The sequence below is a fragment of the bacterium genome (genome assembly GCA_004322275.1).
Taxonomy (GTDB): Bacteria; Desulfobacterota; Deferrisomatia; order Deferrisomatales; family BM512; genus SCTA01.
Genome location: SCTA01000035.1, coordinates 55,805 through 108,108 on the forward strand (window position 1 = coordinate 55,805; position 52,304 = coordinate 108,108).

Below are 52,304 nucleotides of genomic sequence, written 5' to 3' on the forward strand. Positions count from 1 at the left end.
GGCTTTTGGGCCACAAGCACAGACCCTATACGGTGAGGGTCGTGGAAGACGCCCTGCTCATGCGGGCGGAAGTGGAAACGCTCAGGCAACTGGTCAACAGAAGCGCCAGATTGATGGAAATCCTCTCCTCGGTCAGGGAGAGACGTGTCGCCTGCGCTATATCCAGGGTTTTGGGGAGAAATTCCTGATGGAAAAATTTCTCAGGGTCTGCTGCCTGAAGAGGTCTTTCAGGCAGGGAGACACCTGTGTAGACGTTCTCAACGGAATCGATCTGGAGCTTCAAAAGGGCGAGCTTTTGTCGGTCGTCGGTCCCTCCGGCGCGGGCAAATCCACCTTTCTGCACATACTCGGAACCCTGGACCGGCCGACCTCGGGAAAGGTTCTCTTCGACGGCGAGGATGTCTTTGAAAGGCGGGATCAGGACCTGGCCGATTTCAGAAACCGGAAGATAGGATTTGTATTTCAGTTCCATCACCTGCTGCCTGAGTTCACCGCCCTTGAGAACGCCTCCATGCCCGCGAGGATAGCGGGTATGGAGCAGGGTGAGGCGGAGGCTTCGGCGAAGGAACTGCTCGACGGCGTCGGCCTCGGCCACAGGCTCCGCCACCGTCCCTCGGAACTCTCCGGCGGCGAGCAGCAGAGGGTGTCGCTGGCGCGGGCTCTGGTCATGAAACCTTCCCTTCTTCTCGCCGACGAGCCCACGGGGAATCTCGACCACGCCACCGGCAAGGTGGTGCAGGATCTGCTCCTTTACATGAACAGGTGTTACGGCGTCACTCTGGTTGTCGCGACCCACAATCTCGAACTTGCGGCCGAGACCGACAGGGTGCTTACGATAGAAGACGGAAGAGTCGTGAAAGAAGTGATAAATTGATAAAAACCGGATTTCGTTTACTTGCCGTTCTGCTCCTTTTGGGGCTGGCGACGTTTGCCGCGGCCCAGGAGACCGTGCCTTCGGTTACGATAAAGGGACTCCTCCGGCTCGAAGAGACGCCTCTTTTGTCTACGCTAAAGACCGTCGCGGGGAGCGCCTACGACGAGGCGAACCTCAGGGACGACATAAAGGCGCTTTACGACACAGGCAATTTCGATACGGTCGCGGCCTCTCTGGAAAGCGACGGCAGCGTCTCCTTCATCGTGATCGAAAAGCCCGCCCTTCACGACTGGTCCCTGGAGGGGGACGACCAGATCAAGGAAGAGGATGTCGAAAAGGAGTTGCCCCTAAAGACAGGCGAGCTTATCAAGCGCGGAATGGTCGAGCAGTCCGAGGAGATTTTGCGCAGGAAGTACTTTGAGAAAGGATACTACCTTTGCAGGATCACCCCGGAGATTAAAAAGATAGAGGACGGCAAGAACAGGGCCGACCTCGTTTTTCGCGTAAAGAGGGGGGAAAAGGTCCAGGTCCGGAAGATAAACCTGCCGGGAGTCTCGCCAGAGGACGAAAAGGCCCTGCGCGACGGAATGCTCCTTCCGGAGGAAGGATTCTGGAGCTGGCTCACCACGTCCGCCTCCTTCAGCAAAGAGCAGCTCGACAGGGATGTCGAGTGGATAAATTACTACTACGCCGATCAGGGCTACGCCGAGGCGAGGGTAGACAAGCCGGTGGTCGAGCTGACCCCCGACATGCGCTACGTAAGGGTCGATATTCCCATAACCCCCGGCCGTCTTTACGACATCGGGGTTGTCTCCTTTTCAGGCGATTCGCAGTTTGAAGAGGCGAAGCTGCGCGAGGCGGCCGCGCTCAAAACAGGTGAGCGGTTCAGCTCCAAAAATCTGCGCGAGGCTATGTGGAGGCTGGAAGAACTCCATACCGACGAGGGCTACGCCTTCGCCAGGGCGAGGCCGCAGGTCGAACTTGACCGTGAAAAACTGCTTGTGAAGGTGAATTTCGCCATCGAAAAGGGCGACAGGTACACGATCGGAAGAATCGACGTGCTCGGAAACACCATTTCGAGGGATCGCGTGCTCCGGCGCGAATTCGAGATCGCCGAAGGCGAAATATACAAGGGCAGCGCCATCAAGGACGCCCAGAAGAGAATAAACCGGCTCGGCTTTTTTGAATCCGTCGACATGGACCTGCGCCGCAGGCCGGGGACCTCTCTTATAGACGTGGAGGTCAAGGTAAAGGAGCAGCCCACCGGCACGATAAGCGCGGGCGGCGGCTACTCCACCGTGGACGGTATTTACGGCATGATAAACCTGAGCCAGAGAAATCTTTTCGGCTACGGCTACCAGCTCTCCCTGAATGGAATGTTCGGCGTCGAGAACGAGAACTACACGCTCTCCTTCTCCAACCCGAGGGTCTATGACAGCAAGGTATATGCTGGCCTCGATCTCTACAAGAATTACAAGGAGTACTCGGAGTTTATCCGGAAATCCTACGGTTTCAGCCTGAAAACGGGTCTTTCCTTCAACGACGAGTGGAGCTCCCGGATATCCTATTCGCTCGACAATTCGGAGGTTTACGATGTCTGCACCCAGAGCGAGTACGACGCGGGAACCTGCACAGATCCCGCTTCTCTCAGCGTGCAGGAGCAGGAGGGCACCATTATCACCTCCTCCGTAACGCCCTCGATAACCTACGACACCAGAGACAATTACTGGGAGGCGACGAAGGGCGTAAACGTAAAGCTGGCGGCGGAGCTTGCGGGCGGGCCTATGGGTTTCGATTCCGATTACCTGAAGACCAATCTGGACGCAAAAAAGTACTGGCCCGGCCCCTTCGATTCGGTCTTTACGGTCGAGGGACACGGAGCCCACATTAAAAGCCTGAGCGACGAGGAGGTGCCGATTTACGAGCGCTTTGCTCTGGGCGGGATGTATACTATCCGCGGTTTCGGCTACCGCTCCATCGGTCCGAGAGACGAGGCCACCGGAGAGGTTCTCGGAGGCGACAAATACGTTCAGTTCAACGCGGAGTGTTTGTACCCGCTGGTAAAAGAGGCGAAACTCAAGCTGGTCTTCTTTGTGGACGCGGGCAACGTCTGGGACATCGGGGAGGATTTTTTCGCTTCGCGCCTTCGCATGTCCACCGGCGCGGGTTTCAGATGGTTTTCGCCGATGGGGCCGCTTCGGCTGGAGTACGGCCGGATAATCGACGGAATGGAAGGAAGCGGAGACTCCCGCTGGGATTTCAGCATCGGCGGATTCTTTTAAAACGCGAAAAGACGGAGATTTCCCATGAAGAAAACAACACTGGCAATCGTTTTGGCGGTCTTTCTCGCCGCTTTGCTGTCAACGGCGGGGTATTGCGAATCCCAGAAAATCGCCGTGGTCGATTTCGAGAAGTGCCTGACCAAGTCGAAGAAGGGCGCTCGCCTCGGCGGCGAATTTCGGGCCAAACGGGACGCGATAGCCAAGAAAATCACCCTGAAAGAAGACGAGCTCAAGAAGATGATCGCCGACTATGAAAAGCAGTCGCCGCTCATGTCCGCCGAGGCAAAGTCCGCGAAAAAAAGCGAGTTCGAGAAGAAAAAGGCCGAGTACCAGAGCGAGGTCGAATCCGCCGACAAGCTTATGCGCCAGTCCGGCGAAGAACTGACCTCACTGGTCTTCAAGGACCTCGAAGGGATAATAAAGGATCTCGCAAAGAAAGAGGGGTACAGCCTTATCCTCAACAGCTCCGGTGTCTGGGTGCTCTACTATCAGGACGCCCTCGATGTCACCGCCGAGGTCATACGTCTTTACGACGAAAAGGCGGCGGCTGAAAAGTGAGCGGAGTAAGACTGACTCTCAGAGAACTCGCGGAGCTTTTAAAGGCCGAACTCGCCGGCGACGGGGAGATTGCGGTCACCGGCGTTTCCACCCTCGGAGAGGCGGGTCCGGAGGAGATATCCTTCCTCGCGAACAGAAAATACCGCCCGGCCCTCGAATCCACGAGGGCGGGAGCGGTTATCGTCTCCCCGGAGGACCGGGTAGAGGGTAAAAACCTTCTCGTCTCCAAAAATCCCTACCTCGCCTTTGCGCGGGCGGTGAAGCTGTTCAATCCGCCCTCCCATCCCGGCAACGGGGTGAGCGGCGAGGCGTTTATCGCCAAAAACGTCACTCTCGGCGAGGGGGTGAACGTAATGGCGGGCGCGCACGTGGAAGAGGGCGCCGTCGTCGGTCCCCGCACCGTAATCTACCCCGGCGCGTATCTCGGGAAAGAGGCGAAAACGGGTTCCGACTGCATCCTCTACTCCAACGTTACGGTGAGGGAGAGGTGCATCCTCGGCGACCGCGTGATACTGCAGCCGGGAGTGGTCATAGGGGCCGACGGCTTCGGCTACGCCACCGGCCCCGAGGGCCACGAAAAGATTCCCCAGATAGGCATCGTCCGGTTGATGGACGACGTCGAGGTGGGGGCGGGCTCCACGATAGACCGGGCCGCGCTGGGGGAGACGCTTGTCGGCAGGGGAACAAAGATCGACAATCTGGTGATGGTCGCCCACAACGTGACTATCGGAGAGCACTGCTTCATCGTCTCCCAGACGGGGATAAGCGGCTCGACCAAAATCGGCGATTACGTCGTTCTCGCCGGTCAGACCGGCGTTGCGGGCCACATAGAGATAGGCGACAAGGTCATCGCCTCGGGGAGGGCCGGGCTGACCAATTCCGTCGAAACCGGCTCCCACGTCGCCGGAATGCCGCCCCAGCCCCACAGGGAATGGCTGAGGACGATGGGCGCTTACAAGAAGCTCCCCGAAATGTACAAAAACCTGAAAGAACTTGAAAAAAGGCTTAAAAGCCTTGAGGAAGATATGAAGTGCGTCAAACCGCCGGAGGACCCCCAATGATGGACATCAGAAAAATAATGGAGATGATTCCCCATAGATATCCGTTTCTGCTCGTTGACAGGGTGGTCGAGATGGAAAAGGGGAAGTCGATAAGCGTTATAAAGTGCGTGAGCATAAACGAGCCTTTTTTCCAGGGGCATTTTCCGGGTCTTCCGATAATGCCGGGGGTTCTGATCGTAGAGGCGATGGCGCAGGCCGGGGGACTTCTCGCGATTGCCTCCGAAGAGGAGAGCGATACCAACGACAAGCTCTTCCTGTTTCGGAGCATCGAAAAGGCGAAGTTCAGAAAGACAGTCGTTCCGGGGGACGTGCTTCACCTTAACGCGAAGATAATCAAGCGCAGAGGCGGGTTCATGACCTTCGAGTGCAAGGCTCTCGTCGACGGGGAAGTCGCCGCGGAGGCGGAGGTTTCCGCTCTCATGACCGACAAGGCGAGGGGGGAAGAGATAGTATGATTGATCCAAGAGCCGTTATCCACGAGGGAGCGAAACTGCACCCGACGGTAAAGGTCGGGCCTTTCGCGGTAATAGGACCTAACGTCGAGATCGGCGAGTCCACCGAGGTCGGCGCGGCGGCCATCATCGACGGCTACACCACCATCGGGGCTATGAACAGGATTTTCCCCCACGCAGCGGTGGGGCTGGAGCCGCAGGACCTGAAATTCAAGGGCGAAAAAACCCTGCTCACTATCGGCGACAGGAACGTCATCCGCGAATTCGCCACGATGAACCCCGGCACCCTCGGCGGGGGAGGGATAACGAAGGTCGGCAGCGACTGCCTCTTTATGACTTACTCCCACGTCGCCCACGACTGCACTGTGGGCAACCACGTCATACTGGCCAACGCCGCCACCCTGGCGGGCCACGTCGAGGTGGAGGATTACGTCATACTGGGCGGGCTTTCCGGGGTCCACCAGTTTTCGAGGCTCGGGCAGCACTGTATAATCGGGGGCGGCTCCGTCGTCGTCATGGACGTGCCGCCCTTCGTCACCGCCGCCGGAAACCGGGCAAGGCTCTCGGGGCTGAATCTCGTCGGGCTTAAGAGGCGCGAATTTTCCGAGGAGTCGATAAAGGCTATACGCACGGCTTACCGCCTTCTCTTTCAGGGCTCCGACACCCTGACTAAGGCCATAGAAAAATTAAAGTCCATGGAAGAATTCACCCACGCTGAGGTAAGGACTTTCGTGGAGTTTCTGGAGAAGAGCCAGAGGGGAGTGACACGCTGATGTCGAAGATAGGCATCATTGCAGGAGCGGGCGAATTTCCGCTCATTCTAGTGAGAAAGTGCATTGAAAAGGGGGTGGAGCCCGTCGTCGTCGCGATAAAGGAGGAGGCGGACGAATCCCTGAACGAGCTTGTGGACGGGGTCTTCTGGCAGCCGGTGGGCAAGGTGGGCAAGATTCTGAAGTTTCTGCGCACCGCCGGAGTATCGGAAGCCATAGCCGCGGGCAAAGTCAACAAGATGCGCATCTTCCGCGACATCAAGCCCGATCTGACCGCCATGCGCCTTCTCTGGTCCCTGCGCGACCGCAAGGACGACACGATCATGAACAAGGTCGCCGATCTGCTTGCCGGGGAAGGGGTCACCCTACTTCCCCAAACGAAGTTCATGGAGGATTACCTTCCTGAGCCGGAGGTTTTCACCAAGCGCACTCCCACCGAAGAAGAAAAATCCGACATAGAATTCGGTTTTCACATGGCGAAGGAGATAGGGAGCCTCGACATCGGGCAGACCGTCATCGTGAAAAGGCGCGCAGTTCTGGCCGTCGAGGCCATCGAGGGCACGGATTCCTGCATCCTTCGCGGAGGCTCCCTCGGCAACGGGGACGTGGTGGTGATAAAGGTCTCGAAGCCCAATCAGGATCTGCGCTTCGACGTGCCCGCCATCGGGCTCCAGACGATTAAGTCCTGTATCGACGCAAGGGCGAAGATACTGGCCATCGAGGCGAGAAAGACCTTCTTTTTCCAGAAGACGGAATCGGTCCGTCTGGCGAACAGGCACAATATCTCGATAGTTTCCTTCTAGGGCGAAACACGAAAGATGGCGCGAATAGCAGTGGTGGCCGGGGAGACCTCGGGTGACATCCACGCCGGAAACCTGGTTTCAAGGCTGCTTGAGATGCGCCCGGAGCTTGAGGTGACAGCCATAGGCGGCGACCGCCTGGAGAAGGCCGGGGCGAGGATTCTCAGCCGTTACTCGGAGATATCCGCTATGGGCATCTTTGAGGTCGCTGAAAAGCTCCCCGCCCTCCGAAGGGCGAAAAAGACGATGCTGGCCCTCTTCCGGGAAAATCCCCCGGATCTCTTTCTCCCAGTCGATTTCGGCGGCTTCAACCTTATGCTGGCCAGAGAAGCCAAAAAAGCCCGCGTGCCGGTAATCTACTTCATTCCCCCGAAGGCGTGGGCGTGGGGAAGCTCCAGAATCGAAAAGGTCAGAGGTTGCTGCGACCACCTTCTGGCGATACTCCCCTTCGAGGAGGATTTCTGGCGGAAAAACGGGGTTTCGTGCGACTACGTCGGCTCCCCGGTTCTTGACCACCTCCAAAAGAGAAGTTTTTCCCCCGAGCCGGATCTGATCGGCCTTCTCCCCGGCTCCAGAAAGAGCGAGATAACCCGCATCTGGCCCCACCTTCTGGAGGCCGCGCGGATAATCTCAAGGGAAAGAAAGGTAAGGTTCGCGGTCCCTCTGGCGGAGGGTCTCGACCGGAGACTCCTTTCCTACGGAAACGCCAAGGGGCTTTCACTGGAGATCTGCGAGGGCAGGGCGCAGGAGGTGATGGAGCGGTCGAGAGTCTGCCTCGTGGCCTCCGGCACAGCCACCCTCGAGTGCGCGCTGGTCGGTACCCCGATGGTAGTGGTCTACCGGGCGAACCCCGTTTCCCTGCTTATCGCCCGGAGATTTATCACCACCCCCTTCGTCGCCCTTCCGAACCTCATAGCGGGAAGGGAAATAGTGCCGGAACTCGTCCAGAAACCGGCTGAAGAGACCGCCCTGGCCGCGCTCGAAATCCTGGACGAGGGCGAGAAAAGGGAAGCGATGCAAAGGGGCCTCGAAACCGTCAGGGAAAGAATAGGCGAGCCCGGGGCGAGCGAGCGGGCCGCAAGGATAATCCTTCAGAGGATGGGGCTTGCCCCGGTTGGAGGCTGAGTGCTCTTTCGCCGCGTCCTGAAATATTTCAAGCCCCACAAGTGGGCGATCATCCTCGCGATGCTCTGCACCGTGCTGGTCGGCCTTGTCTCCGCCGCGATGGCGAAGGTCGTCAAGCCGGTCATCGACGACGTTTTCATTAACCACGACGGCGAGATGCTGAAAATTCTGCCCTTCGTGGTCATCGGGCTCTTTATTCTGAAGGGGCTCGGCCGCTTCGGGCAGCAGGCGCTGATGGTAAAGGTCGGGGAGGTCTCCATCATGGAGATGAGAAACGACCTGATGGGGCGCATCCAGCACAGGGAGCTTTCCTTCTTCGAGGCCAACAACACCGGCTCCCTCATGACCCGCATGCTCTCGGACGTCTCCCTCATGCAGAACTCCGTGAGCTACGTCGTCGATTTCATACGCTACACGGTCACGATGCTCGGCCTCACCGTAGTCATGTTCCAGAAGGACTGGCGGCTCGCCCTCGTTGCCTCGCTCAGTCTTCCTCTCGCCATGTACCCGATGCGCCGCATAAGCGCCCTCATAAAGAAATACACGAGAAGGACGCAGGAGCGGATAGGCGGTATCTCGAAGGTACTTGTAGAGGCCTTCACGGGCATAGAGGTGGTCAAGGCCTTCGGCACCGAGGATAGGGAAAAGAAGAAATTCCGCGAGCAGAGCCTCAAGGTGCTTTACCATACCCTCAAGCGTTCGCGGCTGAACAGCGCCACCGCTCCGATAATGGAGCTGCTCGCCTCCTTCGGCATCGCGGCGATAATCTGGTACGGCGGCAACAACGTAATCAACGGCGTCATCACGCCCGGCGATTTCTTCGAGTTTCTCACCGCCCTCCTGATGATGGGCGAGCCGGTGAGGATGATCGGCTCGGTGAACAACAAGATACAGCAGGCGAGCGCCGCCGCCGAGAGGGTCTTCGAGGTCATTGACGAGACCCCCGCTCCCTGCGAGACGGAAGGCGACAAAGAACTTCACCCGCCGGTGGAGGAGGTCCGCTTCGAGGATGTCCACTTCTCCTACAACACAAGGGAAGAGGTGATACGAGGAGTGTCCTTTGTAGCCAGAAGGGGTGAGATGGTAGCCTTCGTCGGGGAGAGCGGCGCCGGAAAATCGACCATACTCAAGCTCCTGCCGCGCTTTTATTCGATTACCGCCGGCGCCATAAAGATAAACGGGATCGACATACGGGAATACGACGTCAAAAGCCTCCGCTCGCAGATCGCCATCGTCAACCAGTCCACCTTCCTCTTCGACGACACGGTGCTGAGCAACATCGCCCTCGGGAGGCCGGAAGCCACGAGGGAAGAGGTCATAGCGGCCGCCACCGCCGCCAACGCCCTGAGGTTCATAAGCGAGCTTCCAAACGGTTTCGATACGGTTATAGGCGAGCGCGGCGACACCCTCAGCGGCGGGCAGAAACAGAGAATCGCCATAGCGAGGGCGATACTTCGCAACGCGCCGATACTCATGCTGGACGAGGCTACGAGCGCGCTCGATTCGGAATCGGAAAAGGAGATTCAGTCAGCCCTTACTCTCCTGATGGAGGGGAGGACGACTTTCGTCATCGCGCACAGGCTCTCGACCATCCGCCACGCCGACAGGATTGTCTTTCTCAAGAAAGGCCTCGTCACCGAGGTAGGGAAACATCAGGAACTTGTCGCCCGCGACGGCGATTACGCGAGGCTGTGCAGAATACAGTTCGGAGAGGTGTAGCAGCTTGGCCGACCTTGTCCTTGGTCTGGCGCCCCTCCTCGCGAGAGGGTATTTGAGGCTTCTCGGGCTCACCTGCCGCTTTTCGGAGGAGGGCGTCGAGAACTACCGGCTCGCCCACGGCGAGGAAGGAAAGGCGATCTGGGTGCTCTGGCACAACAGGCTTCTTGGCCCGATACCGCTCCACGTCAACAAGAACATAGGCGTCGTCATCAGTCAGAGCCGGGACGGAGAGATGATCTCCCGCGTGGTAGAGCCCTTCGGCTACAAGGCGCTCCGGGGCTCCTCCTCCAGGGGCGGCGCTTCGGCCCTCAGGGGAGTCCTTCGCCACGCGAAGGACGGCAACATAGTCGCCTTCACCCCCGACGGGCCGAGAGGCCCCCGGTACACCGTCCACCCCGGCGTGGCCTACGCCGCGCAGAGAACGGGGCTTTACGTGATGCCGATGGGGGTATCATCTTCAAGGAAGAAGGTCTTCGGCTCCTGGGACCGTTTCCAGATGCCGCTGCCCTTTTCCCGCATACAACTGGTCTACGGAACCCCTCTCCTTTACTCGGAAGAGGAGGGGATAGAGGGTTTCTGCGAATCCGTGCGAAGGGGGCTTATCTCGGCGAATGAACGCGCCGACGAGCTTTTGGAGGTAACCTCTCCATGAAGCGGTTATTTTTCGTCTACCAGCTTGTGATTCACCTCCTCGGTCTTCCGGTGCTCCTTTTGTGGCCGCTGCTGGCAATGAAACTGGGGCGCATCCGCCCCTTCTGGCGGGAGCGGCTTGGAATCTGGGGGAAGGTGCCTAAAGGCGCGGTGTGGATTCACGGCGCTAGCATGGGGGAGATACGTTCGGTGGCTCCACTCGTCGGCGCGCTGAAGAAAAAGAACGCGAAGATTCTTCTGACCTCCATGAGCGACACCGGGCGCGTCGAGGCCGGGAAGCTGGTCGAGGGCTACGGGGCCGCGAGAATAATCCCCCTCGATTTCTTCTGGACCCTCCTTCCCGCCTTCCTGAAGGCGCGGCCGAAGGCGATTGTCGTCGCCGAGACGGAGATATGGCCCGGCTTCCTGATTATGGCGCACTTTTTCCGGGTTCCGATGATACTCGTCAGCGGGCGCATCTCGGACAAGACCTTCAACAGCTATCGCAAGATGCGCTCCGTGGTCGGCCCGCTCCTCTGCCTCTACGGCGAGATTCACGCCCAGTCCGACAAGGACGCAGAGCGGTTCCGCCAGCTCGGGGCCGAGGCAGGGATAGTGCGCGCGGGCGGAAACATGAAATTCGACATCGAGCCCGGCGATCCCGACTCACCCGAAGCCGCCTCCCTGAAGGAAGCGAGGGAAGCGGGCTTTGAGATACTTGTCGCGGGGTCCACTCACCCCGGCGAAGAGAGCGCGGTTCTGGACGGAATCTCCCTCCTCGGGAAAAAAGGGGTAAAGATCGGCTGCGTCGTCGCGCCGCGCCACCTCGGTCGTCTCGAAGAGGTCTTTTCCGACGTCAGAAGCGCCGGTTTGGGCTACGTTCGCTGGAGCGAACTCGGTGAAGGGAAGGCGCACCGCATCCGCGAAGCTTTTGAGAGCGGCAAGGTGCTGATAATCGATGTGATGGGCGTATTGTCGAAGCTTTACGCCGGGGCCGATGTCGCCTTTGTCGGCGGCACCATCGCCCCCGTCGGCGGACACAGCCTTCTCGAACCGCTCAGCGCCGGAATACCCGTACTTTTCGGCCCTCACGTGAGGAACACCCAGGAGGTCGCCGCCGAGGCGAAAAATCTCGGTCTCGGGTTCGAGATATCAGGCGGAAGCGGCCTTGCCGAAAAAACCACGCAACTCCTCGGCAGTCCGGAATCAATGGAAAAAATAAGACAGACCTCAGGTGAATTCTTGAGCCGCAACAGGGGCTCCGTAGACAGGGTCATTTCATTTTTAGATTCCAGAACCGTTCAGTAGAGGCGATTTTTTGAACTTCTATTTCTGGATAAAGGGATTTCTGAACAGGGAGCACCACGGAAGGGCTTTTTCCCTGCTCCTTCTGCCCTTTACCATCCTTTCATATCTGTTCGCCGGTTTCCAGCTTCTGAAAAGAACCCTTTACGAGGCAGGGATTCTGCCCTCCCGCCATGCCGGAGTGCCCACCGTATGCGTGGGAAACATCACCCTCGGCGGAACGGGAAAGACCCCGGTAGTCGAGACCGTCGCCAGAATATTCAAGAACGAGGGGCTCAGACCCGCCGTGATTTCGAGAGGCTACGGCGGAACCCTTGAGGGGAGGGTCGCGGTCGTTAGCGACGGCGAAACGGTTAAGCTTTCGGCGAGGGAGGCGGGCGACGAACCGCTGCTCCACGCAAAAAGACTCCTTTCTCTTGGCGTGCCGGTGATTATCGGGGCAAACAGGCTCAAAGCCGCGAGGGAAGCGGTTAAAAATCTCAAAGTTTCGGCGCTGGTTATGGACGACGGCTTCGGACACCTCCGCCTCAAGAGGGATATCAACGTCCTCATCGTCGACGCGACGAGGCCCTTCGGCAACGGCTTCTGCCTCCCGAGGGGAATACTAAGGGAGCCCCTTTTGGCCCTCTCTCGGGCCGACATCTTCGTTCTCACGCGCACAAGGGGATTGGGGAAAGACTACCTCGTCCAACTGCGAAGCCGCCTCGGAAGCTACAACCCCAAGGCCCCGGTGCTGACGGCCTCCCACTTTCCCGACCATCTCGAAAACCCTGTAACGGGCGAAAGCCACCCGCTCAAATGGCTCAAGGGGAAAAAAGTCGTCGCTTTTGCGGGCATAGGGAACCCGGAGGCGTTTTTCAGCGATATTTCCGTGCTCGGCGGGACGATTGTGGAACAGGTTTCCTTCCCCGACCATCACGACTTTTCGCAGGCCGACATCGACAGGCTGGTGAAGTTCGGCAGGCTGACCAGGGCTGACGCGCTCGTGACGACGCAGAAGGACATGCAGAGGGTGGAGGCGTTTTTGCCTCTCGACACCCCGGTCGTCTCGCTGAACATCAACATGAAATTCGAGGAAGGCGGAGAGGAAGCGCTGGCCGAAAAGTTGAGGGAAGTTATAAAGAGTTTTTAGATTCCGCCAGTACCCTGGATATCTTTTTCGCGTAGGGGGCGGTCTTGGGAAGCCAGGCCCCCAGGACCCGCGCCCTCTCTTCCGGTGAGAGCGCCCCGTGGTCGGGCCGCTCCTTTCTCATGCGCGAAGAAAGGGAGTAGATGCTTATCGCGGCGGCGACGGAGATGTTAAAGGACTGCACGAAGCCGTGCATAGGAATGGTGTAGAAGCCGTCGCAGTGAGAGACGGCCTCTTCGCTTACGCCGGTCCTCTCGTTGCCGAGAATTATGGCGACGGGTTTTTCCAGCGGTATTTCGTCGAGGGGAACCGCGCCTCTGCCCAGCATCGCGGCGTAAAGGGAAAACCCTTCGGCCTTGAGTTCCCGGGCGCAATCCCCGATGGAGACGTGGCGGTGGAGGTCGATCCACTTGTGGCTGCCCTTGGTTATCTTCCGGTTGATGGAGAAATCCTTCTCCCCCTCCACGACGTGGAGGTGCTGGACGCCGAAAGCCTCGCAGGTCCGAAGGACCGCGTTCATGTTGTGAGTGTTCCGAAGGTTTTCGGTGACGACGCGAAGCGCCCCGAGCCTCGCTTCGAGCGCGGTGGCTATGCGCTCCAGCCTCGCGGGGGTAAGCATCCCTTCCAGAATCTTGCGTAGATCGTCCATATCGCGCAAGATAGCAACTATCGCTAACCTTGTGAAGGTGAAGAAAGGCGAAGGTTGAAAGTTCTAATCCACGGCTGCTGCGGCCCCTGCCTCATAATGCCCCTCGCCGGTCTTGCCGGGGAGGGGGCGGAAACCCGCGTCTTTTTCTACAATCCGAATATCCACCCCTACACCGAGTGGGAAAAAAGGCGAGAGACGCTGACCGCCCACTGCGAAAGAGAGGGCGCACCGCTCCTCCCGGTCCCGGAATACGATATAAGCGAGTGGTTTCGCGCCATCGCCTACCGGGAGACGCAGCGGTGCAGGCTCTGCTACTACCTTCGCCTTCGCGAAACCGCCAAAGTCGCCAAAAAGGGCAAATTCGACTGCTTCACCACCTCCCTTCTGTGCAGCAAATACCAGAAGCACGAGCTAATCAGGGAAACGGGGGAGGAGGTCTCGAAGGAATTTGACGTTCCCTTTCTCTACAGGGACTGGCGGGACGACTGGGAAGAGGGGGTGAGGCGCAGCAGGGAGCTTTCCATGTACAGGCAGCCCTACTGCGGCTGCCTCTACAGCGAGACAGAGCGCTACCGCGAAAAGGGAGCGGCTAAGTGATGGAAGAGGTAATCCGCTCAACCGCCAATTCGAGGGTTAAGCTGGTCAAAAAGCTCCTTACCGACTCGAAGCACCGCAAAAGCGAGGGGCTATGGGTGGCGGAGGGGGTCCGTCTCGTCGAAGAGGTGCTGGCAAGCGGCCTTCCGATATCTTTTCTCGTCGTCTCCGAGGACGCGGACAGCGACAGGATCGAGCGCATAAAACTTGAGGTTTCCCGCAAGCAGGTTGAGCTTATCGCCGTATCTCGCGGCGTTATGAAGGAACTCTCCGACACCGCCGCCCCGCAGGGGGTCGCCGCGGTCTTCTCACCTCCGGAGTTCACCCTCGAAGAGCTGGCGAAGAGCAGAAGACCGGTCCTCATCCTCGATGCGGTGAGGGACCCCGGCAACCTGGGAACGATAGCGCGCTCGGCGCTCGCTGGGGGAGCGGGCGGGATAATTCTCGGCCCCTCCTCGGTTGACCCCGGAAACCCCAAGGCACTTAGGGGCTCGATGGGGGCGCTGCTTCGCCTGCCCGTTGTCAGCGTAGACACAAACTCAGGCGTTAGGGAGGCGCTTTCCATGCCGATTCTGGGAACTGGCGGGGAAGGGGGCAAGCTGCCCGAAGAGTGCCCGCTTCACGAACCCTTCGCCCTCCTCATCGGACAGGAGGCGGAGGGAATATCGGAGGAGTGGCGCGCGCTGGCCGACTCCTGGCTGACCATACCGATGGAAAACGGCGTGGAATCGCTGAACGTGGCCACAGCCGCCAGCGTGATACTGTTCGAGGCGGCCCGCCAACGCCGTTCGCGAAGTTAGCTGCACAGCCGGCAAGGTTGATTAGGTTTCCCCCAACCGGTTTTTCCGTGTTATCATATAAAGTTCCATAGTTCCACTCCACGAGCTTCAGGTGAACGATGATTGACCTCCACACTCATACGATTTTCTCAGACGGGGCGCTGATACCCTCCGAACTCATCAGGAGGGCGGTCAGCCTCGGCCTTCGCGCCATAGCGATAGCCGATCACGCCGACGCCTCGAACCTCGATTTCGTCGTCCCGAGGGTCATAAAGGCCTGCGAGGAAAACAGCGCCTGCCGTTCGATAAAGGCCATTCCCGGCGTCGAACTGACCCACCTGCATCCTTCGTCTATCGCAAAGCATGTCGCCCACGCGAGGGAACTGGGCGCTAAGATCGTCGTGATACACGGCGAATCGCCGGTGGAGCCGGTGGAGCACGGCACCAACCGGGCGGGAATCGAGGCGGGAGCCGACATAATCGCCCACCCCGGCCTCATCTCCGAAGAGGATGCCCTCCTCGCCGCGAAAAAAGGCGTACATCTCGAAATAACCGCGAGAAAGGGCCACAGCCTGACCAACGGCTACGTCGCCGCCATGGCGAGAAAGACCGGCGCGAAGCTGGTCCTCGATACCGACGCCCACGCGCCCGGCGATCTCATCTCTCTCCAGTTCGCGAAGGTCGTCGCGCTGGGCGCGGGGCTGACGGAGGGTGAATTCGACAAAATACGTGAAAACATGGCCCGCCTGGCCGGACTCGCGGAAGGTTAGGGATGCGCTTTATCCGCTTTTCGGTCTTCTTCGCCTCTCTTTTCGCCCTTCTCGGCTGTCAGGTCCTGAACGCGGGTATCTACCGTTCGCCCCCGCACCCGTTGCCCTCCGAGGCACAACTCGCTGCGGCGAAGGAGCCCTGGGGAGGAGCGGGAAAGGCCGGTAGAACCGGATTCGAGGCGCCCAAGTCCCTTGAAAACCCGAGGATTGTCACTCTTGCGGCATCCGAAGGATTTCCCCGTTTCGGGCAGCGCAGCGCCCCTCTGGCGGTAGGCAGTCTTGTCATCGTCGGCGGCTCGGAGGGTTACGTCACGGCGCTGGACTTCGGGAGCCGCGAGATTGTCTGGCGCTTTCGGTCGCCGGAGGGGATATCCTCGACGCCGGTTGTCGCTTTCGGAAAGATTATCGTCGCGGACGAGGGCGGGAACGTAAACGCCCTTGATTTTAACGGCAAGTCAGTCTGGAACGTGACCCTTCCCTACCCGGTCTTCGCCGACCTGCTCGTAGACGGCGACAACCTCTACGTCCTTTGCGCCGACCAGAAGCTCTACTCCTTCAGGGCCGGGGACGGGACCCCCCTCTGGCAGTACGGAGACAGGATGCCGAGGGAATCCGCCATCTGGAAGGGCGCCTCCTTCGCCGTCTACAAGGACTCGGTTTATCTCGGCACCTCCGAGGGGTATCTGGTGAAGATCGCCGGCGAATCCGGAACGCAGCTCTGGAAGGTCCGGGTCGCCGACAGGGGGCTTTTCCCCGACGTCACCGCCGGACCGTCTATAGAGGACAACGTCATCTACGCCGGTACCAAGGACGGCTCAGTCGCGGCGCTCGACGCCGACACCGGAGCGGTCTTGTGGCGAAAGGAAGGCGGCGGGGCCGCCGGTTTCGCCCTGACGAAGGAAGCACTCTATTTCGGCAACTTCAAGGGCGAGATAACAGCCCTCAAAAGGAGCGGCGGCGAGGAGCTGTGGAAGACTTCTCCCTCAGGCAGGGAGGAAACACCCTCCTTCGTGTTGTCGGCCGGAAACGATATAATTGCGGGATACTTCGACAGCGGGATATTCGTGCTCGACGGCGAGAGCGGCGTGACTAAAGAAGCTTTCTCGACTGGCTCCGGCGTCGGAGCAGCACCATACGTGGGCGAAAGAGGGATGGTCCTCCATTCTAACGCCGGAAACCTCTATATCTTCGACGCGGCTAAGGGCTTGTCCGTAAATAGGCCTTTCGGAGATCGCGCCGGATTTTGAGAGCGCTTTTGTCGCGAAGATTGAGCAAAACCGCAGGCGTAGTTGTTCTACGGCGAGGTTTTGCGATTGATGAGTGGCGAAAGCGGGCCAAAAGCCGGATGCGAGAACGAAGGTTTTATTTACGGACAAGCCCTGACTAAAAAACTCCTTTGCCATAAAGTTATTTCGTTCGCCTTGACAACTGGCGCCGATTAATTTAGCCTTCCCGCTCTTACGGCGGACCCATATTATTTTTAAGCACGTGGAGGTTACATGCTAGACAGCAATATCCCATTCGCCCTGACCTTCGACGACGTGCTCCTTGTGCCTTCCGCTTCGTCAATTCTGCCGGATCAGGCTGACATATCCACGCAGCTCACCCGCGAAATCCGCCTGAACGTACCGCTCCTTTCCGCCGCGATGGACACCGTCACGGAAGCCAACACCGCCATAGCGATGGCGCAGGAGGGCGGAATCGGTATTATCCACCGTAACCTGTCCATAGCGGATCAGGCTTACGAGGTCGAAAAGGTCAAGAAGTCGGAAGCGGGGATGATCGTCGATCCGATCACCATGAAGCCGGACGAAAAGGTCGAGCGGGCGATGGAGCTGATGCGCCAGTACCGCATCTCGGGCGTCCCGATAATCGACGAGGATAACAAGCTCGTCGGCATTCTCACCAACCGCGACCTTCGCTTCGAGAAAAACCCCGACAGGATCGTGCGGGACGTGATGACCAAGACCAACCTCGTGACGGTGCCGCCCGGGACGACCCTCGAACAGGCGAAGGAGCTTCTCCAGCAGCACCGCATCGAAAAGCTCCCCGTGGTGGACGCCAACTACAGACTTACGGGGCTCATAACCATTAAAGACATCGAAAAAGCCCGCAAATACCCCAACGCCTGCAAGGATTCAATGGGCAGGCTCAGGGTCGGCGCGGCGGTAGGCGTAGGCACCGGCCGCGACGAGCGGGTTGAAAAGCTGATCGCCGCGGGTTGCGACGTGATAGCTGTGGACACCGCCCACGGCCATTCCAGGATGGTCATCGACGCCGTCAGGGCTCTTCGGAGCCAGTGGCCGAAGCTCCAGATTATCGCGGGCAACGTGGCGACGGGCGAGGCGACCAAAGATCTGATCGAAGCCGGAGCCGACGCGGTGAAGGTCGGCGTGGGGCCCGGCTCAATCTGCACTACCCGCGTAGTCGCCGGAGCGGGCGTCCCCCAGATTACCGCCGTGGCCGAAGCTTCCGCCGTAGCCGACAAATACGGCGTACCGATTGTCGCCGACGGCGGCATCAAATACTCGGGAGACCTCACGAAGGCGGTTGCCGCCGGAGCTTCCTCGATAATGATAGGCAGCCTCCTCGCCGGAACCGAAGAGAGCCCCGGCGAACTCATCCTCTATCAGGGCCGCTCCTACAAGATATACAGGGGCATGGGCTCGATAGGCGCGATGAAGCTCGGAAGCCGCGACCGCTACTTCCAGGGCGTCCGTGACGAATCGGAGCTCGTACCCGAGGGAATAGAGGGAAGGGTGCCCAACAGGGGGCCGCTTTCCAAGATAGTCTATCAGCTTCTCGGCGGGCTTCGTGCGGGGATGGGCTACACCGGCAGCGCGAACATAGACGCGCTCAGGAAAAACGGCAGGTTCGTCCGCATCAGCCCCGCGGGTCTCAAAGAGAGCCACGTTCACGACGTAATCATTATGAAAGAAGCCCCCAACTACCGGGTCGAGCCCGTTTAGGCGGACAGACAATGCACGACATACACGAGCAGAAGATTCTGATACTGGATTTCGGAAGCCAGTACACCCAGCTTATCGCCAGAAGGATTCGCGAGAGCAGGGTTTACTGCGAGATCCACCCCTGCAACATCTCGCTGGACAGGATACGCTCCTTCGGAGCCAGGGGGATCGTTCTTTCCGGCGGCCCCGCCAGCGTCCACGCGGAAGGCTCGCCCCTCATCAGCCCCGAGGTCTTCGAGCTCGGCGTGCCGGTGCTGGGCATCTGCTACGGAATGCAGCTTATGGCGCACCTCCTCGGCGGGCGCGTCGCTCCGGGCACGGAGCGCGAATACGGCCTGGCCCACATTACCGTGACCGATTCCTCCGGCATTCTGGCCGGTTTCGGCGAAAGCGAGAGCGTCCCCGTGTGGATGAGCCACGGCGACAGGCTCGAAGCCCTCCCCAAGGGGTTTCACGTCATGGCGCATTCGGGAAACTCCCCCGTAGCGGCAATGGGCCACTCGGAAAAGCCCTTTTACGGCGTCCAGTTCCACCCCGAGGTGGTACACACGCCGAGGGGCAGGGAGATGCTCGAAAACTTCCTCTTCGACGTCTGCAAGCTCGACCCGATCTGGACGATGGGCTCCTTCATACAGTCCAGCATCGAAGAGGTGAAGAACACCGTCGGAGACGGCAGGGTAATCTGCGCTCTCTCGGGCGGAGTCGATTCCTCGGTTGTCGCCCTCCTCCTTCACAAGGCGATAGGCGACAAGCTGACCTGCATCTTCGTGGACAACGGAGTACTTAGAAAAGGCGAGGCCGAAAAGGTGGTGCGCACCTTCCGCGACCACTACCACATGAACCTCATCCACGCCGACGCCGCCGATCTCTTTCTGGAAAAACTCTCGGGAGTCTCCGACCCCGAGACCAAGAGAAAGATCATAGGCAACGAATTCATCTACCTCTTCGAGAGGGAGGCGAAAAAGCTCGGCGACATCAAGTTTCTCGCCCAGGGCACCCTCTACCCCGACGTTATAGAATCCGTCTCCTTCAAAGGGCCTAGCGCCACCATAAAGAGCCACCACAACGTGGGAGGGCTCCCCGACAGGATGAACCTCAAGCTGATAGAACCCCTCCGCGAGCTTTTCAAGGACGAGGTGCGCGAGGTGGGGAGGGAACTGGGGCTGATGGAAGAAATTCTGGAGCGCCACCCCTTTCCGGGGCCGGGGCTCGCCATCCGCATCATAGGCGAGATTACGAGAGAGCGCCTAGAAGTTCTCCGCGAAGCCGACGCAATCGTCCGCGAGGAGATAGCGGGCTCCGGGCTTCAGAACGCCGTCTGGCAGGTCTTTTGCGTCCTTCTGCCGGTGAAGTCGGTCGGCGTCATGGGCGACGAGCGCACCTACGAAAACGTGGCCGCCGTCCGTTCGGTGAATTCCCTCGACGGAATGACGGCGGACTGGTCGAAGCTCCCCTACGAGGTCCTCGGACGCATCTCGAACCGCATCATCAACGAGGTGCGCGGCATAAACAGGGTCGTTTACGACATCTCCTCCAAGCCCCCCGCGACCATTGAGTGGGAATAGATGGGGAGAGGCGCCCTTTTTGTAATTTCCGCGCCCTCGGGCGCCGGTAAATCGTCGCTTATAAAGGCCCTTCGGGAGGAGATGCCGGTAAGCTTTTCGATATCCCACACCACCCGCCCGCCGAGGCCGGGGGAGATCGACGGAGTTCACTACCACTTCGTGACGAAGGAAGTCTTTGAAAAGATGGTGGAAAATTCCGAGTTCGCCGAGTGGGCGGAGGTTCACGGGAACCTCTACGGCACAAGTTTCCGGGCGCTTGACGAGGCGATGGAAAAGGGAAATGACGTAATCCTGGACATCGACGTTCAGGGGGCGTTAAACCTTCGCGAAAAGACGGATTTAAAGCCCGTGCTGGTCTTCATAATGCCGCCCTCGCTCGCAGAGCTTGAAAAGAGGCTAACCCTCCGGGGCGATGTGGACGATGAAGTTATAAGAAGGCGTCTGGACAATGCGCGGGGCGAGACGGCCCAGGCCGGAAAATACGATTATATTATCGTCAACGACAATTTCGACAAGGCAGTGCAGGACTTGGGCGCGGTCATTCTGGCCGGAAAGCCCGGAAACAAAGGTTCAACAAAAATGCGTCCCGATCTTTTCGGGTCAAACTAAGGAGCTTATTGAAAACGTCGTGAGAAAACCCTCAGTTTTCAACAAAGCTCCTGCAAGAGGATAAAAATGGCGCGAGTCACAGTAGAAGATTGCCTGGAAAAAGTTCAAAACCGCTTTGCTCTTGCGATGGTGGCCTCCCAGAGGGCGAAACAGCTCCTCAAGGGCGCACCTCCGCTCCTCCAGACAAAAAACAAGTTTGTCGTCACCGCCCTTCGCGAGATAGCCGAAGGCAAGGTGACCGTGAAGGAGAGGAAATCCTCCAGGTAATTTCCCGGTTCCTTAAGGAAACTTCTCCATGAGTCCCGTAGAGGCGCTGGAAAGCTTAAAGGGGAAACTCCTCGAAAGGGACAAGGAGGCCCGGGTGGACCTCATTGCCCGCGCCTTCGATTTCGCCCAGAAATCGAACGTCGAGGCACCCGCTTCCAGAGAGGACGAGACCGTTCATATTCTTGCGGTGGCGCAGATACTCGCCGACCTGAATATGGACGAGGATACGATTGCCGCAGGCATCCTCCACAAAGCCGTGGAAAAGGCGGGCATCCCGGAGGTCAGGGCCCAGTTCGGCGAAGAAGTCGCCAATATCGCCGAAAGCTTCAACAAAGTCCTCTCTATCCGCTACTCCACCACCTCGACCTCCTCGGCCGACCACGCGGAAAAATTCAGACGGCTGATCCTCAGCATGGCCCGCGACGTGCGCGTCGTCATGGTGAAGCTGGCCGATCACCTCTACAACATGCGCACCATCGAGCGCTTCCCCCTCGAAAAGCGCGATATCATGGCGCGGGAAACCCTAGACATCTACGCCCCCCTCGCGAACCGCCTCGGTATACACAAGCTCAAGAGCGAACTTGAGGACCTCGGGCTCCGCTACACCGAGCCGGAGGTCTACGCCGACCTCCTGGCCAGAAGCGAAAAGACCCAGAGCGAGATGACCTCCTATATCGCGGAGGTCAAAAAGATACTCGACGGCACGCTCGCCGAAAATTCCATAAAAGGCGAGGTATCCGGCAGATTAAAGCACCTCTACTCCATTTACTCCAAGATGCTGGCGCAGGACATCCCCTTCGAGAAGGTTTTCGACAGGGTCGCTTTCCGGGTCATCGTAGGCGAGGTGCGCGACTGCTACGCGATACTCGGCGCGGTGCACGCCCGCTGGACTCCGGTTCCGGGCCGCTTCAAGGACTACATAGCCCTCCCGAAGCCCAACCTTTACCAGTCGCTCCACACCACCGTCATCGGCCCCAGGAATTTTCCCCTGGAGGTGCAGATACGCACTCTTGAGATGCACAGGGTGGCCGAGGAGGGCATCGCGGCGCACTGGCGCTACAAGGAAAAGCGCGGCGCGGACGCCAAGGCCGACACCATCTTCCACTGGCTCCGCCAGGTAGTCGAGGCCAACCGCGACGTGGGAGACCCGAGGGATTTTCTCGAAAACATCAAGGGAGACCTCTTCCCGGACGTCGTCTTCGTCTTCACCCCGGCGGGCGACGTGATGGAGCTGCCGAAAAACTCCACCCCGATAGATTTCGCCTACAACGTCCACAGTCAGGTGGGCAACCACTGCGTGGGCGCGAAGGTGAACGACAGGATGGTTCCCCTCTCCACGGTGCTCAAAAACGGCGACCGGGTGGAGATAATCACCTCCAAGAACCAAAAGCCCAGCTCCGACTGGCTGGAGTTCGTAAAGTCCTCGAAGGCGCAGAACCGCATACGCCAGTGGATACGCAACGAACAGCGCCTGCGGTCGGTGGAACTCGGCAGGGACATCCTCGACAGGGAATTCAGGAAGGCGGGAAAGAGCCTCGCGAAGGCTATCAAGGACGGACTTATCGACGAGATTGCCGACCGTTTCGGAGTGAACAAGAGCGAGGAGGTTCTCGAAGCCGTCGGCTATGGCAAGGTCAACGCCAGGCTCGTCGTCGAGAGGGTCTACCCCGAGGTGGAGCAGGAAAAGGTAGAGGAAGAGCCGAAGCGCGAGCGAAAGACCCACAAGAAATCACAGGGCATCGTGATAAAGGGAGTGGGCAACGTCATGGTCCGCTTCGCCCGCTGCTGCATGCCGCTTCCGGGAGAAGAGGTTATCGGCTTCATAACCAAAGGGCAGGGGCTCACTGTCCACAGGGCCGATTGCCCGAGTCTCGCGAGAAGCGACGTTTCGAGGCAGATAGAGGTTGACTGGGATCTCGGCGAAGGCGCGGCTCACGCGGTCAGGCTCCGGGTAATCGGAGACGCGAAGCCCGCCATACTCTCCAACATTACCCAGGCCCTCGCCAATATCGGAATACAGGTCGTCAGCGCCCACGCCATACCCCACATGCACTCCAAGAACGAGTACCTCTTCGCCGTAATGGTTCCCGACGTGGACAAGGTCCAGAAGGTAGTCAGCGAAATAAAAAAACTGAAGGGAATCGACAGCGTGATGCGCGTGGGGCGGGGCGCTTCCTCATAAGGATGCGAAGATGAAAAAGGCGATTGTGACGGACAAGGCCCCGAAGGCCGTCGGGCCTTACAGCCAGGGAATCGAAGCCGGGGGCTTTCTTTTTTTGTCCATGCAACTCCCCCTTGACCCGAAGACCGGCGAGCTTGTCGGGACGGACGCTAAAACACAGACGAGGCAGGTCTTCAGGAACCTCGGGGCGCTCCTCGAAAGCGCCGGAGCCGGCTACGGCGACCTCGTCAGGACAACCCTCTACCTCGCCGACATGAACGACTTCGCCGCCGTCAACGAGGTCTATACCGAGTTTCTGACCGAGCTTCCCCCCGCCCGCGCCGCCTTTCAGGCGGCCAAGCTGCCCAAAAACGCCCTCGTGGCGATAGACGCCATCGCATACCGGAAGTAATTCAATGCAATGTCGGCTTTCGTCCCTCAAACCGACCTACCCGGCTACGCGGCTCACAAATACCACATTAGGTACCTAGCGGTAGCCTCAGTTAAGTCGTCGAACTCTTCAACATCTTGTGCTTCACCACGAAAAGACACGTAAACTCGATATTTGCTGCCTGTTCGTTCTAGAACAGGAAACTCATGATATTTTGGGTCACCCGGTTTAGATACATGTCGTTCAATAAGTTGTGGGTGTATACGTAAATACTCAGCCAATTGCGACTTGGTCACAGTGATATGTTGTCTAAAATTTGGGACTTTGTTTAGGTCTCCGACATATTCTGAAATAAGATCGTAGACATCCCTAAGCCCTGATGTTAATGCTCTAAGTTGTTCTTGATCAGGAATTGGAAGTGTTTTTACCATTGTTCTATTATCTTAAATTCACCTACTTGTTGAAGGGATTTTAGTCCGTAGGTTAGGTGGAGCGAAGCGATACCTACCCGGCTATACCTCACCAAAATTCCCAAGGGTCGTCAAGGCGGAGTCCACCCAGCGAACGTAGAATGGTTTGAATGCTTTTCTCTTCTCTATAGCATCGCGAAGTTCCTCCAAGTCTTTCCGCAACTCGGTCAACCTGAGTTCCTTTATCACCTCAACTGCAAGCATCGTCTTAGGTTCGGACCGCTCATCTAACCATTCTCTAAGGACTTCGATTAACGCATCCTTATCCTTCCTGTCTAACGCTCTCTTAGCACTGTCGAGAATATGTTCTCTCAAGTACTCACCCGATTTTTGCGCCCCAGGGTCTGCCAGATTTGTGTCGAATTCCACTAACACTGTCACTTTACCCCTGATTAGTTCCTTTTTTGCGCTCATTAATATGTCTTTCCTGTCCAAGTCCGCAGACCGTTTGTTGGGTATCGCTTCGCTCCACCCAACCTACCCGGCTCAAGCCAACCTACCCGGCTATTTATGTAATTCCCGTACAGACGAAATAATTCGTCTTATAGCAATATCATCCTCGGGTAAATAATAGTTTTTCCTCATTTCGGCGGAGCATGACAGAATGCGTCCATCATCAAGGGTTAAGTCCATCCGATAGTAAATCCAGCTTCCAGAGAACATAGTATCTATGCTGGCATGGTAATTATCATACCAGTCGCTGGAAATTTTAGTTTCTTCATTCCCTGTTCTATACGATTCACTATTTTTTGAAATTTTCGCTCTTTTAACAAACTCGTCCTTTGAAAAAAAAGCCATTCTTATAACTAAACCATACTGGTTATCGGCCAGAAGTACCGGTGGACGTATTGGATGCAAGTAAATTACAACACTTTTAATCCCTCCGACTGCGTCGCTCGCTCGGTAAGTGTCTTTCGGTAAATCAACAGCAATGCCGGCAACAGGGAACTCACGCACTTCCCATTCACTAAAACTAGTCCTTTCTGGTTCCCCATTTCGGCTGCATGCGGCAAAGATTGTGATGACAATGAGAATTGCCAGCTTAGGCATCAAACTTAAAAACTTTTTTCTACAGCTTTGCAATTTTGCCAAATTATCTTTCACTGCCTTAGCTCTTGCTCTATACCGATTTAAGCCGTCGTAGGCCCTGTGTTCGCAATTGTGGACAGACATTGCACGGCTCCCGCGTTCACGTGAAAACCACTCATTTGAGTGACATATCACATAATACCGTGGGCAACAAGCGCTATAAACCCGGCGGTGATCCCGTCTTACTCTGTAAAAAAAGGCGTCCCGAGTGGCGGGGATTTTAATTGCCGTGTAGTATTCGTGAATAAATCGGTAAAAGTTATTCAGGTATCCGCTTCAGGGGTTAAGGAGTTTTTCATGAAGATCGTTGGGATTCTGATAGTTTTGGCTCTCGGCCTTTTCCTGACCTACTACATCGCCGGAGATTATATGACGGCTTCCCAGGGCGGAAGCTCGGAGGAGATGAAGTTCGAGCCGATGAAGATAACGAAGGAAGTCACCGAAAAACTCGGCGGCGCTCAGGACGAGATGAAAGAGAAGATCGACGAGGCCATCGGCAAGGAAAAAGAAAAAAAGGAAGAGGACAGGTAAGGGGTCAGTCCTTACGCTTTTTCGCCAGCTCCAGCGCCACCACTACCTTCGAGAGCATTCCCCGCAGTATGTGCACGTCCCGCGGGTCGGGGAGCCTTCGGGAGAATATCCTTCGCATGGCGTTCATTATCCGCGCCGGGTCATCCTCCTTTATGAAGCCTATAGTGTCGAGCACCTCTCCCAGATGCCCGTAAAAACCTTCCAGCTCCTCGACGGTGGCGAGCTTCCGCTCCGGCTTCTGCGCGCCCTCCGTCTCTTCGGCCACAGAGAAGAGCTCGTAGGCGAAGAGAAGAACGGCCTGTGAGAGGTTGAGGCTGGTGAGGGTGGGGTGGGTAGGTATGTTGACCATCCAGTGGCACTTCTCAAGGTCTTCGTTGGAGAGTCCGTTGTCTTCGCAGCCGAAAACCGCGGCGATGCGCGCCCCGCTGAACTCTTCTGAGATGGCGCGTACGGCCGGTTTAAGTTCTATCCCGTCGTTTCGCTTCTTCCCGGTTCTGGCAGTGAAGCCAAGAGAAAGTTCAGTATCGGCGAGGGCCTTTGCAAGGTCGTCGGTCACGGCGGCGTTTTTCAGAATGTGCATGGCGTTTGAACGGGCCATGGGCTCAAGAAGGGGGTCTTCAAAGATACCCTCCGCCGGACGCACCAGGGTAAGCTTTTCAAGGCCGAAGTTGGCCATCGCCCTCGCCACGCTGCCCACGTTGCCGCCGTAGAGCGGCTCTACGAGCACTATCCGAATGTCTTCCAACAAAATCCTGCTCATCGAACCCCAAAACAACGAGGGGAGGCCGTTTGGCCTCCCCTCGGTTTCTAATGGAAAAGCAAACTTACTTCTTCTCGGGGGGCAAAACGCCCAGACGCTTCGCCGTGTGGTCTCTTCCCATGTAGAAGTTCAGCCAGGAGGAGGTCCAGAGCAGGTCGAAGTTGATCGGCGGGACGTAGTAGGCCCCGAGGGTGTCTTCCGCGCCGTGGCTTTTGAGGCGGGGGTAGGCGCGGACGTAAATGCACTGCTTCTTTCCCTCGTAGATTTCGCACCAGCCGTTGTAGCTGCCGCCGCAGGGGCCGTTGCGCTGGCTCTTGGGGCACTGGCTTGTCGGGCAGACGTAGGCGGTGTCGAAGAGGGCGCAGTCGCCGCAGTGCATGCACTCGTTGGTGATGACCTTCATCAGGTGTTCCACGCGAGTGAAGGGGTGCTCCAGAGCGGAGCCGTCGATCGCCTTCGCGAAAGCGCGCATCGGGCTGAAAAGGAAGCCGCTTTTCTCGAACATCGAGTGGTGAAGGACCCTGAAAGCCTTGTAGCCGAGGGAAGAGGAGGGACGCTTGGAGCGGTCCACCGGCTTGTCGGTGTTGAGGCCGGTCTTGGAGTCCTTCTCGAAGTAGTACCAGCCGTTGGGCTGGGGGAAGTTGAATTCTCCGACGAGGTCCATCCAGTTGGGAGCCAGTTCCTCGCCCCTCTGGATTATCATCTCGACCTCTTCGTACTTCATGCCGTGGCCGCCGATGTGGACGCCCGCGAACCCCATGCCCTTCATGAAGGCGTACATCTTCGAGGCGCGTTCGATTCTCTTTGACTTGCCCTTGTCCTCGGCCTCCGCTTCCTTTGCAAGGACGGAAACCAGCTCGTTGGTGACCACGCAGCCGGGAAGGCCGTTGCGGTTCATCAGCCTGGCGGCTCCGAGGGGGAGGAGGTAGATGTTGCCGACGACGGGAACGTCGCCAAAGCCCAGGTGCTTAACCATCTGGAGGGCTTCGTGTATCTTGCGTATGTCGTAGCCGAGCTGGGTGACGATGAACTGCGCGCCCTGCTCCAGCTTCTTCTTGAGCTTGTAGTACTGGCCCATCTGCTCCGATTCGAGAGCCTTGAAGGGGCTGACGGCGGCTCCGGCGAAGAAGTGGGTGGGTTTGATGGTGGTGGAGCCCTTGGGGGTCGGCACCGTAAGCCCCTTGTTGAGGGCCGTGGTCATTCCGACCAGCTGGGAGGCGTCCATGTCGAAGACCGGCTTACTGCGCCCCTGATAGCCGGAATAGGTGAAGTCGCCGGTCATCACGAGCAGGTTTCTTACGTTGGCGCGTTCCATGCCGTAAAGGAGGGATTCGAGCTGGTTTCTGTTCTTGTCCTTGCAGGTGAAGTGGACAAGGGGCTCGATCCCGAGCTTCATGATTTCAGCGCCCAGCATTTCGGCCGAGATGGCGGGATTTCCACCGGGATTGTCGGTTATAGTCAGCGCGTGAACCTTGCCGCCTTTGGCCGCCGCCGCGGCGGAAGCCATGACGACGTCCTGGGCGGCCTCGAAGGAGCCGCGCCCGGGAACGAGTTCCCAGGTTACGCTGAAGGTGTTTTTGTCGAGAAGTGATTCCTGGAATTTGCTATAGGTCTCAGACACTTTGATATCCTCCGCCCTGCTTGTGGTTGGTGGAAATTTGCACAGCGGATTATATGAGCGGGCATGCGCCAAGTCAACCTATTTGAACGACGTTTTAAAAATTGAAAACTCTTGATTTAACGAAGAATTTACTTAAATTCCGGCTGCGGCGCCGATTCAAATGCGCGGGGTTTTTCACCGAAGTGAATTTTTTTAAAAAGGGTGTTTTTGGGTGCGGTTGAACTTTTGTTAGTATGGATTGTCAACGAACGACTGCCGGGAGACGCGACGGAGTGAACGGAAAACAAGAAGAGGTGAACTTCCCCAGCGGCGGGCTTTTGCTGGAAGGGATACTTTGGGACCCGGGGCTTCCCGGCGTTTCCGGGGCGATAATAGTGTGCCATCCCCACCCGCTCTACGGCGGCGACATGCATAACGATATCGTCGTAAAACTGTCCGGGGCGCTCGAAGAGCTTCGTCTTCCCATTCTTCGCTTCAATTTCCGGGGGGCTGGCGAAAGCGAGGGCGTGCACGACGGCGCGCTGGAGAAGGAAGACGTAAGGGCCGCAGTGGATTTCATCTTTGACAGATACAAGGGAATGAAAGAAGTTCATCTGGCGGGTTATTCATGGGGTCTTGTAATGGCTCTGGCGGAGTCCGACGCCGATCCGAGGGTAAAATCGGTAGCGGGCATCGCGCCTCCCGTTGGTTTTATGGATTGCGGCGGAATCGGACTTAATCCTTCCATTCCGAAAATATTCGTTGTGGGAGACAAAGACAGCTTCGCTCCCGCACCGAAGGTGAGGGATTGGCTCAAGGGACTGGGCGGAGACGTTAGGGTGGAATGGATTGAGGGCGCCGATCACTTCTTCTTCGGGAGAACCGGTAAAATTTCCGGCGTTATCGTGGATTTTTTTAAAAATATAACAGGAGGCGAAAATTTACCCCCTTGATTTACTGCAATATTGTATTATTACTAAGATAGTAAAAATTGATTTATATCCAGCACTTCGGAGAATACATGGCGGTCAGGAAAAAACTTGGCGAAGTATTGATAGACGGCGGCCTTATCACGGAAAACCAGCTTTCGGTTGCGCTTCAAAGCCAGAGCACCTGGGGCGGAAAACTGGGTTCGACCCTTGTGCGCATGGGTTTCGCCAAGGAAGAAGAGATTCTGGCCGTACTCTCAAAGCAACTCGGCTTCCCCGCCGTAGATTTCAACAAGGTCAAGCTCTCTCCAAAGGCCGTGAGAACGGTTCCGCTTCGCCTCGCGGAGAAATACAACGTCATTCCGGTCGCCATGAGGGACACCCACGGCAAGAAGCAGATAGTTCTCGTCATGAGCGATCCGACCAATCTCGACATAATCAGCGAGATCGAGTTCCAGACGGGGTATTCGGTCCACCCTGCGGTGGCGACCGAATCGGCCATCGCCCGGGCGATTGATTTCTATTACAAGAGCGGTTCCGCCATAGCCGCCGGACAGGTTCCCGACAAGATCGAAGCCTCGGCCGTCTCCCATGAAGAGGAGATGGTTCTGGTCGAAAGGGAGGGCGGGCTGTACGACAAGGCCGCCTTCGAGGAACTCCCCACCGACGAGATGCTCAAGATGGTCCTTCGGGTTTTGGACCGCAAGGGACTAGTCACCAGGGCGGACTTGGCCGTCGAAATGAGAAAGCTCAAAAAAAGCTGACCCCTCCTCCCAGCCAACCTGACGAATGGACGTACCGCAGGGATTTTCGGAGAGCCGATTGCCCGAACCCGCCCTTTTGATTTCCGGCCTCAAGGTCTCCTGGCCTGCTCCCGGCGGCGTTCTTGACGCCGTAAGGGGGGTGGACCTCGCCGTCAACTCCGGCGAAACGGTCGCGCTCGTCGGCGAATCCGGCTGCGGCAAGACCCTCACCGCCCTTTCTGTAATCTCCCTCATACCGAAGCCCGGAAAAGTCACCGCAGGAAAGATACTCCTCGACGGGAAGGACGTTCTCTCTCTCGACGGGGAAGCGCTCCGGAGGCTGCGGGGGCGATCGGCGGGAATGGTCTTTCAGGAGCCGATGACAAGCCTGAACCCTGTGTTTACCGTGGGATTCCAGCTCGCCGAGGCGGTAAACCCGGAGGGCTCTCTCACGCGGAACGAGGTCAGAAACCGCTCAATCGAACTGCTGCGCGAGGTGGGCATTCCCGAGCCCGAAAAGAGGCTGGACTCCTATCCTCACGAGCTTTCCGGGGGGCTTCGCCAGCGGGTGATGATCGCCTCGGCGATAGCACAAAACCCCAGGCTCCTTATCGCCGACGAACCCACAACCGCCCTCGACGTTACGGTGGAAGCCCAGATAATGCACCTTCTCGAAAGGCTGAAGGAGGAGCGCGGGATAGCGGTGCTGCTCATAACCCACGATCTCGGAATAGTCCGGCGCCACGCCGCGAGGGTTTACGTCATGTACGCGGGTTACGTGGTCGAGGAGGGGAGCGCGGAGAGGATTTTCAATTGCCCCTCCCACCCTTACACGAGGGGGCTTATCCGCTCGCTGCCGAGAAGGGGAGAGGTTCTGACGCCCATTCCCGGAAACGTCCCCTCGCTCGCCGGAATACCCCCGGGGTGCCCTTTCAGCGACCGTTGCCCGCTCGTGATACCCGCCTGCTCCGAAGGTCTTCCGCCCCTGACCCAAGCACCCGGCCAAAACCTCTCGCGTTGCATAAGGAGCTGTGAGGATGTTTGAGGCGAGGGGAGTTTCAAAGTCATTTCGCCTCGGGAAGGTGGATCTTTGGGCGGTGGACGGGGTGAACCTGACCGTAAACAAGGGGGAAACCCACGCCCTCGTCGGAGAGTCGGGCTGCGGAAAATCCACACTCGCGCGGATGATGGTGCTTCTGGAAAGTCCGACAAAGGGCGAGATACTCTTCGAGGGCAGGGACATCATCTCTCTGAGGGGCAGAGAACTCTTCGGCTTTCGCCGGAAGGTCCAGATGATCTTTCAGGACCCTTACGGCTCCCTGAATCCGAGAATGCGCATCGGTGACATCGTCTCCGAGCCCCTTGAGATACACTCTCTGGCCTCGGGAGAGGCGAAAAAGAAGCGCGTGACCGAGCTTTTGTGCAAGGTCGGCCTCCAGCCCGACGCCGCGGACAGATACCCCAGGGAGTTCAGCGGCGGGCAGAGGCAGAGGATAAGCATAGCAAGGGCGCTTGCCGTCTCCCCCTCTCTGATTATCGCCGACGAGCCGCTGTCGGCGCTCGATGTCTCAGTTCAGGCCCAGATACTCATGCTTCTGGACAAGCTCAAGAGAGAGGAAAACCTCTCCTACCTGATAATCAGCCACGATCTTCGCGTGGTGGAGTACATCTCCGACAGGATTTCGGTGATGTATCTTGGGCGGATAGTCGAATCGGGGAAAACCGAAGAGGTCTTCGCTTCCCCGCTGCATCCCTACACCAAAGCGCTTTTCGCGGCCGCTTCCTACGTGGGGGAGATAGCAGGCCTTAGCGGCGAGGCGCCGAGCCCGGTTAAGAGGCCCGAGGGTTGCTGCTTTTCCCCGAGGTGCGTTTTCGCCCTTCCCGAATGCCGCAGCAGCGTCCCCGAACCCTTCATCTTGCCCGGAGGAAGAATGGTGCGCTGCCACCTTTGCCGGAAATGATGTAATATTTGACTTGCTTCTATTGCCTTGCCGCGAAACAATCCTTATATAATTAAATATGTTTTAACGTCTTAGAAGGAGAATGGACTTGTTTCCAATGCTTTTCGACCCCCTTTACATGGTTTTCTGGCTGCCGGGACTGGCTATAGCGCTTGGAGCCCAGATATGGGTGAAGAGTTCTTTTTCGCGCTACAGCAAGGTCGATAACCGCTCGAATCTGAGCGGAGCGCAGGCCGCGAGAAGGATACTCGACAGCGAAGGGCTGAGCGGGGTGAAGATTGAGGTCGCCCACGGCTTTCTCGGCGATCACTACGACCCCTCCGCCAAGGTTCTTCGCCTCTCGGAGGAGGTGCATTCCGGGCGCTCGCTCGCTTCCGTCGGAGTGGCGGCCCACGAGGCAGGACACGCAGTGCAGGACGCGGCCGGCTACGTACCCATGAAGGCGCGGGCGGGGCTTGTTCCGATAGTCTCCCTCGGCTCCTACCTGGCTTTCCCGCTCCTGATGCTGGGCATGTTCATAAAGGCCGCCGGGCTCATGAAGATGGGCGTCTTCCTCTTCGGCGGAGTCGTCCTCTTTCAGGTGGTAACGTTGCCGGTGGAGTTCAACGCCAGCAGCCGCGCGATGGCGTCGCTTGAAAAGGCGGGGATTCTCACAGGCCCGGAGGAACTCAGCGGAGCCCGTTCGGTGCTGAACGCCGCGGCCATGACTTACGTCGCCGCCGCCGTCAGCAGCGCGCTGCAACTTGTTTATTTTATGCTTCGAGCAGGCATGCTGGGCGGGCGCGACGAGTAATATCCGTCGCATCCTTTCCGCCCCCGGTTGTTTTTGGCTTCGGCTTTTCCCGCCATGCATCGTTGCCGCCTGCGCCGGACGCTTGCCGTATAAACGATACTGCCTTCGCGTCCTTGCTCGGCTGCGCCTCGCCTGACGGAAAAATCCAAAGCCAAATTAAAAGCAAGGGTTTTGCCTCGCCCTTTCGCTGCGGGGGCCTCGACGGAAATGGAAAACCATGCCGGTGAGTATGTAAAATCATCATCTGCACAAATAAAAAAAGGCCGGTCCCTTCGCGGGAACCGGCCTTTTTGCATTATGTCGTAAAGTGTTTAGATGCCGTGTTTCAGCAGGTCGATGAAGAAGCCGGGCATTGCGCCCACCGCGATTATGGCGATTATGAAGATGACTCCGAGCGCCTTGGCGGCCAGCGAGATGGCGACGGTTTCTCCGCCTTCTGCGTCGGGGTCGGGGCTGTAGGCGGCGCGGACCATCTTCAGGTAGTAGAAGACCGCCACGGCGGTGTTCAGCGCGCCAACGATGACCAGCCAGAGGTTGTGGGATTCCAGAGCGGAGGTGAGGACGAAGAGTTTCCCGGAGAAACCCGCCATCGGCGGGATGCCCGCGAGGCCGAAAGCGCCGATGGCAAGGGTGAAGGCAAGAAGCGGCGATCTTTTGTGGAGGCCGCGAAGGTTTTCTATGGTTACGTTGTCTCCGTTCGCGGAGAGGTTGTAGATGACGAAGAAGAGGGCCAGATTCATCAGGAGGTAGCCGCAGACGTAGTAGGTGGCCGAGGCCTGACCGCCGATGGTGTTGGAGAGTATTCCCGCAAGCATGAAGCCGGCGTGGGAGATGGAGGAGAAGGCGAGAAGCCTCTTGATGTCGGTCTGCGCCAGCGCCGCTAAATTGCCGTAGGTCATCGAGAGCGCCGAGAGAATCGCAAGGAACACCGTGAAATTCGAGCCGCTCCCCGCGAGGCCGGTGAGGCGGATGAGGACCGCTACCGCGCCGACCTTGGGGAGGGTCGCGATGATGGCGGTGGTTTCGTTGGAGGCGCCTTCGTAGACGTCAGGCGTCCACTGATGGAAGGGGAAGACCGCGAGCTTGAAGAAGAAGCTGGCGAAGGTCATGGCCAGCGCGATAAAGCCCATCGGCTCCGCCGAAATCGCGGGGTAGATACGGGCGAGGTCGGCGAGGTTGACGGTGTGCGCCAGTCCGAAGACGTAGCTCATGCCGAAGAGGCTGACGCCGGAGGCGATTGCCCCGAAAAGGATGTATTTGATGCCGGATTCGACCTGCTTGTGCTGTCTTCCGTCCCTGAGGGGAACGAGGATGTAGAGCGAGTAGGAGGAGACTTCTAGGGCGATATAGAGCGTCAAAAGGTCCATTGCGCTGACCATGAAGGTGAGGCCGAGGACGCTTATCGTCAAAAAGAGGTAGTACTCCGTCGAGTTCTCCGAATCGACGCCCCTGAGCCCTTCGCCGAAGGCCACTATGAGGAAAAACCCGATGGCGAGAAGCACCTTGAAGACCTGCGAAAAAAGGTCGAGCCGGTAAGTCCCCTGGAAAAGCTCGCCGGTCGCGCCGAGAGACATGAAGGCGGTGACTACCGCTCCCGCCGAGAGGAGGAGAGCCAACCCCCTTGGTGCGCAGTTTTTGGAGCAGGCGATTGCGCTGAGAAAGAGAATCAGCGCCGCTACCGCAAGGTATGTTTCATGCAAAAACGCCATGAGTTTAAAACTCCCAAGGTTTAAGGGATTGTTGAAAAACTGCTGCGAGCCCCGTTTTCGGCGTCGCGTGCTCGCTCGTCGCTCGCCGTATTAGCGCATACTGTCTCGCTTCTCGCTGTGCGGCTCCTTGAAACCGGGTCTTCTCGCAACGTTTTTGAACAACCCCTCGGAGATATTTATATTAATGTCCGCCTGCGGAGGGGGCGCTTTCCTGGGGGGCGGGTTCCCCTCCGTGAGCGGGCGCTTCTCCATGAGCGTTTTCATTTACGGTTTCGGTGGAGTGTTCGCCGGTCTTGGCCTCTTCTCCGTGGACCGGCTCGCCGCCGTGGGAAGGCGCTGCGCCGTGTCCGCCGCCGAAGCCCATGCCGGCCTTGAAGCCGTTCCAGCCCGGTTCGGGGAGAGAACCGCTGGCGATGTCGGCGTGGGTCTGGTTCACGAGGTTGGCGACGGATTTTTCAATCTTCGAGATGAAGGGCTTCGGAGCGAGGCCGATCAGCACGACGAAGAAGGCCAGAAAGGTGAGGGTCGCGAACTCGCGCAGGTTCACGTCGAAGAAGTGGTGCGCGTGGCCGCCCTCGCCGTGGTCGTGGTGGCCGTGTCCGTCGTCCTTGTCCCAGATGATCTTCTGGAGGAGGCGGAGCATGTAAGTGGCCGCGAGGAGCGCGCCGGGGATGGCGAAAGAGGCGACAAGCTTGTTCTGCTTGAAAGCCCCGATGAGCACCAGAAGCTCGCCGACGAAGGAGTTCGTACCGGGAAAGCCGAGGGAGGAGAGGGAGAAAAGGCCGAGGAAGGCGACGTAGACCGGCATGAAAGAGCCTATCGCCGAGTTGTCCTTGATCTGCCTCGAATGGCTTCTTTCGTAGATTATGCCGATGCATATGAAGAGCGCGCCGGTGGTTATGCCGTGGTTTATCATCTGGAGCAGCGCGCCCTCTATCCCCTCTACGTTCATGAGGAAGATGCCGAGGGTGACGAAACCCATGTGGCCCACGGAGGAGTAGGCGATAAGCTTTTTGATGTCTTTTTGCCCGAGAGCGATGAAGCCGCCGTAGAGTATCGAAGCTATCGAGCCCCAGAGAAAGACCGGAGCCAGATAGAGCGCCGCCGAGGGGGTAATCGGCAGGCAGAAGCGCAGAAAGCCGTAAGTGCCCATCTTGAGGAGGACGGCCGCCAGTATGACGGAGCCCGCCGTGGGCGCTTCGACGTGGGCCGCCGGAAGCCAGGTGTGGAAGGGGAACATCGGCACCTTGATGGCGAAGGCGAGCGCGAAGGCCAGGAAGACCCAGAACTGGAAGGCGAAGGGATAGCCCCTGCCCATCATCTCGGGGATGAAGAAAGTTCCCGCCTTGAGGTAGAGGGCGATTATCGCCACCAGGAGGAGCACCGAACCCGCGAGGGTGTAGAGAAAGAACTTGAGCGAAGCGTAAGCCTTGTTGTCGCCGCCCCATATCGCGATGAGGAGGTACATCGGGATGAGCATCGCTTCCCAGAAGACGTAGAAGAGGACGAGATCCAGAGCGCAGAAGACGCCGATCATCGCGGCTTCGAGGATGAAGAGGGCGAAGACGAACTCCTTGACGCGCTTTTCTATGTATTTCCAGGAGCACAGGATGCACAGCGGCATTACGAAGGTGGTCAGCATGACAAGAAGTATGCTGATGCCGTCCACGCCGAGGGCGTAGTTCATGTGAAAGGTCTGAACCCAGGGGGTGAGTTCCGTAAACTGGAACTTGACCGTCGAGGGGTCGAAGTTGTTGAAGAGGGGGATTGAAACCAGCGCCTCGGCGACCATGACCGCGAAGGCCCACGATTTGAGCACCTTGTCTCCCTGAAGGAACAGGGAAACCAAAGCTCCCGCAATGGGGAGGAATATGAGGATGCTCAGAATCGGATATCCAAGGCTTTGTTCAGCGAAGAACGCACTCATGTCGATTCAGATCCTTTAGATATTCACGGCCAGTAAAATTATCAGAAAGAGCGCCGTTACCGCGATCGCCATGTACTGCTGGAGCTTGCCGGTCTGGGCATGGCGCACCTGGTCGCCGGTTTCGTAAACCTTGTGGGCGAGGCCGTCGACCACGCCGTCAATCGCCGCCACGTCGAACCTGGAGGTTATGGAAGCCATAGCCAGCGCAAAGGTGTAACCGGCTTTCTTGTAAAGTTCTCCGACCCACTCGTTCGCGGGCGTAAGCGATTTCCCTATGAGCCCCACAAACCAGCTGAGGCCTTTGCGGTAAAAGATGTCTATGTCGAGATTCAGCTTCGGCTTGGGCTTCATCAGCTTGCGAAGGAGGTAAAAGCCAAGGCCCGTGTAGGCGAGAAGCTGGATTGACTCCGACAGGTGATACGCGGAGTAGGGGTGGTACTCGGTGTCGAAGGGCAGCATCTTGTATAGCCAGTCGGGATAGACGCCGATGAAGATGCAGAAGAAGGCGGCGATACCCATCGCTACCAGCATGTTCTTGGGCGGCTCCTTGCACTCTACGCCGCTGTCCTCACCGAAGAAGATGAAGTAGGGGAGCTTCACTCCGACGGAAAGGAAGGTTCCTACCGAGGCGAGGAGGAGCACGAGCATGAGCCCCAGCCTGTGCGCGTCGCCCGCGCCGGTGACTATCATCGACTTGGAGACGAAGCCGCTGGTGAGCGGGAAGCCGGAGATCGCTATGCCGCCGATGACGGTGAAGAGCATCGTCAGGGGCATTCTCTTGTAGAGGCCGCCGAGTTCGTTCAGGTTGGCGGTTCCGGCCATTTCCAGCACGGCTCCGACGCCCATGAAGAGGAGCGCCTTGTAAAGGATGTGGGCGTAGGCGTGGGCGACCGCGCCGTTTAGCGCCATCGCCGTGCCTATGCCGATGCCGCACACCATGTAGCCGACCTGGCTGATGATGTGGTAGGCGAGAATCCTTCTGGCGTTGTTCTCGATTACCGCGTAGCCGACTCCATAGAGGGTCATCGCCGCGCCCATTATCGCAAGCACCTCGAAACCCGCGAAGCCCCGCAAAAGGACGTAGACGGCGGTCTTGGTGGTGAAGGCGCACATGAAGACCGCGCCGGTGACCGTGGCCTCGGGGTAGGCGTCGGGGAGCCAGGCGTGGAGGCCTACGACTGCGGCGTTGAGGGCGAAACCGGCCATGATGAGGTATTCCGCGACTCCCGCCGAAGAGGGAGCTATGGAGTCGAAGACCATCGAGCCGGTGGCCTTGTAGCGGAGGAAGATGCCCGCGAGGAGGACGAGCCCCCCGAAGGTGTGCATCAAAAGGTACCGGAACCCCGCCGCCGTCGAATCCGGCTTTCTTCGCGCCCAGACCAGGAAGGTCGAGGCGAAGGCCATCAGTTCCCAGTAGCAGAAGAGGGTGAGGTAGTCGCCCGCGAGGGTGGTGCCCAGCGAACCGGCCACGTAGAGGAAACCGGCGGCGTGCTGCACCGGGTCTTCGACGTGGAGCGCGTAGATAGCGCCGATTACCGCCATGAGGGTGAAGACGTGAAGGAATACGACGGCCAGCTTGTCGACCCTTGCCGTCACTATCTCGAAGCCGAGGTAGTTGTGGATGCCGTAGTTGCCAGGCTCCATGCCGGCCATGGTGGTGACGACGTAGAACGCCGAAAGGGGGGCGGCGACGAGAAAAAACTTCCTGACGCCGCCTTTAAGCACCAGCGCCAGAAGGGCGCCGACGATCATTATAAGTGCGGGGTTGACGTAGGTCATGGCTGTTATTCCTCCCCGCTGTCGTTGCGGCTGTAAAAATCGAGCGGTTTCTGGAGGAGGTCGTGGCCGAGCCACTTCATGAACTTGGTCATAAGAAGGCACCCGGCAAGGCCGAAGAAGGCCCAGAAGCCGATAATCCTGTCGCCGCCGAAATGCGGAGCGTGGCGCTCGGCGAAGGCGTCGAAGAGCAGCGCGCCGCCGAGGATGGAGATGAAGATCGCCATCAGAAGGTGAGGCTTCTTCCTAAGCCAGGTAATAAATTCGGCTATAGGACTCATTTAATCACCTCGACAAGGCTGAGCCAGAGTTCGGGATAGAAACCGAAGATCACCGACAGTACAGCCGTAAAGCACAGGGGAACAACCATGAAGGGCGACGCCTCGGCAATGACCGTGCCTTGGGCCACTCCGCCCTTCGGGAAGAAGGCGCGGACGAAGATCGGGATGAAGTAACCGGCGTTTAGGAGCGAGCTGACCATGAGTACGGTCAGAAGCCCCCAGGAGCTGAGTTCCATCGCGCCCTTCGCCAGATACCACTTCGTAACGAAACCGGCCACCGGGGGCGCGCCTATCATCGAGAGGGAGGCGAGGCCGAAGGCGGCCATCGTGAAGGGCATCTTGTAGCCGATGCCGTCAAGCTCCGGAATCTCCTTTTTATGGTGGGCGACGTAAATAGCCCCAGCGCAAAAGAAGAGGGTGATCTTGGAGAAGGCGTGGTTGGGTATGTGCATGAGCCCGCCGGTGATAGAGCTTGGCGTCAGCATGGCGACGCCGAGGACTATGTAGGAGAGCTGCGAAATCGTCGAGTAGGCCAGCCGGGCTTTCAGGTTGGTCTTGGTAAGCGCTATTGCCGAACCGGCGAGGACGGTGAAGGCGGCTATGTAGGCGCTGACAATGCCCAGATTCCAGCGGTGGAGAAGATCGACGCCGAAGACGAAGAGCATCACCCTGCACACAGAGAAGACGCCGACCTTGACGACCGCGACGGCGTGCAGAAGGGCGCTGACCGGGGTGGGCGCGACCATCGCGGAGGGAAGCCAGTTGTGGAAGGGCATCACCGCCGCCTTCGCGTAGCCGAAGAAGCTCAGGAAGTAGAGCACCGAGACCATCACCCTGCCCGCGGTGGAGGGGAAGATGCCGGTGGTCATGTTGGTGGCGAAATCCAGCGTCCCCGTGGTCACGTATATCGCCGCGAGGGCCGGGAGCAGCATCAGCTTGGAGGTCACCATAAGGTAGGTGAGGTACTTCCTGCTGCCGTCGTAAGCCTCGCCGTCCTGGTGGTGCATGACCAGCGGGTAGGTGAAGATGGAGACCAGCTCGTAGAAGAGGTAGAGGGCCAGCAGCGTTCCCGAGAAGGCCACGCCCATCGCGCCGAAGATAGTGGCGGAGTAGCAGACGTAGAATCTCGTCTGCGCGTGTTCGTTCAGCCCCCTCATGTAGCCGACGCAGTAGAAGGTGGCCAGTATCCAGAGGAAAGAGGAGGTCAGCGCGAAGAGGAGGCTCATGCCGTCTACCCTAAGGGTGACGTCGATTCCTTCGTAGATGTGGAAGAGCTGCAGCGAGTAGGTGCCGCCCCCGGTGACGTGGCTCACCAGAGTCAGGACGGAGAGGAAGGTCAGCCCCGCTCCCACCGAGGAGATGGTGTCGCGCACGTTGGGCGATTTGCCGGTGACGAGGTTCAGTATCGCCGTAACGAGGGGAAGGAGGAGCGGGACGAGTATGAAGGAAGACTCGATATTCATGGCGGCTCCTAATCCTTCATCTCGGAAAGTTCGTCAGCGATGATCGAGTGGCGGTAGCGGTAGACCGCTACTGCTATCGAGAGCGCTATCGCCGCCTCGGCGGCGGCCAGACCCATGATGAAGAGGGTGAAGGTCGCGCCGGTGGTCTTGTCGGCTATTAAAAAGCGGTTGAAAGCCATGAAGTTGAGGCCCGCCGCGTTCAGTATAAGCTCGACTGAGATCAGCATGGCGATGAGGCCGGGACGGCTGATGAGTCCGTAAAGCCCGAGGGTGAAAAGGGCAAGAGCGATGAAGAGGTAAACTTCAAGGCTGCCGAAGTATTGTGGCTGAATCATAGCTCTTCGCCTCCGGCGCTTGCGGGAGAGCCCCGGCCGCGCCTTGCGATAATTACCGAGCCGACGATTGCGACGAGAAGGACCAGTGATATCAGCTCGAAGGCAAGTATGTTGCGGGTGAGGAGAGCTTCGCCGACCTCGCCGGTGGTTCCGAGCGAGATGGATTCCGACGCCGCGGTCCAGTGTTTTTTAATGAGCGCGCCGCCTATCGCCGAGGCGGTGAAGAAGGCGACGAGAAGGCCCAGCGCGATCTTGGTGGCTTCCCGAAGCGAGCTTCTCTTTTCTTCCGCCGGGGGGCGCGAGAGCATCACCGCGAAGACCATGCTGATGCAGACGGCTCCCACGTAGATGAGAATCTGCATGGCGGCGATGAAGTTGTTGCCGAGGAAGGCGTAAAGCCCGGCAACGCCCGTCAGGGAGAGGACGAGCCCCAGTACCGCGTGGATGACCTGCCTTGCGAGAACCGCGGTAAGCGCTCCCCCAAGGGTCATAGCCACGACAGCTATGAAGGCGAGGTCCCCAAGTTTTACAAACAAACTCAATTCAGGACTAAAATCCATATTGCATGACCCGCAGTGAAAGGAGCGTCATCAAGCTTCGGCGGGAGCCGCGGCGGCTTCCTTCTTCGGCTTTTCGCTCTCGGTCTTGGGTTCAGGTTCAGGCGGCCCCCAGACGATTCCGGTTTCGGCGGCGCGCTTTTTCGCGCGTTCCAGAAGATTGAAATGGAAGTCGTGGCGGGAGGTCCCCACGAGGGTGTATTCGTGCGAGAAATAAAGTGCGCTGGTCGGGCAGACCTCGACACAGTTGGCGCAAAGGCTGCACTTGGTGAAATCGAGGTGGTAGGCGACGAGTTCCTTCTTTTTCGCCCCCTCGGGCTTTTCAGCTATTACCCTGATGCAGTTGGAGGGGCAGATGCGCTCGCACATCATGCAGGTTATGCACTTGTGGAAGCCCTTTTCGATGACCATATCGGTATGGCCCCGGAAGTTCGGCGTCACTTCCATTCTCTCGAAGGGGTAGTGAACCGTTATCGGCTTTTTGAAAAAAACCTTGCCGGTGATCCTCATGCCGGTGAAAAGGCTGTTTAGCCCCGAGAACATTTCCTTGAAGTACGAGATCATTTAATTACCCCCCAGAGCCTTGATCCATATCGCTTCGGCGGCGAGGTTCACCATCGAAATCGGGATCAAATACTTCCAGCAAAGGTTGAGGAGCTGGTCGAAACGGACGCGGGGGAAGGTCCAGCGCATCCAGATCATCACGATTATGAGAAAGTAGACCTTGGCCAGAAAGATCAGCAGGCGAAGTCCTTCAAGCAGTATTCCGGAGCCTTCCAGAGTGAAGAAGGGCAGGTTGTAGCCGCCGAGGAAGAGGCTTGTCGCTATAGAGGCGACGAGGAGCATGTTGGTGTATTCGCCGAGGAAGAAAAGGCCGAACCCCATGCCGGTGTACTCGGTGTGGAAACCGGCGGTAAGCTCGCTCTCCGCTTCCGGAAGGTCGAAGGGAGCGCGGTTGGTCTCGGCCATGCCGGTGATGAAGTAGATGCAAAAGCCGATGAAGCCGAAGACGTTGAAGACGAACCAGTGGCCTCCCTGCGCCTCGACGAGGTCGGAGAGCCGAAGGCTTCCCACCCAGAGGACGGCGGAAAGAAGGCTCATCAGAAGAGGTATCTCGTAGGCGATGTTCTGGGCGACGCTTCGTATCGCGCCGAAGAGGGAGTATTTGTTCGCGCTCGACCAGCCCGCGATGAGGATGGCGAGGACGTTCAGGGAGGCCAGAGCGATGATGAAGAGGACTCCAACGTCGAGGTCGTTGACCTGAAGGACTTTGGAGAAGGGGACGACGATAAGGGCGACGATCGGCGGCACGAAGCTGAGGACCGGGGCCAGCTTGAAGAGCTTCGAGTCGGCCTTTTCCGGCACTATGAGCTGTTTGCCCATGAGCTTCAGGCCGTCGATGGCCGTCTGGAGAAGGCCGAAGGGGCCTACCTCGGTGGGGCCGGGGCGTTGCTGGATGCGCCCGCACACCTTCCGCTCCACAAGGACGAGAACGGCGGAGTTGGTGAAGACGTAGAGCACGATCACAATCGCGATGGCGATAATGAAGAGCAGGTTCGGTGAGCTCGCTATCTGCATTTTAGTTCACTCAGCGGTCAATTTCCGGGATGACCAGGTCAAAGCTACCCATGACGGCCACCAGATCGGAAAGAAGGATTCCGCGGGTCAATTCCCTAAGAAGGCTCAAATTGGAATAGGAGGGCGGTCGTATCTTCATGCGGTAGGGGTTTTGCGTCCCTTCGCCGACGAGATAGTAGCCGAGGGCGCCGCGTGCAGCCTCCACCGCCTGATAGACCTCGCCGGAGGTCTTGAGCACCTTTGGAACTTTCGGGGCTATGTAGTCCCCCTCGGGGAGGTTCGCGATAGCCTGCTCGATGATGCGTATCGACTGCTCTATCTCCGCCATGCGAACCCTGTAACGGGCGAGGGCGTCGCACTCGGTGAAGCAGGGGATCTCGAAATCGAACTCGGGGTAGACCGAGTAGGGCTCGACCTTCCTCACGTCGTAGGGCACGCCGCTGCCGCGGATGACCGGGCCGGTGGCGCCGTACTTGAGGGCCATGTCCACGGGTATGTGGCCGACGTTTTCCACGCGCTTTCTGAAGATTACGTTGCCGGTGACAAGATCGTTGTACATCGGCATCTTGGAGCGGAGCCTCTTTACGAAAGCCTTCGTCCCTTCGAGGAACTTGTCGTCCACGTCCCTGCACACGCCGCCAATGCGGAAATAGCTGTAGGTGAGGCGCGCGCCGGTGAGGTCTTCGAGGAGATCGTAGATTATCTCCCTGTCGTCGAAGGCGTAAAGAATCGGAGTGAAAGCGCCGAGGTCGAGAAGGAAGGCGCCGAACCAGAGGAGATGGCTGCTTATCCGGTTCAGCTCCGAGGTCATCGCGCGGATGTATTCGGCGCGTTTCGGGACTTCGAGGCCGAGGAGCTTTTCTACCGCGAGGACGTGGGCGTGGGCGAAGGGCAGCGGGCCCGCGTAGTCCATTCTGCTTACGTTGGCGTAAAAGCCGCGGTGCTCGCGTATCTCGCCCATCTTTTCGTGCATCCGGTGGCCGTAGCCTATAACCGGATCGGCGCTAAGCACGTACTCGCCGTCGCAGTGAAGAACTACCCTGAGCACCCCGTGAGTCGAGGGGTGCTGCGGCCCCATGTTGAGGACGAAGGTTTCCTGGGTGGGGTCTGCCTGGTGGATCATTCGCTCACCTCGGCTTCTTCCCTGGCCGGCGCAAAGCGTCCAATCAGTTCGGAGAGGTTCTTTAGTTTTTCTTCGCTTTTGCGCAGGGGATGGAAATCGGTCTGGTCCTCGGGGAGGATCAGCGGAGTCATGTCGGGGTGACCCTCGAAGTTGACTCCAAAAAAGTCCCGCGTCTCCCTTTCGTGCCAGTTCGCGCCGGGGTAAATGTCCGAAATCGTAGGGCAGACCGGGTTCTCGCGGTCGATGAGAACTCTTCCGACGACCCGGCAGACTTCGTAGACGCTGGTGAAGTGGCATACCACCATCATCGGGACGGCGTCCACGGCGGTAAGGGATTCGATGAGGAGCCCCGCCTCGCGGATTACCTTCGCGAACTCGCGGAAGGTTTCGGGAGTGGCGAGAACGTCGACGTTGCAGCGGGTCTTTTCGTAGTCCGCCTCGCAAACGTCCAGACCCTGAACGGCGGAGAGCTTCTGAATAATCTCTTTGGCGCTCATTCGGAGATACCCGTCGGATTCTTGCGGTGGGGGGCCAGGAGACCCTTCACCTGAGGAAGCGGATGTCTGTGGCCCGAGATGATTTCCTGAAGCTTGAAGATTCCTTCGAGCAGGGCTTCCGGCCTCGGCGGGCAGCCGGGGATGTAAACGTCCACCGGCACTATCCTGTCCACGCCCTCTATTACGTTGTAGTTTTCCTCGATCTTGAAGGGGCCGCCGGAGATAGCGCAGTTACCCATCGCAATAACCCACTTGGGGGAGGGCATCTGCTCGTAGAGGCGAAGGAGCACGGGGGCCATCTTCTTGTTGAGGGTTCCGGCGACGATCATCAGGTCGCACTGGCGGGGAGAGGGGCGGAAAACCTCCGAGCCGTAGCGAGACATATCGACCCGCGCCATGCCCGCCGCCATCATCTCGATGGCGCAGCAGGCGAGGCCGAAGGTCATGGGCCAGACCGAGTTGGCCCTGCAGAAATTGACGAGGGTCTGAACCGCGCCGACCATTGCGGGGTCGTTCGATACGCTCTTGTAGCCCGGCCCCGGTTCAAAGGAGGGGCAGGCTTCGCACCCTTCCACGAGTATGGGCTTCAAATCTTTCTCCTTGACCAAGTGAACACTCCCTTTCGCCAGGCGTAAGCAATGGCGAGAGCAAGGATGGCGATGAAGAGAACCATTGCGACCGCGACGCCCATGCCGGGGACCTTGCGGTAGGCGAGGGCGGCGGGGAATAGATAGAGGACATCTACGTCGAAGGCGAGGAACATAAGCGCGTAGAGGTAGTAGAGGACGCCGTAGCGAATCCAGGCGGGACCGATCGGGTCCATGCCGCATTCGTAGGTTTCGAGAGTCTTGTCCTGAATGTAGCTGGGGGCGATAAGGGCGACGATTACAAAGGGCAGAGCCGCCGCGCCCGCGCCTACAACCAGGAAAATAGCGATATAGATGAGGTCAACGACCCAGATTCCGTTCATCGTCTACGCCTCTTGATGCGGTCGGGAAAATCGACGTAGGGACGATACGGCAAGCCGTAACGCCATGTCAATCCATTACAGCCCGGTTCGAGACGCAGGTAAATAATTACAATCTGCAAGGGTGAACCGAAAGGCAAGTATTTCATGTGAATTACGGGCAATAAAACGAAAACGCAAAAAATTAATCCGGCTGACGTGGACGAAAAAGATTTTGGGCGAAAGGGGGGAGGGGGGTCGAAAACGGTGTTTTATATCAATCTTTTCGTGAAGAAAATTTTAAGAATTAATAAATTGACTTAAGTTTAAATAAAGGAGGTTTGCGCCAGCCTCGTTCAGGGAAGGCGCGACGGCGCGGGAGGGGCGTCTGAGGATTTTGAAAAGGCCCGGAAAAACACAAAAAAGAAAACAGCGACGTCCAAAGCCACGGCAAGGAAAATCAAAAAGAACAGAATTATCAGGCCAACTGGAACCATGAGGAATAGCGCCAGAACCAGGCTCTCCCAAAACCCCTCCCCGAGGCACAGCGTAAGGACAAAGCTGGCCGCATACCCCATCCACATCAAATGGCGTGTTTCCAGTTCGCTCACCCAATCACAAAAAATCTTGATTCCTCTTTCGGGGGCGCCCGGCATGACCCTAAACTCTCCGTTTTGCAAGCTGCGTCGAACGATCCTTCAAATCTGACCGGAGACAACCTAGCACTGTTCCTGAAACCGTCAAAGATGCAAATGGTTCTTACCTAATCCAGCGCGCCCGCGCAGGAGGAGCCCTGACCGGCGGTGCAGCCGAAACAATGGTTGCCCGTGACGATCCGCCTTTTGTTCAGTTCGCCGGGGGAAAAATCTCCGATCGTCCGCGAACCGGCGCAGCCTACCGGGAGGCCGAGGGCGATGTTGAAGTCGCAGTCGTAAAGGACGCCGTCCCAACCTATGGTTATCTGGCTGCGGCACATGAGGCCGCTGACCGTTTTGGGGTTAAACGACTCCTTCAATTTTGAAAGATAGCCAGCGGCCTGGCCCGACCCGTCGAGGCTCTGGAAAAATCTCCCGATGGGCATGTTCGTTATGGTTATGAGGTTGGTGAACTCAACGCCGTAGTCTTCTCTCAGCCTTCTGCGGTAGGCTTCCTCCAGCGCGGTTTGAGGCGGAGGAAGGAAAGGCCCGGAGGGATTGTAGACGAGGGTGAGGGGGAGGGTTTTTCCGTAGCCGAGGGAGTTAAGGGCATGAAGGGCCAAGACCGAGGCGTCGAAGGTTCCCTTGCCTCTCTGGGCGTCTACGTTTTCCTTCAGGTAACAGGGAAGCGAGGCGACGAGGGATACCTTGCTTCGAGCAAGAAATCCACAGAGGCGTTCCCTCCCCATAAGCGCCGCGAGGTTGGTTCGCAGTTTTACAGGGATTTTATTTTCCGAAAGGGCGGTTATGAACCTTTCGAGGTGAACGTTGAGCTCGGGCGAGCCGCCGGTTATGTCTACCGACACCCCCTCGATGGTTTTTGCCGTTCCGACGATTTTCTCCATCACCTCCCAGCTCATTGATTCGTGGCGCTCGGGGCCGGATTCGAGGTGGCAGTGGGAACAGCTCAGGTTGCACCGGAGCCCGACGTTGACCTGGAGGACCTTTATTCCGTCTGCGAAGACGCCGGGATTTTTCTCGCCGCCTGCGGTTGGATCGAACTCGTTCATTTTTCCCTTTACGATTGAGAGTGTAGCGGGTTAAGAGCGATAGGGCGGTAATTCTGGACGCTCTATAAAAGTAATGACAAATAGAAAATTATAAAGGCGTAATCGGTGAGCGATAAGAAAATCGGATATCAGGCTTGGTCCTGGGCCTTTTACGATTGGGGAAATTCCGCTTTCGCGACGGTGGTTATGGCGGGCTTCTTCCCCGTTTTTTTCAAGGAATACTGGAGCGCCGGTGCGCCTGTCTCCCTCTCCACCTTCAGGCTGGGGGCGGCCAACTCCTCGGCGGGGCTCCTCGTTGCTCTCCTCGCTCCAGCGCTCGGAGCAATCGCCGACAGGGGCGGGGCGAGAAAAAAATTCCTCATCTTCTTCGCCCTGACGGGAATAGCCGCTACAGCCTCTTTATACTTCATCCCGCAGGGCGAGTGGCTCTTCGCCGCCTTCTCCTACATGCTTGCCATGATCGGTTTCATGGGTGGTAATATCTTCTACGATTCCCTCATAGTCACCGTTTCGCCGCGAAACAGGCTGGATTTCGTCTCCTCCCTCGGCTTTTCGCTGGGGTATCTCGGCGGCGGGCTTCTTTTCGCCCTGAACGTCCTCATGGTCAGAAACCCGGAGTTCTTCGGCCTCTCTTCGGCGGGAGAGGCGGTAAAACTCTCCTTCGCTATGGCAGCCCTCTGGTGGGGGATCTTTCTGGTTCCGCTGCTGCTGGCGGTGAAGGAGGCGAAAGGGCTCGGGCGGAAGGGGCAAAATCCCGTTCGGAAGGGGTTTTCCGACCTCGCCGAAACCTTCCGCCACATAAAGTCCCTGAGACCGGTCTACCTCTTTTTAATCGCCTACTGGCTCTACATCGACGGGGTCGACACGATAATCGTCATGGCGGTGGATTACGGGATGAGCCTGGGCTTTCCCGCGAGCAGCCTGATGGTGGCTCTCCTGATAACCCAGTTCGTCGGCTTCCCCTCCGCGATAGCTTTCGGAAAGCTCGGCGAGAGGTTCGGGGTTCTGAAGGCGCTTTACGGAGGACTCTTTATCTACTGTTGTGTCGTCGTCTGGGGCTATTTCATGGACAGCGCGGGCGAGTTTTACGCCATGGCGATAGCGATAGGACTGGCGCAGGGCGGCGTTCAGGCTCTGAGCCGCTCCTGGTTCGCACGGCTGGTGCCTGAGGAGAAAGCCGCCCAGTTCTTCGGCTTCTACAACATGCTGGGAAAGTTCGCTGCGGTAATCGGGCCGCTGCTGATGGGCCTGGCCGGACTCGTTACCGGAAGCCCGCGAACTTCCATACTCGCCCTGCTCCTTCTCCTCGGCGGGGGAATAATCATGCTGCGCTATTCTTCAACCGCCGTTGCCAGCGAGGGCGGCGAGCGGTTATGATTCACGAAAATCATCCGCAAAAGAAGGTTGGACGATAAAATGCTCCGACGAAGGCTTCTGACCCTCGTTCCAACTGTGCTCGGCGTGATCACGCTGGTTTTCGCCTTTATTCACATGGTCCCCGGCGACCCTGTGGACGTGATGCTGGGCGAGACCGCCAACAGCGCCGACAAGGCCGCCCTGCGCGCCGAACTCGGCCTCGAAAAACCCCTCATGACCCAGTACGCCGGCTATCTGACGGGACTGGCGCAGGGGGACCTCGGCAGGAGCTTCGTCTACCGCAAGCCCGTCAGTGAGGTTATTTTATCGCGCCTCCCCGCCACTCTCCAACTCGCCGGAGTCTCGCTTTTCATCGCCCTTTTCGTCGCGCTTCCCCTGGGCGTCTTCGCGGGAGTGAGAAAGGGAGGGCTGCTCGACAGGGCGACCCTTGTGCTGAGTCTCGCGGGGGTCTCCATACCCAATTTCTGGCTCGGGCCGATGCTTGTCATGCTCTTCGCCGTCAACCTGCGCTGGCTTCCCGTCTCCGGTCGCAGCGGGCCGGAATCGGTGATTCTTCCCGCCATAACCCTGGGGTTCGCCCTTTCGGCGATACTCTCGCGCATGGTGCGACAGTCCCTTTCAGACGTTCTCGGGGCCGAGTACCTGCAGGCCGCGAGGGCGAGGGGAGTGAGCGAGAGGAAGGTAATCTGGGTACACGCGATGCGTAACGCCTGCCTTCCCGTCATCACCATTCTTGGCCTCCAGCTCGGCGCGCTCCTCTCCGGGGCGGTTATCGCGGAGGCGGTCTTCGCCTGGCCCGGTATCGGGACCCTTCTCCTGCAGGCGATTAACGGGCGCGATTACCCGGTGGTGCAGGGGTGCGTCCTCGTGATAAGCCTCGGCTACGTCTTCGCCAATTTCCTCGCCGACATCGCCATACGCTTCGCCGACCCCAGAGTGAGGGGTTAGCCGTGGCTGAAAAAAAGAGATTTTTCGGCGGAATGGACGGGTTCGTGATCGCGGCCGGGATCATACTCGCCGTGCTGGTCTTTGCGGCTCTCTTCGCACCGCTTTTCGCTCCCTTCGACCCCCAGCTTCTGGACCTTCGCGGAGGGCTTGAAGGCCCCACCACGGCGCATCCTCTCGGGCAGGACAAGATCGGGCGGGACGTCCTTTCGGGGATAATGTACGGTGGCAGAGTGAGCCTGCTCATCGGCTTCGCGGTCGTGGCGGTGAGCATCGTCGTCGGCACTGCGGTGGGTTTCGTCTCCGGCTGGGTAGGCGGGTGGGCTGACGAAATCTTCATGCGGATAGTGGACATTCTGCTGGCCTTTCCCGGCATTTTGCTGGCCATCGCCCTCGCCGGAGTTCTCGGCCCGAGCCTCTGGAACGTAATCTTCGCCCTCAGCGTCATGGGTTGGGTGGGGTTCGCGAGGCTTGTGCGCGGAGAGGTTCTCTCGATAAAGGAGAGAGAGTACGTCAAGGCCGCGACGGTACTGGGGGCGAGCCCGGCGCGGATAGCCTGGAAGCACGTTCTTCCGAACCTTTCCGGTCCTCTCGCGGTGAAGGCCACCTTCGCCGTGGCGGGGACGATTCTTTCGGAATCGAGCCTCAGCTTCCTCGGCCTCGGGCCGCAGGACACGCCCACCTGGGGGGCGATACTCAGCCAGGGGGTAGATTACCTCCTCTTCGCGCCCCACCTGGCCTTCTTCCCCGGCCTCGCCATCATGCTCACCGTCCTCGGGATAAACATCATAGGCGACGAGGTCAGCGCAAGGCTAGACCCTCTGGGAAAGCACTCATGAGAGTAAAGTGGGCGAGGCGGGAGGAAAGTCCTAACCGCTCCTCAAGGGAGGGCAGCGAAGTCGAGTGCGTCGTCATACACCACATAAGCCTCCCCCCCGGCGAGTTCGGCGGACCGCACATCGTAGATTTCTTCCGGGGCCGCCTCGACACGTCGGCTCACGAATACTTCAAGGAAATCGAGGGAATAAAAGTCTCCTCGCACTTCCTCATAGACCGGAAGGGCGAGGCGGTGCAGTTCGTGGACACCTCCGAGGCCGCGTGGCACGCCGGGGTGAGTTCGTGGAAGGGAAGGGGAAATGTAAACCTCTTCTCTATTGGCATTGAGCTCGAAGGAGACATGGTTTCGGGCTATACCGAAGCGCAGTACGAAACTCTCGGAAGACTGCTGGGGGAACTGAAAAAAGAATATCCCGCGCTGACGCCCGAATCCCTCACCGGCCACGAGCACGTCGCGCCGGGGAGAAAGGCCGACCCCGGCCCACTCTTCGACTGGGAGAGGGCGAAAGATTTTTTAAAGGGTTCAGTCTCTTGAGGTTAGAGCGACCCCGCCGATGATGACGAGCCCGCCTATGACCTTGCCCGCCGTGATCGGCTCATTGAGGATGATTTTGGCGAAGAACAGTGAGAAGGCGGGGATAAGGTAGATGTAGACGGAAGCCTTGACCGCCCCTATCTCGCCGACTCCTTTCATGAAGAGGGCGAAGGCGATCGCCGAACAGAAGACGCTCATGTAGAAGATCGCCGCCCAGGCTTCCGCGGAGGCCGAAAGGGCGCTCGCGGGAGGGGCCTCGGCCAGCGCCGCCAGAAAGAGCATCGGAAGGCCGATGAGAAAAGAGGCCGAGGTGGCCGTGGCAGGGGTAGTAGCTCCGACGACCTGTTTGCTGATAAGCGTGTAGACCGACCAGAAGACCACCGCCGTGGCGAGGAGGTAGGCGCCCTTGCCGAATTTCAGGGCGAGGAGCTTTTCGGGGTCTCCGCCCGAAAGGACGATCAGAGCGCCCAGCGCCGCCAGCAGAAAGCCGGTCCACTTGACCGGGCTCAACTTTTCCTTGAGGAAATACGCCGAGAGGAGCGCGGTTAGGGCCGGATTTGTGGTGATTACGAGGGCGGTGGTGCCTGCGTCTTCGAGCTGCAGACCTTTGAAAAAAAACCAGTGGTAGGCGAAGATTCCCGTCAGTCCCATCAGGAAGAGCCTAAAGACGAGAATCCGGTTTTTCGACGCTTTTTTGAGCCCGTTCCAGGTGAAGGGAAGCAGACACAGAGAAGCGATGAGGTAGCGCCAGAAGGCCACGGTCATCGGCCCCATCTGTTCGAGCGCTATCTTCCCCGCAATCGATGCCCCGCCCCACAAAAAGGCGGTCAGAGTAAGGTAGAACCAGGGAGATGAGTACATCGTAACCCTTTAAACCTTTTTGGATTTCCGCACAAGGAGGACAAAGCGATGGCCGGAAACATTCCAGGCCGTGACAAAGCGCTTGGGCTCCTCAATGAATATCTTAAGACGGAAAATCTCATCCGCCACTCCCTCGCCGTCGAGGCCGTAATGCGGAAATAGGGCTTGGGGGGAATACGTAGCAAAACCGATGCGCCTGCTTGCGACTTTTATGCAACGAAGGCGGTTTTCTTCCGTCGCGCATAAGAGTATAAAATTTCCTTATTTGGTGGGCCGAGCCTACCTTGCACGACATTTAGGAGGGGTAAATGGCCTGGCGGACTTGCGGTAAATGCAAAAACGAGTTTTTCGCCGAATACAAGCACTGTCCCGGTTGCGGACAGGAATACAAGGAAAACCATCTCAAGGCTTTCAGCGCCCTGGCTGCCGTGGCGTTTTTGCTGGTTTCGGCGATAGTTTATGAATTTTACTCCGTGAGCAAAACCCCCGACAACAGCGCGGAACAGGATTTAATTCAGAAAGAAGATACGGCCAGGCTTGAAGAAATGATGAGCAAATTGCCGGATACAAGGAAACTGGAGGAAGAAAAAGTCAGGATAGAAGAAAGAATAAGCCAATTGTCAAAAAAATTGGCGCTGATAAAGCAACAGCAGAAAAGAACCGTGAACATCGACGGCGTGATGACTCAAATATCCGGTGAAAGGCCGCCGGAGCAGGAAACCGCTGCAATAGACGATCTTGTAAGTGAAATGCCGGAAGCAAAACAGCTTAAAGAAGAAGAAGCCAGACTCGAAATCGTAATGAATCAAATGGCGGAGATACGGCAACTGCATAATAAAAAGACAAGATTTGAAGAAAGAGCGATCAGGTTTTCACAGGCAAGACAGTTTTTAAAAAACAACCTCGACGCAACCAATGAAGAACTGGTAGCCATAAAAAACTCGCTGGAGTCCTTCAAAACAACGGAAGACGAATATCAGGAAGTACAGAAGCTGCTTGTTTTTATAAACGAAAAGATAGCGGTTAAGTCAAAAAAGATAGATCGTAAAAATCAGGCTATTGAAAGAGAACGTTTTGAAGCGGAAACCGCCTCGCTCGACGATAAGGGGAAAAGGCTCAAAAAAGAACACCCCAACTGGAGCGTCGAAGAGTGCGACCTGATCTCGAAAGGGAAAATCAAGACGGGGATGCTTGAAGAGCAGGTAAAAGTGGCCCTTGGAGAACCCTTTGAAATAAAAAGGACCAGCACGCGATCGAAATGGATTCTGCGCAAGAACTCCACTGCCTGCCTGTATTTTGAAGAGGGGATCTGCGTCGCCATCCAGCAGTGATTTTCGGGCAGCAAGTTATGGAGCAGGAAAGTTGTGTAGGGCGGGCTCGGCCCGCCGATCTACAGCTTGCGAGGCTCTGCCTCGCGCTCCTTGTCACTTCTTTTAGAAAGAAGTGACCAAGAAATCGGCCCGGACCCGTCGCTCGCGCTTTAAAAAGCGCGACCACTTCGTTCCGGCTGGGCCGTA

55 protein-coding genes (1 of these 55 cut by a window edge) are annotated in these 52,304 nt (G+C 58.1%); 34 read left to right on the plus strand and 21 right to left on the minus strand.

All coding sequences use genetic code 11. The features are described 5' to 3' along the window. The 13 genes in view from EPN96_10690 to lpxK are tightly spaced (at most 24 nt apart) and all read left to right on the plus strand, a layout consistent with a single transcriptional unit that may run on beyond the window. Nucleotides 1-188, plus strand: partial view of a cyclic nucleotide-binding domain-containing protein gene (locus EPN96_10690; GenBank protein TAL16074.1) — the 3' end only. 490 nt of this gene lie to the left of the window's left edge; 188 of the gene's 678 nt are visible here — the last part of the coding sequence; the start codon falls outside the window, past its left edge; its stop codon occupies nt 186-188. After that, nucleotides 188-874, plus strand: a complete 687-nt coding sequence (locus EPN96_10695) for an ABC transporter ATP-binding protein (protein ID TAL16075.1) — start codon at nt 188-190, stop codon at nt 872-874. The genes EPN96_10690 and EPN96_10695 overlap by 1 nt, the downstream gene beginning before the upstream one ends. Further along, entirely contained in the window at nt 763-3,156 is a 2,394-nt protein-coding gene (gene bamA / locus EPN96_10700; protein TAL16076.1) for an outer membrane protein assembly factor BamA, read from the plus strand. The genes EPN96_10695 and bamA overlap by 112 nt, the downstream gene beginning before the upstream one ends. 24 nt (nt 3,157-3,180) lie before the next feature. Continuing rightward, the gene (locus EPN96_10705; GenBank protein ID TAL16077.1) at nt 3,181-3,714 is read left to right on the plus strand and encodes an OmpH family outer membrane protein; all 534 of its coding nucleotides are present in this window, start codon (nt 3,181-3,183) and stop codon (nt 3,712-3,714) included. Then, nucleotides 3,711-4,775: a UDP-3-O-(3-hydroxymyristoyl)glucosamine N-acyltransferase gene (gene lpxD, locus EPN96_10710; protein ID TAL16078.1), complete on the plus strand. Its 1,065-nt coding sequence runs from the start codon at nt 3,711-3,713 to the stop codon at nt 4,773-4,775. The genes EPN96_10705 and lpxD overlap by 4 nt, the downstream gene beginning before the upstream one ends. Next, nucleotides 4,772-5,230 carry a 3-hydroxyacyl-ACP dehydratase FabZ gene (gene fabZ / locus EPN96_10715; protein TAL16079.1) on the plus strand — a complete coding sequence of 153 codons (459 nt, stop codon included), beginning with the start codon at nt 4,772-4,774 and terminating at the stop codon, nt 5,228-5,230. Before lpxD ends, fabZ begins: the two co-directional genes overlap by 4 nt. Then, a complete protein-coding gene (locus EPN96_10720; GenBank protein TAL16080.1) occupies nt 5,227-6,000 on the plus strand; it encodes an acyl-ACP--UDP-N-acetylglucosamine O-acyltransferase in 774 nt (257 codons plus the stop codon). Before fabZ ends, EPN96_10720 begins: the two co-directional genes overlap by 4 nt. Continuing rightward, nucleotides 6,000-6,800, plus strand: coding sequence for an LpxI family protein (locus EPN96_10725; GenBank protein ID TAL16081.1), 801 nt, complete (start codon nt 6,000-6,002; stop codon nt 6,798-6,800). Before EPN96_10720 ends, EPN96_10725 begins: the two co-directional genes overlap by 1 nt. Before the next feature lie 15 nt (nt 6,801-6,815). Then, the gene (locus EPN96_10730; GenBank protein TAL16082.1) at nt 6,816-7,922 is read left to right on the plus strand and encodes a lipid-A-disaccharide synthase; all 1,107 of its coding nucleotides are present in this window, start codon (nt 6,816-6,818) and stop codon (nt 7,920-7,922) included. Continuing rightward, nucleotides 7,923-9,641 carry an ABC transporter ATP-binding protein gene (locus EPN96_10735; protein ID TAL16083.1) on the plus strand — a complete coding sequence of 573 codons (1,719 nt, stop codon included), beginning with the start codon at nt 7,923-7,925 and terminating at the stop codon, nt 9,639-9,641. Next, nucleotides 9,574-10,293, plus strand: coding sequence for a DUF374 domain-containing protein (locus EPN96_10740; protein ID TAL16084.1), 720 nt, complete (start codon nt 9,574-9,576; stop codon nt 10,291-10,293). The genes EPN96_10735 and EPN96_10740 overlap by 68 nt, the downstream gene beginning before the upstream one ends. Then, nucleotides 10,290-11,579 carry a hypothetical protein gene (locus EPN96_10745; GenBank protein ID TAL16085.1) on the plus strand — a complete coding sequence of 430 codons (1,290 nt, stop codon included), beginning with the start codon at nt 10,290-10,292 and terminating at the stop codon, nt 11,577-11,579. Before EPN96_10740 ends, EPN96_10745 begins: the two co-directional genes overlap by 4 nt. After that, nucleotides 11,560-12,708 carry a tetraacyldisaccharide 4'-kinase gene (lpxK, locus tag EPN96_10750; protein TAL16086.1) on the plus strand — a complete coding sequence of 383 codons (1,149 nt, stop codon included), beginning with the start codon at nt 11,560-11,562 and terminating at the stop codon, nt 12,706-12,708. The genes EPN96_10745 and lpxK overlap by 20 nt, the downstream gene beginning before the upstream one ends. Here lpxK and EPN96_10755 read toward each other — a convergent pair. Continuing rightward, complete coding sequence (locus EPN96_10755) at nt 12,692-13,354, minus strand: RNA methyltransferase (GenBank protein ID TAL16087.1); 663 nt, start codon at nt 13,352-13,354, stop codon at nt 12,692-12,694. The genes lpxK and EPN96_10755 overlap by 17 nt on opposite strands. A 54-nt stretch (nt 13,355-13,408) precedes the next feature. Here EPN96_10755 and EPN96_10760 point away from each other — a divergent pair, with 54 nt between their 5' ends. The 10 genes from EPN96_10760 to EPN96_10805 all read left to right on the plus strand — a co-directional run bounded on the left by EPN96_10760 (nt 13,409) and on the right by EPN96_10805 (nt 23,480). Next, nucleotides 13,409-13,951: an epoxyqueuosine reductase QueH gene (locus EPN96_10760; GenBank protein ID TAL16088.1), complete on the plus strand. Its 543-nt coding sequence runs from the start codon at nt 13,409-13,411 to the stop codon at nt 13,949-13,951. Next, entirely contained in the window at nt 13,951-14,748 is a 798-nt protein-coding gene (locus EPN96_10765; protein TAL16089.1) for an RNA methyltransferase, read from the plus strand. The genes EPN96_10760 and EPN96_10765 overlap by 1 nt, the downstream gene beginning before the upstream one ends. Before the next feature lie 98 nt (nt 14,749-14,846). Beyond that, nucleotides 14,847-15,497, plus strand: coding sequence for a histidinol phosphate phosphatase domain-containing protein (locus EPN96_10770; protein ID TAL16090.1), 651 nt, complete (start codon nt 14,847-14,849; stop codon nt 15,495-15,497). A gap of 2 nt (nt 15,498-15,499) precedes the next feature. Continuing rightward, complete coding sequence (locus tag EPN96_10775) at nt 15,500-16,744, plus strand: hypothetical protein (protein ID TAL16091.1); 1,245 nt, start codon at nt 15,500-15,502, stop codon at nt 16,742-16,744. 252 nt (nt 16,745-16,996) lie between these two features. Then, nucleotides 16,997-18,466, plus strand: coding sequence for an IMP dehydrogenase (guaB, locus tag EPN96_10780; GenBank protein ID TAL16092.1), 1,470 nt, complete (start codon nt 16,997-16,999; stop codon nt 18,464-18,466). An 11-nt stretch (nt 18,467-18,477) separates the two neighbouring features. Further along, on the plus strand, nt 18,478-20,031 hold the full coding sequence (locus tag EPN96_10785) for a glutamine-hydrolyzing GMP synthase (GenBank protein ID TAL16093.1): 1,554 nt from the start codon (nt 18,478-18,480) through the stop codon (nt 20,029-20,031). Further along, nucleotides 20,032-20,640, plus strand: coding sequence for a guanylate kinase (locus EPN96_10790; GenBank protein TAL16094.1), 609 nt, complete (start codon nt 20,032-20,034; stop codon nt 20,638-20,640). It abuts the gene before it with no gap. A 66-nt stretch (nt 20,641-20,706) separates the two neighbouring features. Beyond that, nucleotides 20,707-20,907, plus strand: a complete 201-nt coding sequence (locus tag EPN96_10795; GenBank protein TAL16095.1) for a DNA-directed RNA polymerase subunit omega — start codon at nt 20,707-20,709, stop codon at nt 20,905-20,907. 28 nt (nt 20,908-20,935) lie between these two features. After that, nucleotides 20,936-23,089, plus strand: a complete 2,154-nt coding sequence (locus tag EPN96_10800; protein TAL16096.1) for a bifunctional (p)ppGpp synthetase/guanosine-3',5'-bis(diphosphate) 3'-pyrophosphohydrolase — start codon at nt 20,936-20,938, stop codon at nt 23,087-23,089. 10 nt (nt 23,090-23,099) lie between these two features. Then, entirely contained in the window at nt 23,100-23,480 is a 381-nt protein-coding gene (locus EPN96_10805; GenBank protein ID TAL16097.1) for a RidA family protein, read from the plus strand. A gap of 491 nt (nt 23,481-23,971) precedes the next feature. Here the strand turns inward: EPN96_10805 and EPN96_10810 are convergent, their stop codons facing one another. Together EPN96_10810 and EPN96_10815 are read right to left on the minus strand one after the other, a co-directional pair. Next, nucleotides 23,972-24,343: a hypothetical protein gene (locus tag EPN96_10810; GenBank protein TAL16098.1), complete on the minus strand. Its 372-nt coding sequence runs from the start codon at nt 24,341-24,343 to the stop codon at nt 23,972-23,974. Between the two features lie 90 nt (nt 24,344-24,433). Further along, nucleotides 24,434-25,033, minus strand: coding sequence for a hypothetical protein (locus EPN96_10815; protein TAL16099.1), 600 nt, complete (start codon nt 25,031-25,033; stop codon nt 24,434-24,436). Between the two features lie 282 nt (nt 25,034-25,315). On the opposite strand from EPN96_10815, the gene EPN96_10820 reads away from it, so the two are divergent. Then, nucleotides 25,316-25,549, plus strand: a complete 234-nt coding sequence (locus tag EPN96_10820; protein ID TAL16100.1) for a hypothetical protein — start codon at nt 25,316-25,318, stop codon at nt 25,547-25,549. Nucleotides 25,550-25,553: 4 nt separating this feature from the next. Here the strand turns inward: EPN96_10820 and EPN96_10825 are convergent, their stop codons facing one another. Both EPN96_10825 and EPN96_10830 read right to left on the minus strand, forming a co-directional pair. Further along, the gene (locus EPN96_10825) at nt 25,554-26,309 is read right to left on the minus strand and encodes an RNA methyltransferase (GenBank protein TAL16101.1); all 756 of its coding nucleotides are present in this window, start codon (nt 26,307-26,309) and stop codon (nt 25,554-25,556) included. A 64-nt stretch (nt 26,310-26,373) separates the two neighbouring features. Then, nucleotides 26,374-27,930: a methylenetetrahydrofolate reductase gene (locus tag EPN96_10830; protein ID TAL16102.1), complete on the minus strand. Its 1,557-nt coding sequence runs from the start codon at nt 27,928-27,930 to the stop codon at nt 26,374-26,376. Nucleotides 27,931-28,202: 272 nt separating this feature from the next. Between EPN96_10830 and EPN96_10835 the strand changes: the two genes are divergently transcribed. The 5 genes from EPN96_10835 (at nt 28,203) to EPN96_10855 (ending at nt 32,335) form a co-directional block, all read left to right on the plus strand. Then, entirely contained in the window at nt 28,203-28,862 is a 660-nt protein-coding gene (locus EPN96_10835) for an alpha/beta hydrolase (GenBank protein ID TAL16103.1), read from the plus strand. Between the two features lie 68 nt (nt 28,863-28,930). Then, nucleotides 28,931-29,602 carry a hypothetical protein gene (locus tag EPN96_10840; GenBank protein TAL16104.1) on the plus strand — a complete coding sequence of 224 codons (672 nt, stop codon included), beginning with the start codon at nt 28,931-28,933 and terminating at the stop codon, nt 29,600-29,602. Nucleotides 29,603-29,627: 25 nt separating this feature from the next. After that, the gene (locus EPN96_10845; GenBank protein TAL16105.1) at nt 29,628-30,626 is read left to right on the plus strand and encodes an ABC transporter ATP-binding protein; all 999 of its coding nucleotides are present in this window, start codon (nt 29,628-29,630) and stop codon (nt 30,624-30,626) included. Beyond that, nucleotides 30,619-31,542 carry an ATP-binding cassette domain-containing protein gene (locus EPN96_10850; GenBank protein TAL16106.1) on the plus strand — a complete coding sequence of 308 codons (924 nt, stop codon included), beginning with the start codon at nt 30,619-30,621 and terminating at the stop codon, nt 31,540-31,542. The genes EPN96_10845 and EPN96_10850 overlap by 8 nt, the downstream gene beginning before the upstream one ends. Before the next feature lie 97 nt (nt 31,543-31,639). Continuing rightward, entirely contained in the window at nt 31,640-32,335 is a 696-nt protein-coding gene (locus EPN96_10855) for a zinc metallopeptidase (protein ID TAL16128.1), read from the plus strand. 311 nt (nt 32,336-32,646) lie between these two features. On the opposite strand, the gene EPN96_10860 is transcribed toward EPN96_10855, so the two are convergent. From EPN96_10860 to EPN96_10930, 15 genes are all read right to left on the minus strand, one after another. After that, nucleotides 32,647-34,044 carry an NADH-quinone oxidoreductase subunit N gene (locus EPN96_10860; GenBank protein TAL16107.1) on the minus strand — a complete coding sequence of 466 codons (1,398 nt, stop codon included), beginning with the start codon at nt 34,042-34,044 and terminating at the stop codon, nt 32,647-32,649. Nucleotides 34,045-34,225: 181 nt separating this feature from the next. Continuing rightward, nucleotides 34,226-35,971: an NADH-quinone oxidoreductase subunit M gene (locus tag EPN96_10865; protein TAL16108.1), complete on the minus strand. Its 1,746-nt coding sequence runs from the start codon at nt 35,969-35,971 to the stop codon at nt 34,226-34,228. 15 nt (nt 35,972-35,986) lie between these two features. After that, complete coding sequence (locus EPN96_10870) at nt 35,987-37,750, minus strand: Na(+)/H(+) antiporter subunit D (protein ID TAL16109.1); 1,764 nt, start codon at nt 37,748-37,750, stop codon at nt 35,987-35,989. A 5-nt stretch (nt 37,751-37,755) separates the two neighbouring features. Continuing rightward, nucleotides 37,756-38,028, minus strand: a complete 273-nt coding sequence (locus EPN96_10875) for a hypothetical protein (GenBank protein TAL16110.1) — start codon at nt 38,026-38,028, stop codon at nt 37,756-37,758. Next, on the minus strand, nt 38,025-39,491 hold the full coding sequence (locus EPN96_10880; protein TAL16111.1) for a monovalent cation/H+ antiporter subunit D family protein: 1,467 nt from the start codon (nt 39,489-39,491) through the stop codon (nt 38,025-38,027). Before EPN96_10880 ends, EPN96_10875 begins: the two co-directional genes overlap by 4 nt. 8 nt (nt 39,492-39,499) lie before the next feature. Further along, nucleotides 39,500-39,826, minus strand: a complete 327-nt coding sequence (nuoK, locus tag EPN96_10885) for an NADH-quinone oxidoreductase subunit NuoK (GenBank protein TAL16112.1) — start codon at nt 39,824-39,826, stop codon at nt 39,500-39,502. Then, the gene (locus tag EPN96_10890; GenBank protein ID TAL16113.1) at nt 39,823-40,386 is read right to left on the minus strand and encodes an NADH-quinone oxidoreductase subunit J; all 564 of its coding nucleotides are present in this window, start codon (nt 40,384-40,386) and stop codon (nt 39,823-39,825) included. Before EPN96_10890 ends, nuoK begins: the two co-directional genes overlap by 4 nt. Before the next feature lie 30 nt (nt 40,387-40,416). Then, a complete protein-coding gene (locus EPN96_10895; protein TAL16114.1) occupies nt 40,417-40,947 on the minus strand; it encodes an NADH-quinone oxidoreductase subunit I in 531 nt (176 codons plus the stop codon). After that, on the minus strand, nt 40,948-41,961 hold the full coding sequence (gene nuoH, locus EPN96_10900; GenBank protein ID TAL16115.1) for an NADH-quinone oxidoreductase subunit NuoH: 1,014 nt from the start codon (nt 41,959-41,961) through the stop codon (nt 40,948-40,950). Nucleotides 41,962-41,971: 10 nt separating this feature from the next. After that, nucleotides 41,972-43,084, minus strand: coding sequence for an NADH-quinone oxidoreductase subunit D (locus tag EPN96_10905; GenBank protein TAL16116.1), 1,113 nt, complete (start codon nt 43,082-43,084; stop codon nt 41,972-41,974). Further along, complete coding sequence (locus EPN96_10910) at nt 43,081-43,581, minus strand: NADH-quinone oxidoreductase subunit C (GenBank protein TAL16117.1); 501 nt, start codon at nt 43,579-43,581, stop codon at nt 43,081-43,083. Before EPN96_10910 ends, EPN96_10905 begins: the two co-directional genes overlap by 4 nt. Beyond that, entirely contained in the window at nt 43,578-44,084 is a 507-nt protein-coding gene (locus tag EPN96_10915; protein TAL16129.1) for an NADH-quinone oxidoreductase subunit B, read from the minus strand. Before EPN96_10915 ends, EPN96_10910 begins: the two co-directional genes overlap by 4 nt. An 83-nt stretch (nt 44,085-44,167) precedes the next feature. Beyond that, a complete protein-coding gene (locus EPN96_10920; protein TAL16118.1) occupies nt 44,168-44,551 on the minus strand; it encodes an NADH-quinone oxidoreductase subunit A in 384 nt (127 codons plus the stop codon). A 332-nt stretch (nt 44,552-44,883) separates the two neighbouring features. Continuing rightward, nucleotides 44,884-45,183: a hypothetical protein gene (locus EPN96_10925; protein TAL16119.1), complete on the minus strand. Its 300-nt coding sequence runs from the start codon at nt 45,181-45,183 to the stop codon at nt 44,884-44,886. A gap of 107 nt (nt 45,184-45,290) precedes the next feature. Continuing rightward, a complete protein-coding gene (locus EPN96_10930) occupies nt 45,291-46,232 on the minus strand; it encodes a radical SAM/Cys-rich domain protein (protein ID TAL16120.1) in 942 nt (313 codons plus the stop codon). Between the two features lie 186 nt (nt 46,233-46,418). Between EPN96_10930 and EPN96_10935 the strand changes: the two genes are divergently transcribed. Genes EPN96_10935 through ampD form a run of 4 tightly spaced genes read left to right on the plus strand, consistent with a single transcriptional unit; the run spans nt 46,419 to nt 49,926 of the window. After that, on the plus strand, nt 46,419-47,609 hold the full coding sequence (locus tag EPN96_10935) for an MFS transporter (protein TAL16130.1): 1,191 nt from the start codon (nt 46,419-46,421) through the stop codon (nt 47,607-47,609). 39 nt (nt 47,610-47,648) lie between these two features. Next, entirely contained in the window at nt 47,649-48,557 is a 909-nt protein-coding gene (locus tag EPN96_10940) for an ABC transporter permease (protein ID TAL16121.1), read from the plus strand. 32 nt (nt 48,558-48,589) lie between these two features. Continuing rightward, nucleotides 48,590-49,393 (plus strand): ABC transporter permease, encoded by an 804-nt coding sequence (locus EPN96_10945; protein ID TAL16131.1) that lies wholly within the window; start codon nt 48,590-48,592, stop codon nt 49,391-49,393. Beyond that, nucleotides 49,390-49,926 carry a 1,6-anhydro-N-acetylmuramyl-L-alanine amidase AmpD gene (gene ampD, locus EPN96_10950; protein TAL16122.1) on the plus strand — a complete coding sequence of 179 codons (537 nt, stop codon included), beginning with the start codon at nt 49,390-49,392 and terminating at the stop codon, nt 49,924-49,926. Before EPN96_10945 ends, ampD begins: the two co-directional genes overlap by 4 nt. On the opposite strand, the gene EPN96_10955 is transcribed toward ampD, so the two are convergent. After that, nucleotides 49,915-50,787, minus strand: coding sequence for a DMT family transporter (locus EPN96_10955; protein ID TAL16123.1), 873 nt, complete (start codon nt 50,785-50,787; stop codon nt 49,915-49,917). The two genes, ampD and EPN96_10955, sit on opposite strands and share 12 nt — an antisense overlap. Before the next feature lie 308 nt (nt 50,788-51,095). Here EPN96_10955 and EPN96_10960 point away from each other — a divergent pair, with 308 nt between their 5' ends. Next, entirely contained in the window at nt 51,096-52,118 is a 1,023-nt protein-coding gene (locus tag EPN96_10960; protein TAL16124.1) for a hypothetical protein, read from the plus strand. The last annotated feature ends 186 nt before the right edge of the window (nt 52,119-52,304 follow it).

Excerpts from the sequence above, each read along its gene's own strand:
- nuoK (TAL16112.1), bottom strand. The coding sequence starts at position 39,826 with ATGATTCAGCCACAATACTTCGGCAGCCTTGAAGTTTACCTCTTCATC.
- EPN96_10800 (TAL16096.1), top strand. The coding sequence starts at position 20,936 with ATGAGTCCCGTAGAGGCGCTGGAAAGCTTAAAGGGGAAACTCCTCGAA.
- EPN96_10955 (TAL16123.1), bottom strand. The coding sequence starts at position 50,787 with ATGTACTCATCTCCCTGGTTCTACCTTACTCTGACCGCCTTTTTGTGG.
- EPN96_10775 (TAL16091.1), top strand. The coding sequence starts at position 15,500 with ATGCGCTTTATCCGCTTTTCGGTCTTCTTCGCCTCTCTTTTCGCCCTT.
- EPN96_10755 (TAL16087.1), bottom strand. The coding sequence starts at position 13,354 with ATGGACGATCTACGCAAGATTCTGGAAGGGATGCTTACCCCCGCGAGG.
- EPN96_10920 (TAL16118.1), bottom strand. The coding sequence starts at position 44,551 with ATGAACGGAATCTGGGTCGTTGACCTCATCTATATCGCTATTTTCCTG.
- EPN96_10730 (TAL16082.1), top strand. The coding sequence starts at position 6,816 with ATGGCGCGAATAGCAGTGGTGGCCGGGGAGACCTCGGGTGACATCCAC.
- EPN96_10930 (TAL16120.1), bottom strand. The coding sequence starts at position 46,232 with ATGAACGAGTTCGATCCAACCGCAGGCGGCGAGAAAAATCCCGGCGTC.
- EPN96_10905 (TAL16116.1), bottom strand. The coding sequence starts at position 43,084 with ATGATCCACCAGGCAGACCCCACCCAGGAAACCTTCGTCCTCAACATG.
- EPN96_10895 (TAL16114.1), bottom strand. The coding sequence starts at position 40,947 with ATGATCTCGTACTTCAAGGAAATGTTCTCGGGGCTAAACAGCCTTTTC.
- EPN96_10910 (TAL16117.1), bottom strand. The coding sequence starts at position 43,581 with ATGAGCGCCAAAGAGATTATTCAGAAGCTCTCCGCCGTTCAGGGTCTG.
- EPN96_10845 (TAL16105.1), top strand. The coding sequence starts at position 29,628 with ATGGACGTACCGCAGGGATTTTCGGAGAGCCGATTGCCCGAACCCGCC.
- EPN96_10745 (TAL16085.1), top strand. The coding sequence starts at position 10,290 with ATGAAGCGGTTATTTTTCGTCTACCAGCTTGTGATTCACCTCCTCGGT.
- EPN96_10860 (TAL16107.1), bottom strand. The coding sequence starts at position 34,044 with ATGGCGTTTTTGCATGAAACATACCTTGCGGTAGCGGCGCTGATTCTC.
- EPN96_10875 (TAL16110.1), bottom strand. The coding sequence starts at position 38,028 with ATGAGTCCTATAGCCGAATTTATTACCTGGCTTAGGAAGAAGCCTCAC.
- EPN96_10770 (TAL16090.1), top strand. The coding sequence starts at position 14,847 with ATGATTGACCTCCACACTCATACGATTTTCTCAGACGGGGCGCTGATA.
- EPN96_10890 (TAL16113.1), bottom strand. The coding sequence starts at position 40,386 with ATGGATTTTAGTCCTGAATTGAGTTTGTTTGTAAAACTTGGGGACCTC.
- EPN96_10915 (TAL16129.1), bottom strand. The coding sequence starts at position 44,084 with ATGGTCGGCGCGGTTCAGACCCTCGTCAATTTCTGCAGGGCCAACTCG.
- EPN96_10825 (TAL16101.1), bottom strand. The coding sequence starts at position 26,309 with ATGAGCAGGATTTTGTTGGAAGACATTCGGATAGTGCTCGTAGAGCCG.
- EPN96_10810 (TAL16098.1), bottom strand. The coding sequence starts at position 24,343 with ATGAGCGCAAAAAAGGAACTAATCAGGGGTAAAGTGACAGTGTTAGTG.
- EPN96_10940 (TAL16121.1), top strand. The coding sequence starts at position 47,649 with ATGCTCCGACGAAGGCTTCTGACCCTCGTTCCAACTGTGCTCGGCGTG.
- EPN96_10795 (TAL16095.1), top strand. The coding sequence starts at position 20,707 with ATGGCGCGAGTCACAGTAGAAGATTGCCTGGAAAAAGTTCAAAACCGC.
- EPN96_10785 (TAL16093.1), top strand. The coding sequence starts at position 18,478 with ATGCACGACATACACGAGCAGAAGATTCTGATACTGGATTTCGGAAGC.
- EPN96_10855 (TAL16128.1), top strand. The coding sequence starts at position 31,640 with ATGCTTTTCGACCCCCTTTACATGGTTTTCTGGCTGCCGGGACTGGCT.
- EPN96_10720 (TAL16080.1), top strand. The coding sequence starts at position 5,227 with ATGATTGATCCAAGAGCCGTTATCCACGAGGGAGCGAAACTGCACCCG.
- EPN96_10870 (TAL16109.1), bottom strand. The coding sequence starts at position 37,750 with ATGACCTACGTCAACCCCGCACTTATAATGATCGTCGGCGCCCTTCTG.
- EPN96_10705 (TAL16077.1), top strand. The coding sequence starts at position 3,181 with ATGAAGAAAACAACACTGGCAATCGTTTTGGCGGTCTTTCTCGCCGCT.
- EPN96_10725 (TAL16081.1), top strand. The coding sequence starts at position 6,000 with ATGTCGAAGATAGGCATCATTGCAGGAGCGGGCGAATTTCCGCTCATT.
- EPN96_10935 (TAL16130.1), top strand. The coding sequence starts at position 46,419 with ATGGCGGGCTTCTTCCCCGTTTTTTTCAAGGAATACTGGAGCGCCGGT.
- EPN96_10960 (TAL16124.1), top strand. The coding sequence starts at position 51,096 with ATGGCCTGGCGGACTTGCGGTAAATGCAAAAACGAGTTTTTCGCCGAA.
- EPN96_10820 (TAL16100.1), top strand. The coding sequence starts at position 25,316 with ATGAAGATCGTTGGGATTCTGATAGTTTTGGCTCTCGGCCTTTTCCTG.
- EPN96_10765 (TAL16089.1), top strand. The coding sequence starts at position 13,951 with ATGGAAGAGGTAATCCGCTCAACCGCCAATTCGAGGGTTAAGCTGGTC.
- EPN96_10880 (TAL16111.1), bottom strand. The coding sequence starts at position 39,491 with ATGAATATCGAGTCTTCCTTCATACTCGTCCCGCTCCTCCTTCCCCTC.
- EPN96_10790 (TAL16094.1), top strand. The coding sequence starts at position 20,032 with ATGGGGAGAGGCGCCCTTTTTGTAATTTCCGCGCCCTCGGGCGCCGGT.
- nuoH (TAL16115.1), bottom strand. The coding sequence starts at position 41,961 with ATGCAGATAGCGAGCTCACCGAACCTGCTCTTCATTATCGCCATCGCG.
- EPN96_10840 (TAL16104.1), top strand. The coding sequence starts at position 28,931 with ATGGCGGTCAGGAAAAAACTTGGCGAAGTATTGATAGACGGCGGCCTT.
- EPN96_10925 (TAL16119.1), bottom strand. The coding sequence starts at position 45,183 with ATGCCGGGCGCCCCCGAAAGAGGAATCAAGATTTTTTGTGATTGGGTG.
- EPN96_10850 (TAL16106.1), top strand. The coding sequence starts at position 30,619 with ATGTTTGAGGCGAGGGGAGTTTCAAAGTCATTTCGCCTCGGGAAGGTG.
- EPN96_10865 (TAL16108.1), bottom strand. The coding sequence starts at position 35,971 with ATGAGTGCGTTCTTCGCTGAACAAAGCCTTGGATATCCGATTCTGAGC.
- fabZ (TAL16079.1), top strand. The coding sequence starts at position 4,772 with ATGATGGACATCAGAAAAATAATGGAGATGATTCCCCATAGATATCCG.
- guaB (TAL16092.1), top strand. The coding sequence starts at position 16,997 with ATGCTAGACAGCAATATCCCATTCGCCCTGACCTTCGACGACGTGCTC.
- EPN96_10805 (TAL16097.1), top strand. The coding sequence starts at position 23,100 with ATGAAAAAGGCGATTGTGACGGACAAGGCCCCGAAGGCCGTCGGGCCT.
- ampD (TAL16122.1), top strand. The coding sequence starts at position 49,390 with ATGAGAGTAAAGTGGGCGAGGCGGGAGGAAAGTCCTAACCGCTCCTCA.
- EPN96_10945 (TAL16131.1), top strand. The coding sequence starts at position 48,590 with ATGGACGGGTTCGTGATCGCGGCCGGGATCATACTCGCCGTGCTGGTC.
- EPN96_10695 (TAL16075.1), top strand. The coding sequence starts at position 188 with ATGGAAAAATTTCTCAGGGTCTGCTGCCTGAAGAGGTCTTTCAGGCAG.